Here is a 54,219-nt window from a genome sequence, read left to right on the forward strand (position 1 = left end):
TGTATGTTCTGTCATCGCCATCAGGAGCTCGGATTCTTCAACGTAAAGACCAAGAGCTATACGCCGGACAACATTTCTTCCGTGGCCCAGTACGTATGCATGGATAACACAGCTTGTAACCATAGTATCACCGATACCAGTATGTTGGAGAAGTTTCTTCTCTCGACCGTAAAATAATTGAATCTAAACAAACAGGGTCGCTCTTTGGAGCGACCTTTTTGCTGTGTTCAAGCGGAATTGGGACGTCAGGTGTCATATCAATGTAGCACTATAATACCTTTATAGCGTCGAAGGATCGTTGGCATAGTTCATTCCCAGGTTATGCGAATGGTTCAGAAGTGCCTCATAATGCTCAGGCTTGGATTCCAACGTTTCATATAAAAATTCAACCCTTGATTGGGACACGCCGCAATAATCGGCAATACCCACATTGAGCAGATTGGCGATCGACTGACCATAGTTGCGCTTGTGCATCTGTTCTTCCGTCACACCCGAAAGAGCGATCCACAATATCTGCTGATGAGGTAGTTTGTTCGTGCCATAGGCAAACCCGTTGTTCATGACACGATCCACATACCCTTTCAGCATGGCTGGCAGATGCCACCACCAGAGAGGAAACACAAAAGCGACAGCATCGTGTTTCTTCAATCGCTTCATCTCGGTTTCAACCTCAGGTGAGAACACCTGATTTTCTTGGGTATAGTCTGGTTCGTCCATCTCACGAAGAATTGGGTCGAATCCAATCCCATGCAAATCCAGTATCTCATAACCGTGACCAGCCTCGGCAAGACCTTGTACAAAACGATCAGCTACCTGAAAGGTCAAGGAATCTTTTCTTGGGTGGGATACTACAACGAGTACGTTCATCTTAACGTTCACTACCTTTCTGCAATGCAGTCTTGTAGCCATGAATCAATGGCTGATGCTATTATAAACAGGTATGAAAACATCTGGAAGTACGCACTTTGATGTTCTATAGGAAGAATGAAGTGCCATAGGAACATTAAAGTACCCTGAATGGATGCCTCGAAATGGGCTTAAATAATAGAAAAAAGAGCAGCAAGAAGATTACGTTTTACCTTGAATACAGCCTGATTATGGAGGGGTTCAGAATGACGGAACATGAAGACACAAACGCTCCGAAGAAATATAAAGTAGGCGTAGAAGCGGCCTTGGAAGTGATGGGCGGGAAGTGGAAGCCTTTGATTATTTATCATTTGATGACCGGACGTAAACGCACGTCGGAGCTTCGACGGTTAATCCCCGACATTACGCAGAAGATGCTGACAACACAGCTCAGAGGTCTGGAAAAGGACGAGATTGTACAGCGTAAGGTATATTCGGAGGTTCCTCCCAAAGTGGAATATGAGTTAACGGACTACGGCTGGGGACTCAAGCCTGCCTTGGACCATTTATGTTATTGGGGAGAAGAGCATTTGGATAAAATCCACGGGGATAAATTTAAGGTTCTGGAGGACTTCGATTCTGAAGAGAAGGGGGCGAGAAATTGAATGGTGCAGAGCACGTGAAACAGGTAGTCCCCATTCGTTGTGAAGGAGTGGCTGTAGTTCTGTTGAAGAAGAGCCTCGATCAATACCGTGTACTGATGCTAAAGCGGGCTGGTCGTATGTTGCATAACGAGTGGTGTTATGTTGGCGGCGGGATAGAAAAGGGTGAGAAGGCATGGGAAGCTGCACTCAGAGAAGTTCACGAGGAAACAGGTATTACTGAAGTCCGGCTGTATTCTGCCAATCAATTCGAACAATATTATTCACCCATGGGGGAGTATATCTATACCGCTCCCGTATTCGTAGGATACGTGGATGAAAGCCAGCCTGTCCGGTTAAATCATGAACATACCCAGTACCAATGGATGACGTTTGACGAAGCCAAAGAAAATGCGGCATTGCCCGGCATTGATGATATTTTGGATTTTGTTGAAAAGCATTTTGCCAGAAAAGCCCCTTCCGAGTGGCTTCGGATTAATAAAGAGAATGATTAGGAGGTGGAACTCATCACATACAAGACAATTTATCCAAGATCATTGTTGAACCTACTATGCATGCTGGCCATTGAAGCTATGCTTTTCAGAAATGTTATTTACGATGAAAATGGTATTCTGAAGTACTCACTGATCATTATATTGACCTATATTCTGGGTTATATCGTTTTTCTGATCTGGCGTTTATTTTTCACTAAACCCAGTATCACGCTGGAGAGCGATCATGTGATTTCTACGAAACATCGGAAATACGATGCATCCGAGATTGAATGCATTTATATGAATTACAGACGGATTGGCATCAAACTCTATGGTAAACGGTTAGTGCCGATGGATCTATGTTTTTATTTTCAACGAGGTCAGGAATCCGCAGGCGTAGAAGCTGTGCATGAATGGGCGGAGCGAAACGACAAAGAAATAAAACACAAATTTTTTCAAACCTTAGCGTAGACCAGTACGTCTGTTGAATATAAGGAATCGTTGAGGCTGAAGATTTTGGAGGAGTAGCGATGAAATCAATAGAGCAATTTCTAACGAGATCGATCTGAAATTGTCGAGGTTCTGGGTTTTACGAGATTGGTTATCGCTAACACGATTATAGAATATGATATTGTCAAAAATCATCCTAAACAATTAACAGCTTATTTTAAACGCACACATATTACAGTTGCAGCTAAATTCTCGTCACAAATTAAAAAGCTCTACGCTTCAATAGCAAAGTAGATTCTAAAAATCAGCAGAAGAGGTGCATATGAGATATTTAACGAAAGAATGGTACGAGTTGTGTCAACGGACAGGACTACATTTTGGGATGAGGGTACATAGAGGAACTTACGAATTAAACGAAGCACTTTTCCTACGACGGTATAAAAGAAAAGAAAAAGAGTATATAGAGCTTCAGCGTGAGATGTACAATACAGATCCTCGTTTTTTGCTGGAGCAAAATGGCCATGTTTTTGTACCTGCCGAGAAGTTTTTTAGTGGGAATGAAATATCGGAAGATGATAAAAAAGTATATCAGATGCCTGCTGAAGAAAGAGAGAGGATCGACAAATTAATCGCGGATTTTGATGTGAGGCCTCCTTTTGACGAACTGCAGCATAGAATTGCATTTAAAGACATGCAGGAATGGGATTACAAACACCAGAAAGAACGATTACCCAAGAAAATCTATGAGCAAATTGCGGATATCCGTGTATTTACGTTGGGTTATTGCACGAGAGAAGTTATGCTACAGCTAAAGAAACAGAGTGCAGAAAATAGGAGAGAGATGGAGCATGTATCCAATGAATACAGGGATGTCATTTTAGCACAGGATATTCCCCATGAAATTCGTAGCCGGGTTCAATTTCACGATTGTACAGTAACGGAACTGCTGACGGGTGATGAGGTCGTTATTCGTTTTGACACTCGTGGGGGCTTTACCAATATAAATAAACTTACGCTGGTTGCAACCGAAATCATCAAGCAAGAGGGTATGATTGTAGGCAGTTACTGGCTGTATCAAGAGCTGTACCGGATTGATAACGGATATGAGCTTCATGTTTTATTTTACGGAGAAAATATGCCCGAATTGATTGTTCGCTGTGAAGATATTCTTGCAGAAGAAGAGTGAGACAGAGGCGGCGGTAGAGAAACTAAGCTTCTCGCAACAATAACGTTACACAAGGTGATTTTATGGTAAAAGAAATCAGAAAAAAAGAGATAATACCACTGATTAAACAGGTATCATCTCTTTTTTATATGAAACGTAATGTCGATACTGGATAAGTCATCTTAATCCCAATTCCATATCTCTACTCGATTCAATTGGAAATGTTGGAATTCCGGAACCTTTGTAAGTTTCTCTAACTCTCGTACAGGACCAGTAACCACCGCGCCATATACTTGAACGCCATTCTTTTTTAAATAGGCAAGACGTTGTTTATCTAGTTCAGCACCACTGTACTCAAGATGGTTTGACATCCATTCTAGATCAGACAACATCGCTTGAACCTGCTCCTGCATCTGCCCTGAATCTTCTGGAACGAAATAGTTATACCAATTTGCCCCATCCTCTTTAAATTCAGAAAGAGGTTTAAGACTCAAATGAGGAATATTATAGTTGAACATGCCTGACCGAGAGTAAGAGATATCTTGATCTTTTAATTCGCCAGAATAGATCGGCATGGCGGTTACTGCAACATCATAATCTGTAAGAAGCTGCATCAGTTGATCGGGATGCGCTAGGTTTTTCAAGGATAATGACATCTCTGCGACATGTCCATCATCAATTTTACGAAGCCGATTCAAGCTACTGCTTTCATCAGAGGCTTTAGTAGGTATACCATCTACTAGGGAGTAAGGGAGATAGAAAGGGCCTGGGTTATTGCCATTCATATACGCTCCTGTATTAGTAATCGTATAGGTGAATTTACCGGTTATACTGAGTTCAGCTTGAATTTCACCTGTGATTACTTCCCATGAGCCCACATGTCGATATATTTTCAGATTAGCTTTCTGGGTTAGGAGTGGGGTTACTTCAAAGAGTTCATAATTCGTCTTCTCTACCCGAAGTCCGTCACCATGCATCTCAACCACAGATACAATCGAACGAATGAAGTCATTACGTACCTTTGATTGGTCAAAGTAGATATGGAGTGACGATACATAGATGTGATAGACCATAAATATTAAAAAAAGAGCTCCTCCTGCATTTAGGAAAAACTTCCATCTCGTTTTCCAAACCATTCGTTTAAACTGCTTATGACCCCATTCAGGACGCTGATACTCAAAATCCTCTTCCTGAAATACACGTTCCTCATCATGTGGTGTTTTAGACATTCTCAAACGTCTCCTTTCATTTGAAGCATTTCTACTTTGAATCGTTCTCTGGCACGAAAAAGGGTGACCTTGACCTGATTCATGTTCATATCCAGAATCTCGCAAAGTTCGTTATAAGATAACTCGTTCATTTCTCGTAGCAACAAAATGGTTCTATACTGTTCGGGAAGTTTCTTCATCACTTGTTGAATACGAAGGGTTCGTTCACGAGCTGTGAGTACTTCCTCAGGGGAACGATATGTATTTTCTGTTGCTTGCTGTTCCATCTCTCGATTCATTTGAATTTCTCCACGATATTTACGATACCAATCAATAAATAAATGCCGAGCTACTTTGTATAGCCAGGCTCTGGCGTAATTTGCATGCTCGGCTTTCATGGATACCATGGCTCTGTAAAAGGTTTCTTGAACTAACTCCTCAGCTGTCTCCTGAGATCCACACATACGGTATAGATAGAGATGCAGGGAGGATTGGTACTGCTTGAATAGTTCTGCATATAGATCACTCCTCATTTCAAGTTTCCTCCTCCTTCTCTTTAGACAACGGGTCAAGTCAAATAATGTTACAGTAAAATTGAAAATTTTTAGGAGGTTTCTTTAGAAAACTGAAATAAGAAAAAGGAGTGACCATAAGTAAGAGAACAAAAAACATATCATTAATGAGAAAGTTTAGAAAAAAAACTTATAAATTGGGCCCGAAAGATATAGTGTAGCTTAACAACTTAAAATTCTCTTGGAATGCCGGGTGTGGCTGGGGTTATCTGAAATAAACAAGGAGAGATATTGTTCGGTCGTAAACATAATGAAACCAACTGGGGTTTAATCGCTGGAGCAATCGAGCTCGGGGAGACTCCTGCTCAAACGATGGTAAGAGAAGCATGGGAAGAGACAGGACTTATCATAGAACCGGAGAAAGTGATAGGGATCTATGGTGGTGAAGAGCAGCGGTTTACATACAGTAATGGTCACCAGGTTGAATATTTAACGATCATATTTGAATGCAGTATCAAATCTGGACAACTACTCATGGATCAACCCCATCTATTATCCTCCCATTTTGTTGGAACTTCAGTGGGGAATTCCAGAAAGAAGTAAAACGATGTTTAGCCGTTTGAAAGAGAGTATAGGCTTTAAGTAACAAAATAATGGAGGCTCACCTAAGATAATAGTTATCGGGGGAGGCCTCCAATATTAATTATATCTTCGTTAATTAAAGGATTTAAATCAACCTTACTCATTCGTAATATTTATCGTTTTATCGGTTATGGTCTTACCATCACTTCCCAATGCCTGAACAATCACGTGATGATGCAAAGACTTACCCGCAATATCCCACGTTATCTTCCAACCATCGTCCTCGCTGGTATCATACCCGATAAGTTCTCGTTCTCCCCAAGTCTCAGTTCCTGTTGGAACGGCCCAGAAAAGAAGTGTTTCCGCGTTATTGGCCTCTACTGTGAGAAGAAAGAAGAGCAGAAGAATCGGGAAAAATGCTCTATTTGTCATGATTATTACCTCTTTCTATATAGTGGTATTCACAAATCCTTCAGAGTAATTCCGTCGCACTTGGTTTGACAATACGTTATATGCATGTAAACATAACAGTTAATCAATTACAGTTTAATGTAAGTAAGGAATTGAACAACAATATGGAATTCTTCTGGACTTGAATCGTATCACTCACTTATAAGTCTTATTGTGGTTCTTATCTTTGCTGCAGTAATACGTTATGCCATAGATTCATCCAAAACATCGAAAAAGCTGGATGTATTAATCAAAGAAGTACACTATCTGAAAACTGAAATTAAGAAGCAACAACAACATAAGCAGCAAGATGATAGCAAGCATATTATCAATGAGAAAGTATAGATGAACGACACGACTTGAAATTTTTCTAAGAAAGGAACAGACCATGATGAAACCACAGGGGAACGTACAAGCTGTTTTTATAGACAGAGATGGAACAATCGGTGGTACAGGTCATTTTATTCATCCGAGAGATTTCAGATTATACCCAAATGCTCAAGAAGCAATTATGCGTTTGAAACGAGAAGGAATTATGGTACTGGCTTTTACGAATCAATATCGAATCTCACGTGAAGAAGCAAGTGTTGAGGATTTTGAAGAGCAATTTCGCGAGTATGGATTCGATCACTCCTATATATGTCCGCATGAGCAAGAATGCAGTTGCAGAAAGCCTAAACCCGGAATGTTATTACAGGCCTCAGAGGAACACGGTCTGGATTTATCCAAATGCATAGTTATTGGATATGTAGGAGATACAGACATGCTTGCTGCCCATGCCGTAGGAGCGACCAAGATCATGGTGAGAACAGGCTGGGGGGAATCTTCATTAACCAAATTCAGAGACAAATGGACGGAGACCGAACCTGATTATATCGCAGAGGATATTTGGGATGCCGTACAATGGATCATTCATGGAAGGGAATTCAGATATTGAGGAGGTCCATATGTTAATTAATCCAACGATTAATGAGATCAATAACTTATTCAAGGTGCATCATATCAACGAAGAAATATCTAAAATTCAAAGTTTGTCAGGTACCACAGCTGGACGTGTTTATCGGTTGACTACGAGCCTGAATAAGCACTATATTCTGAAATCAGATGAACCTGAACAGATTCACATTGCCCAGCAGTTTTTGAATACGTATAAGAATTCTTCGTTACTGCCTGAAGTTTTGTTGACTGATCCGGATAACACTTATTTTATTTATACGTATATGGAAGGCACGACCCATTTTAACAGGGGACAAAAAAGAGACTGGTTATCTCGTCTGGTGAAGGAGCTGTTCAATACATATGTGCGTTCTTCAGATACGAAATCATGGGGCAGAATAGAGTTCCCACAGAGAACCTGGAAAGAATTCAATCAGATTAGCATTCATGAAGCAAAGATGAATATGGGAAGTATTTTAACGACAGATGATTATAATCTGGTTCAATCCAAAGTGGATCGACTGTTTCATGAGGAAGAAGAGAAGTTTCTTTTGCATGGCGATACGGGGGTTCATAATTTTGTATATGCTCAAAATGAACTCATCGGCGTCATTGACCCATCTCCAATGGTTGGACCTATCCTCTATGATTTCTTGTATGCTTTTAGCTCCTCGCCAGATAATATCAACACCGAAACATTATTTGCTGCATTCGAACTTCTGGAACAGGTGGAAATGGATAAATCCAGATTGATAGAGGAAGCTCTGGTCCATCTATATTGCCGAATTGGGCTGAGTAACAAGCATCACCCTAATGATCTGCCTGAGTATTTGAAGGCATGGCAGGAATGGAAGCGATTATGTCAGGAACTTTGAACTAACAAACTTTTACAGCTATCGCAAATTCCTTAGTTCAGACTATACAAGACAGGAGATATCACAAGTTGGATAACAAAAGTAGTTTGAATCGTCCGAATACTTGGACGACCTCCGAGATGCTTCATGGCGACTTACTTGCCAGTAAAGAACTTATCTATGACAGGTGTGGTTTTGTTTGCTCACAACCACATGAAGAAGCACAAAATGCTGAATACGTGGCGTATGTGCTCACCTTAAATTCTCTCTCCATTCGATTTCGGGTCGCCAAAACGACGCCAACCAAGATTGGGCAATTTGTTACCCTATGGCAGCGGAGTAAAGATGGATCGACACATGTACAAATTCTTTATGGCAACATTCAAAAGTGAAAGAAAAAATCTGATAATAGAAATAGGATATTGGTGGGGCATGAATATGAAATGAAATATTGATCTAGATAAAATGAAGAAGAGAGGTAATCACCTATGGAAAAGACAATTAGTAGTAAAATAATAGGTCTGTTTATCTATAACGAGGAATTTAATACATATGAACATACGGAAGGGAAAGTATATTACAGTTTAAAGCTTGAGAATGAAAGTGCTAATGTAGATGAATTGATGAATAGAGCAGAAAAACTATTCTGTCAGTCTGAGGAATTTGAAAACAGGGCTAAGACACAGATCGCACATCATTTAATTGATTATAAAAATGATTTTTGGCCTGAATACGATGAAGATGATGAGAATTTAAATTGGGATGATGTAGATGCTGGGAAATATGACGTAACCACAGAAGGCTTTGAAAGAGTCATATCGTTACTGGATATCGCATTTCTAGTGAACTATATATACTGTGAATATTCAGATGGAGATTTATTCGGTGGACATCGGATTCATGCAAAATTTGATCATGACTATAATTTAATTGATGCAGATGTTTAGGTGAGGATACGTTAAGCCGGTCAGCCATTAACATATCTATTGAAATTTTAGGAGAAAGCAAAGTACAAGGCAACGATGAATTGGCTGTATTTTATGTAACAATGAAAATTAGTGAGGAGGAGAATCCGATGAGAGCCTATATACAAACTAATAACAATGGAGACTTCTATAATGTTAATGCGTTTATTGCTAATGAAGGCTTCAGTTCATTGGGGTGGGAAACCATTAAATTTTTTGATTTACGAGAGATCCAGGATTATAGCCCCGAAAGCTTACTAGTGGGAGGCATAGGCAATGTAAGAAAGCGTATAGAACAATTAGGATTGGAAAGAGCACAAGGAGAAATAGACTATCCAGATGCCTTAGCAGGTTACCTGGGAAGAAAAGTGTGGAGTACAACGATTAACGAACTTTTTCAAGATAAAGAAAGTTGGAATGTGTTCATCAAACCGAAGGATACTACCAAAAAGTTTGCAGGAAAAGTGGTGAAAGAATACAGCGATTTTATTGGACTTGTGGAGGAGAACGAGGATACTGGCATATGGTGTTCCGAGATTGTCGATTTTAAGACAGAGTGGCGTTGTTTTATACGTTACGGAGAAATTCTGGATATCAGGCGCTATAAAGGGGCATGGGATTCAACGTTGAATGCTAGCGTTATCGAGAAAGCAATTAGCGATTTTAAGGATGCACCGGCTGCATATGGAATGGATTTTGGCGTGGATCAAGAAGGAAATATGAAACTGGTAGAGATCAATGATGGTCATTCTCTAGGAACCTATGGAATCAGCCCGGTAAATTATGCGATATTCCTCTCAGCCAGATGGTCAGAATTAACGAGTACCACAGATTATCTAAGAACTTTGTGACAAATGGAGATTGCCGGAAAGGAAGAGCACATGCGAAGCTCCAAATTCACACCATATTTAAGTTTCATAGGTTTTGGTCTAGTCATTCTGACCTTAAGCGTGAATGTAAGCTTCAAGGTAGGAATTGAGAAAGGTTTGGATGAAGGTTCCCTTATGCTTTTGTCGGTTGCCAATGCCGTGTCATTGTTTTTCACTTTAGTATGGGGATTGTTTGGGATTATTGAGTTGTATTTATTATTGGTATCGAACAAGAAACTTAAATCCAGATTGGACACTGGGAGGATAGGTAAAGAAGAGTATATGAAATTAGCCAAAAATCATAAATTTAGTTTCGTTGTAAATATAAGTTATCTAGTTATGCTTTTAATTCAACTTGGATATGTCATTATGAATTGGGACGAAGTTAATATATAGGAGGAATTAAATTGAAAGTATTGTCAATTATCGGTATCGTGTTATTCACATTAACGTTTTTAATGATATTCGGACTAGGGCCAGAAGATCCCGATAGCGCAGCAATCTTGGGACTTTTAAGCATGCTGTACGCCATACCCTTCTCAATTATTGCTTTGGTTGTATCTTCTCGGAGGAAAAAACAACCTATAAATGTCCATGAACAACTTCTGCAGCTAGGTGAGTTAAAAGAAAAAAATATCATTTCCGAATATGAATTTGATCAAAAGAAAGAGAAGCTGCTTTCCAAGATCAAATAGTTCAGAGATAACTTACATACAAAAATAATGGAGGCTCACCTAAGATAATAGTTATCGGGGGAGGCCTCCAATATTAATTATATCTTCGTTAATTGAAGGATTTAAATCAACCTTACTCATTCGTAATATTTATCGTTTTATCGGTTATGGTCTTCCCATCACTTCCCAATGCCTGAACAATCACGTGGTGATGCAAAGACTTACCCGCAATATCCCACGTTATCTTCCAACCATCGTCCTCGTTGGCATCATACCCAATTAGTTCTCGTTCTCCCCAAGTCTTAGTTCCTGTTGGAACGGCCCAGAAAAGAAGTGTTTCCGCATTGGTCGCCTCTACTGTGACATTTAACTCTGTGCTATCTGTAGGAATTACAATCCAACCTTCTTTTTCGGGATAGTTAGTCTCAACATTCGTAATTATGGGTATAGCTTCTTTTCTTAGGATAACCTCAGTGTCATGGTTTTCAGCAGGAACTTCTGAAGCACAGGCTGTGAGAAGTAGGATGAGCAGAAGAATCGGGGAAAATGCTCTATTTGTCATGATTATTACCTCTTTCTATATAGTGGTATTCACAAATCCTCCAGCGTAATTCCGTCGCACTTGGTTTGACAATACGTTATATGCATGTAAACATAGCAGTTAATCAATTACAGTTTAATATAAGTAAGGAGTTGTAAATCAGGATGGAATTCTTTGGAGCTCTTATAGCGTTGATCCTATGTTTTATTGTGTTTCTTATCGTTGCTGCAGTTATACGCTATGCTATAGATTCATCAAAAACATCGAAAAGACTTGAGGATCTAATAAAAGAAGTACATTATTTGAGAACTGAAATTAAAAAACAAAATAACAATAAACAAGGCGATAATAAATATATTATTGACGAGAAAGTATAGTATAGGTGCCTATTCAAGAAGCAATACCTTGCATCATTCAGGTCGTTTTATGGAAGGAGGGTTAAGATGCAAAGTGATTTCATTGAGCTCGTGGAAGAGAATGATGAGAGGTACAAATGTTATGTTTTGAAAAATACAGTGCAAATATTTAAGCAATCCATAAAGGATGAAGATTTAAAGGATGTCCGAATCTATATATCGGCGACTATTCAGTTAGATGCAATTGCTGATGTAGTAGAGTCATATCTGCATTGGTTTACGGAGTGTGAGGAAGTATTTCGAAATTACTATGAGAACGAACTTCGTGAACAAGTACATAAGGATTGGTTTAATGAAATTGAAGTATATCAAGTAGATATCACATTTAATAGTAAAGAGGACTATGGAGCAACGATAGCCTGTGGAGACCATGTATTACAAAGGTCACATTATGATTATTGATTTTGATCGAGAACATATCCAGGCCATCCACTTAAATGGATAAGCTAATTATATATTCCTTTAATAATGATGACTTGTAGTCTATTGTTTCGATACTGCCATCTATATTACATAACACCCGAAAGGAATTAAAGTTACGTGCAAAATGAAAAACAGGACTATTCCTCTAACGGGAATAAGTCCTGTTTCTATTTACAACTATTAATCTCAATGATGATGATGCGCATGAGCATCCGGTGCGTCACCTTTGACGGTGCATAATACCGAGGTGTCGTGAAGATGCTTCTCAGACTCGACTTGCAAGGTCACATGTTTGATTTCTTTATGCTCCAACAGGTGCTCAATCTTCTGAACAAGCACCTCGGATGCGTATACATCCATCGTTCCGTCCACCACAATATGTGCGGTCAGTGCGTTCAGGTTGCTGGTGATGGACCAGACATGCACATCGTGTACACCTTTGACACCATCGACTTGTTTAATAGTCTGCACCAGGTCATTCACATCCACATTGGCCGGAGTACCCTCCATCAAGATATGCAAAGATGATTTGGTAACAAAGAATCCACTGCGCAGAACCAGTACAGCAACAATGACACTCGCGAGTGGATCGGCCCATCCCCAACCGAAGAACATCATGAGCAGAGCCGCAGCAATGGCGCCAATCGATCCCAGCATATCGCTGATGACATGGAGATAAGCTCCGCGCATATTCAAGTTTTTCTCTGTATCGCTGCCGCGCATCATGATCCAGGCCACCAAAATATTGATGAGCAGTCCAATGATACTGATGATCAACATGCCTACCGTTGCGACTTCTGGTGGGTTGATGAAGCGACCAATTGCTTCGTAAAAGATGTAAAGAGAGATGGCGATTAAAGTGACTCCATTTAACGTGGCTGCCAAAATCTCAAAGCGTCTGTACCCGTACGTTTTGCCTGTATTCACCGCTTTTTCGCCAAAGGTGAACGCCAGCAAGGCAATCCCCAAAGCTATGGAATCAGACAACATATGACCTGCATCAGAGATGAGGGCCAAGCTGTTGGTGATGAAACCGCCAACGGCTTCAACAATCATATAAACGGTAATAATAATGAAGGAAAACAACAGTACTTTCTTGTTATTGGTACTACCATGATTGTGTCCATGGTCGTGGCTGTGATGATGTCCGGACATACGAGATCCTCTCCTTTGGAGCCGTGCTCCGTTATGTAATTGATTTCTTTTGTGACTATAGTGATCCTTGGCAATGATAAAGTTTTTATAAATGAACATATGAGCAATTGTTCATATGTTATGGTTTTATTATAAGTGGGCCTAATAATAGTGTCAACCAGAATTGAGAAAATATAAACATGCACGCGGGGCTTCATTGCATGTTCACTGGCGATTTACGTTGCTTTTGTGCTACCATCTGTGCAGGATCAATATCGCGGAAGTTCCCGCTACATATTAGATGAATTTGAAACTAGAAGGGGCCGACAACAATATGAAGAATCTGCTTCTGGCGGACGACGATGCCAATATTAGAGCACTCCTCCGGCATGTCATGACCAAGGAAGGATATCGGGTTCATGAAGCGCAGGATGGATTGGAAGCGGTCAAACTAATACAAGAAACGCCAATCGATTTGGCGATCCTTGATGTCATGATGCCAGGTATGGACGGACTGGAGTTATGTGATTTTATTCGCCAAAATTATGACATCCCTATCATGCTGCTGACAGCACGGGATCAGCTATCCGACAAGCGGGATGGGTACTTGAGAGGCACAGATGAATATGTGACGAAGCCATTTGAACCCGAGGAACTGGTCTACCGGGTCAAGGCGTTATTTCGTCGATACCATCGCACGTCCAGTGATATCATTCGCATGAATCGCATCGTCATTGACCGAAACAATGTCGAGGTCTCCGATGGGCAATCGATTCTCTTTTTACCAATGAAGGAATTCGAGCTGCTCTCTCAACTTGCTCAGTTTCCGGGGCGCTTATTCTCACGAGATGAACTGATTCGGTTGGTCTGGGGAGCGGACTATGAAGGCGATGATCGCACCGTGGATGTACATATCAAGCGGCTGCGTGATCGTTTTGTCGATTATGCGGATGATTTTGTCATTCAGACGGTACGGGGGATTGGTTATAAGATTGAGGTGAAAGCGCATTGAGATCACTGTATTTTCGGGTGTTCATGATTACAATCGCGGTGATTCTGGTCAGCGCCATGCTGGGTTTTCTTTTATCTAATATTTATTATCATGCGAAGTTAAAGTCTTTCAATGACGAGAAGTTAGTTGGCATTGCAACGCAGATGAAGCAGTTTGTGGAGCAGGAACCCGCTACGGTAGAGCATTACCTGAACAATGCCGCAGCGCTCGGTTACGAAATTTATGTGACGGATGGAAAAGGGAATGACCAATTCTATGGCCGTGAATTCCGCCAGAAGGATCTGGACAAGCAGGCTGTAGATCAGGTGCTCAGTGGTGAGATATACCACGGCGTCGCCGAGTTTCCCAGCAAACCTTTCATTACCGGTTTCTTCGATAATCAATTGAGCAATACCGTTGGTGTTCATCTACAGATGGGCAATGCAAGTTATGCGTTGTTTATGCGCCCGGATGTCATTTTGCAATTCGGTGAGCTGCGTATCTTTTTTGCGTTGATTGGAGCGTTTACGGTGGGCATTAGTATCCTGCTCTTTATAATCAGTACCCGCTATCTGGTGAATCCGATTGAACGTCTGTCCGAGGCGACCAAACGAATTGCCCAAGGAAACTATAATCTGAAATTGTCCACCACGCGTCGTGATGAGATTGGACAGTTGGCCCAGCATTTCATGACCATGAGTCGTGAATTGGAGCGAGTGGATCAGGCACGTCAGCAGTTTGTATCCAACGTATCACATGAGATTCAATCGCCGCTGACCTCGATTCAGGGTTTTGCCCAACTCGTAGCGGATCGGGATCTGCCTGAACAAGAGCGGGAGCACTACGCTTCCATTATTGAAGAGGAGAGCCGCCATCTCTCGCTGCTTAGTAAACAATTGCTGCTGCTGTCCTCCCTTGAACAAGGTCATGAGGATTTGATCAAAGTGAGATTTTCTCTGCGAGATCAATTCCGCCAAGCGGTTCAGGTGCTGCAATGGCAGTTGGAAGAAAAAGAACTGCTGCTAAGGATCTCGGTACCCGAATCCATTCAACTCTATGGCAATGAAGTTCTGCTCATGCAAGTCTGGATGAATCTGCTGGGTAACGCTGTGAATCATCTCCCGCAGGGGAGAAGCATCGAGATTCGAGCAGAAGAGACCAATGCCCAGTGCGTAATCCATATTCGGGATACAGGGGATGGGATTGCAGCGGAGCATTTGCCTTTCCTGTTTGATCGTTTCTACCGGGTTGACCGTGCAAGAGAGCGTTCTTCCGGCCGGACCGGGCTGGGGCTTGCTATTGTGCAGAAAATTATCCGCATCCATGACGGTACGATCGAGGTCTCTAGTTCAGCTGAAGGAACGGTCTTTACCGTGACGCTTCCGCAGTTGTAATCTGTTATTCATTTGCCGTTCATTTTCGCCTCCTATACTTGGGTTATCAAGAGGAGGTCAGAGAATATGTACTTGGCTATTAGAGAGATGAGGTTTGCCAAAGGGCGATATGCACTAATTGCTACAATTATGGTGCTTGTATCATTTCTGGTTTTGTTTGTCACAGGTCTGGCACAGGGGCTTGCGTATGATAACGCGGCATCTATCAAAAATATGGCAGCAACCCATTTTGTTCTGGAACAGGATTCGAATCATCGGTTTACCCGCTCCCAGGTGAATCAGGACCAGCTGGAACAGACACGTTCCGTTGTAGGCCAAGAGAATGCTGAACCGCTGGGTGTGAAGATGACAACAGTCAGTCCAGCTGGCGACACGAAGAAGATTGATGTAACGCTATTTATGGTGAACCCGGAAGGCTGGCTGGCTCCAACCGTAACGGAAGGCTCTCCAATCACGGATCTGAAAGACGGGCAGGTTGTGGTGGATCAAAAGTTGTCTGAATCCGGCGTAACCATTGGAACGGTACTGGTCGATCAAGCGTCGGGAACGGAGTGGACCGTGGGCGGATTAGTGGAAAATGAGTCCTTCAGTCACTCACCGGTTGTGTTCCTGAACGAGCAGGAATGGCTCGCTATTCAGGAAGGTTCCCGTACTCAACAAGGAACAGCAGACTCTAATGCTCCGGTATACAGTGCGATTGCCGTTAAAGATGCAGGCGAGAAGGTGGATAGCCTCAGTACTGCTTTGCCGAATACGGAAGTGATTACGAAGTCCGATGCAGTATCCGCTATTCCTGGGTACAAGGAAGAGCAGGGCTCACTGCTCATGATGATTGCCTTTTTATTTGTCATCTCGGCGTTTGTGCTTGCGGTATTCTTCTACGTCATCACGATTCAGAAAACGAGTCAATTTGGTATTTTGAAAGCCATTGGGACGCGAAATTCATATCTGGCGGGCAGTGTTTCATTGCAAGTATTGCTTCTGTCCATCGGCAGTCTGGTGATCAGTGTGCTGCTGGTTCAGCTGTTTGAATCGATCTTGCCAGCTTCAATGCCGTTTCAATTAGGTTTGTCCACCCTGGCACTAACCTGCGTGTTATTCGTGGTGATGTCTATGGCGGGTTCGCTATTCTCGGTGTGGAAGGTTACCAAAATTGATGCGCTTGATGCGATTGGGAGGACAGCAGCATGAGAAACCGACTGGTATTGCAGGGAATTACACAGACATTCGAAGATGGCGGGGTCAAACGGACGATATTGGATAAGTTGGATCTTAAGGTGGCCGAAGGAGAGCTCGTCGCGGTCATGGGGCCTTCCGGCTCAGGCAAAAGTACATTTCTGTCCATCGCAGGTGCACTGCTTGAACCGACGGAGGGACAGGTTATGCTGGATGGCGCATCGATTATGGGCAAAAACAAACAGGACATTTCCGATGTACGGCTCCAGCAACTCGGGTTTATTTTTCAAAGTGCCAACCTCATTCCGTATCTGAAAGTGGAAGAACAACTGATGGTGATCGCCAAGCTCGCTGGAACGGACAAAAACAAGGCAGAGAAGCGGGTCGATGAGCTGCTGGATACGGTAGGCTTGTCGCATCGGCGTAAGGCATATGCCGAGAAGCTTTCCGGCGGAGAACGCCAGCGGGTTGCCATTGCCAGAGCTTTGATGAATGATCCGGCCGTCCTGCTCGCGGATGAACCGACAGCCAGTCTGGATGCGGAACGTGGACTGGATATTGTGGGCATGATTGCACGGCTCGTGAAGGAGCAGGGCAAGAGTGCGGTGATGGTTACGCATGATGAGCGGATTTTGCCGCTATGTGATCGGGTTCTCTTTTTGGAAAACGGGAAACTGATACACCATTAGCGCTCAGAGTGGAAAGTGTAAACTTTCTTTAGTTCAACTGAAATAACATGAGAAGGTCCATGGATTCCCGATGGGAAAAGTGGCCTTCTTTTTTCTTTTTTGATCTATAATGAGAGATAGAACTTATAATGGAAGATTTATTTTACATAGAGAGGATCGGATAGAAAAATGAAGATTTTGGATCGGGAACAGTTCCCGGCGCTCAGCACATCGATTCATTGGGGGATTGTTAAAGCGGAGTTTAGACTGAATGACATCGTGGATGAAACGCTGGTAAGCAATGTGAGTATCATCCCGTTTGTGGGGGAACAAGTGGTTGTTTTTCAGATCGATAACGGGAAATGGGAGCTGCCCGGAGGAACGTTGGAGGTTGGAGAGAAGTATATGGATGGACTGCAACGTGAAGTGATGGAGGAGCTAGGAGCCAAGTTGATCACGTATCGGGTGTTTGGACAATTTCATTGCATGTCGAGTGCACCTGAGCCGTATAGACCGCATATTCCTCACCCTCATTTTGTAAGACTTATTGGCTATGGAGAAGTTGAACTGGTCGGTAAACCATTGAATCCGGTGGATGGGGAACAGGTAATTGCTGTAGAGGTTGTGGAGATTGGTGAAGCGATCAGGAGATTTGAAGAACAGAATAGATATGATATCGCGGAAATGTACCGATTGGCTTATTTGCTTCGAGAAGAAGCAAACGGTGAGTAACTGGAATGCTAGTGTATTCTAAATCTTAAATCTTAAATCTTAAATCTTAAATCCAATAAACTTCGGAGGTTATGATGATTAGAGATGAAATTAATGTTCTGCTGGATGCTCTACCGGACCATGAGCTGAATGTGGTGTACTCGCGAATTGAGCTTGTGCATCGCAAATATATGTATAACAAAAATTTGGAGGACAAAGGGGTCCTTGTGACTGAATTGTGCGAGGAATCCGAAGAAATTATACAGAAATGGGATAACACATTTGCCAAGAACATCAGTGAAGAGGTAAAAGAGGCCATCTATTATAGCCAGTACAAGTGGCATATGTTCAGTTATGAGAAACAGGATTGCCTAACAGACAATGCAGCGCGAGATGCTTTCAATGCCGAGAATAAAAACGAGTTGTATATCATGTATCAAAACACGCCATTCATACAGGTATTTCAGAATGCGAATAAGGTCATCGCAGAAGATTTTGATTCGGAACAGGACATTTATATTTTTGACCAAGCGTTCACGTGGACGTATGTACATACCCATGAATCCATGTGCGGACCGTATTTTTATAAAGTGAAGTAACAAAGAGTAGTAAGGAGTAAATAAGTTAGTGAAGAGTTCGGAGTCAGCTTTTTAAACAAACGAATATCTGCCGGAGGAGCCTTCTGATGCGTAAGAGGTCGATTAAAATATTCAGACGCGCCATGCTTAGTATTCTTTTACTCGTAATAATCGCTCTGATCTTTCCCACATGGACCCCTGGGATCAAGGGAGAGAACAGTATCAGCACGTTAGGACAAGTCGAGATCAATGGTGCAGGTCATGAGGTTATGATTCGCGGGACGGATCGGAACAATCCCATCCTTCTTTTCGTGCATGGTGGTCCTGGTTGCTCCGAGATTCCTTATGTAAGGAAGTATCAGCAGGAGCTTGAACAACATTTTACCATTGTGCATTATGATCAACGTGGAAGTGGAAAGTCATATCATTTCATGGAGGATTATTCGGATGTGACTTCAGATGTGCTTGTAGATGATTTATTGGCTTTAACGGATTACGTCACTGCTGAACTGGAGCAAAGAAAGGTTACGCTGGTCGGTCATTCATTTGGTACATACATAGGGACAAAAGCGGCGGCCAAAGCACCAGAAAAATTCATTGCGTATGTAGGTATTGGACAAGTAGCTGATACTGTGCAGAGTGAGTTGGATAGTTTGGAATATACGATCACACAAGCGAAACAAGCCGACAGTACAGCGGATGCGGAAAGTCTGGAACGTCTTCGGAATCCGATTGAGCGAGGCGAGAAATACACACCAAGAAAGTTGGTTCGCAAATACGGCGGTGCGGCCAGGCTTATTGATGACAACAGGGACTATATGCTCGGCTTTCTTTTGGGAACCGAATATAATGCACTGGATGTGATTCGCTATTCCATGGGAGTGCAGGCTACACAGGAAATTCTCCTAAAGGAGGAGTCCACCAACCATTTGCCAGACATTGTAGATCAGCTGGAGATACCGACTTATTTTGTTATGGGAAAGTATGATTATATGACGTCTCTGAATGCGGCAAGGGATTATTTCGATGAGCTTGGAGCACCCGAAAAAGATTTTGTTGTATTTGAAGAATCCGCTCATTACCCACAGTTCGAGGAGAAAGAACGATTTGCAGCGTGGTTGATGGGGGTATTTAACTTTTGAATAAGCGAGGGATCTTGATGGAGCAACTTAATACTAAACTCATAACTAGACTTGCATTACCGGAGGAAGCTTCAACTGTATTGAATCTATGGCAAGAGTCTGCCCGGTGGCTGAACTCCAAAGAGATATATCAATGGCGTCCTGAGTATTTCAATTTGGAACAAGTGAATGAATTCATGACGGATGGATCTGACGTATATCTTGCTGAAATAAATCATGAAATCGTAGGGACGTATACCTTAACGTGGTCAGATCCCCTGATTTGGGAGGAGCTCGACAACACCAATTCCGGGTACATACACCGATTCGCAGTGAATAGAGATTTTAAAGGGCAAAATATAGGGCTACTCCTTCTAAAATCAGCAGAAGAGAACATTAGGCATAAAGGTAAAACCTTGATCAGGCTGGATTGCATGGCAGATAACCTGAGACTTAATCAATACTATAAGGATTATGGATTCCAATACATCCGCAGAATGAAACAGGGGAACTGGAGTGCCAGTCTGTATGAAAAACAATGATGGTGTCTCTATCGACTTCGTTAAGCTCTTAAGTGTATAAAAGGGGGATTATTCATGCTTTTATCCTATCATCCAATGAAAATAGCCGATGCAGAAAAAATCGTTACCTGGAAGTATGAAAATGAGTATACAATGTACAGTTTCTCTGAATCCAATGAAGATATTCAAGAATTGATGAATGGGGAGTACTTTTCAGTCCTGAATGAACTGGAGAGGGTAGTGGGATTTATTTGTTGTGGGCAATCAGCTCGAGTTCCGGGAGGAACCTCAATCGGACTGTATCAAGAAGAAGGATATTTGGATATAGGCCTTGGATTAGATCCAGATCTGACAGGGCAAAAGAAAGGATCTGTATTCCTTAAACAAAGTTTAGTATTCTTGCAAAACCAATTTAATAGTTCTCATTTTCGACTGGTGGTTGCCACATTCAACGAACGAGCAATTAAAGTGTATGAGCGGACAGGCTTTAAAAGAGATAAGGAGTTTTATAGCAAAGTGAATGGCGAGGACATGTTATTTATCAGTATGAAAATGGAAATGCCCTGCTACTCTTTTGAAGAAATATCGGAACAGAATTTGACCGAAGTCAGAGAAATATATAACTACTACGTTTCCAACACGACTATCTCATTTCATACTGAAGAATTGACTCTGGAAGAAATCAAGGCTTCTGTCATGAACAGAAATCCGCGCTTTAAATCATTTGTCATTAAAGAAGAGAAAGAAATTCAAGGGTATGTGCTAATTACCCAATACAAGAGCAAACAAGCCTACGACTTCTCGGGAGAAGTAACCATTTATTTGAAACCGGATATTGTAGGGAAGGGCATCGGTGGAACGGCACTGCGATTTATAGAGGATGTTGCGCGCGAGCAAGGGTTCTACACCTTGATTGCTACGGTATGCATGGAAAACACACGCAGCAAGACCCTATTCGAAAAGCATGGGTATGAGCAATGTGCGATGTTTAAAGGCGTGGGATATAAGTTTGATCGCAGATTGGATATTGGTAGTTTCCAAAAGGTGTTATAACGTATGAATAATATTCAATATAATCTAAAATTCGAAAAACTCGTCGCTGTATTAGAACTTGGTGAGTTGTTCAGTATACCCAAGTCAATCTCGGGTGGCCTTTTACATCGCATGTATGCCATCGAAACTACACATGCCAAATATGCTGTGAAAGCACTGAATCCTCAAATTATGAGTAGACCTACAGCTATGCAGAATTATATCCAATCCGAACAAATAGCAAACGTTGCAGCAAATTTTATCCATGCTCAACCTGCCAAAGTGATAAACGGTTCTTCAATGCAGATATTAGATCATCAATGTTATCTTATATTTGACTGGATCGACGGTAAAAGTCTAGAGTTTCAGGAAGTAACCGAAACCCATTGTGAGCATATGGGCATGATTCTTGCGGATATTCATAAAGCTGATTTTTCACAGCTTCATATTCCTGACCTTCAGTTGGATCATTCCAAAGAAATTGATTGGAATGATTATTTACACAAAGGGCAGAAAGAAAATTCGGATTGGACGATCTTATTAGATAACAGCATTCAAAAGCTCTATGAGTGGAGTGCTCAGGCAAAAAATGCATCAGTAATACTGGCTTCAAATACAGTTATTAGCCATAGAGATCTTGAACCTAAGAACGTGATGTGGCAGCAGGACACCCCCATCATTATTGATTGGGAATCAGCGGGTTATATCAATCCGATGCATGATCTGGTGGAAACAGCGATGTATTGGTCAGTAGATCACACCGGAAACGTGGACAAAGAAAGGTTCTTGGCTTTTATAGATGGATATAGGTCTCGAGTGGGGAATTTGAACGCCAATTGGAGAATGGTTCTCGAAAATGGCTTTGCCGGAAAATTGGACTGGCTCGAATACAGTCTGAAACGCTCTTTGTGGATTGAATGTACAGACAATGAAGAACAACAAATGGGAACATCACAAGTTATATGGACTATAGAAGCTTTAAAACAATACGAGGATATGATCTCAGATGTTGAGAACTGGTTGAGTAGCTAAACTCCGAGATCCGAGATAATTTTATCCGATAAAACGGAAAGGTGTGAGCTGCATGGTAAACGATAAAGGAACATTAAGAACATGCGAACAAGGGCATTCCTATTACAAAAGTAGCGATTGTCCAACCTGTCCGGTCTGTGAGAAGGCACGAAAACCGAAAGAGGGATTTCTCTCATTGCTGTCGGCACCCGCTAGACGTGCACTGGAGAATCAGGGAATTACGACGTTGCAAAAACTCTCGCAATACACAGAAAAAGAGATTCTGAAGCTGCACGGGATTGGGCCTTCTGCGATCCCCAAACTTCGACAAGCACTCGAAGAAGAGGGATTATCTTTTAATAAATAACCCTCTTCACTCTTAATCTAATCTCCCTAAACCAAACCTGAAGCCAATTCCTCAACCGTCACCTGATACAACAGATTTCCCTCACTGAGGAGCAGTCGGTTCTGACGAAAATCCTGACGTGCCTGCTTGAAGGGATTATTCTGTTCATTCACGAACTCAATCTTCTGCCCTTTTGTAAGTATGCCGGGCTTCTCCATTTTCTTGAGAACAAACGTCCCGTGTTTACCATACCCGGCATCGAACAAAAAATGATACCCATCCGTACAGAAACCGGAGGAGCCGGATAGGTTAGGATCTACCAATGTTACTTTAGGTTGCTGGGTACCGCCGGAAACACAGCCAAGCATAAAATCGGTATAATAATAAAACCATACCTGCTGTTCATTCACCACATTGAGTGCGTAACAATCGGCAATATCGGCAGTATGGTCTTCGTATAGTTTGTTACCGTGCATATCCCAGGCTAACAGTCCTTGTGAGCCAATCGGATTATTCCACCCATTGTTCCCGAATACACCCTCGTCAAAGTAGCTGGTCCAAATGGTCCCGTTCTCGGTCACCTGCACACTCTGAATACCGTCTCCCAGCAGAAACTCGCGAATCGTGTTTCCTTCCCGATCACACACTTTGGCGTTCAGGTCATACTTGTCATTCCCATAATACGTGCAGCGCGCCCCGACGAGCAGCAGGTGACCATGTAATGGTTGCACGTAATGATAATTGAACGTTTGCCCCCAAATAACAACTTCCTCAATGGATTGCTCCGTCACAATGAGAACTTTGTATGTGTAGGTTTGGTTTAGTTTGGTCTGTACAAACATGCCTTGTTTTCTTTCGGGAATTTGGTTTATGAGCAGCACATAGACCCGACCATCGCCGCCCCACTGAGTGGAAACTACATCGAAGCCTTCCAAATGTGCTGAAATCTCTGCAAAGGGCAGAAGTTTTATCTTGGGATTGGACATTGGATTATTCCTCCTTGAACGTTAGTGCAGATGTGCCATCTGCACGAATTAAGTACAGTATGCAGGAAGAATACCCTGCCGAACACGGCGTAAGTATAGCGAAGGCTTTCTTTTATCGATAAGTGACTTGAACTGGTGAAATGGGTATCGTTTTGGCTTCTTTGCATTGTATAATAAGACGGTTATGTAAAATATTATGCGAGGAAATGTTAACGTCAGCTCAATTTGATTATGATCACCCGTTGTAGGTCCTCGATATGGACCCCATACTTTATCAAATCAGTACGAGTCCATAATACGTTTGTCAGATAAAAACATACACCCCGACCTAAGATGGTAGATCTAAGGACGGGGCTGTTATCATCCAATTATTCAAAAAAATGGCCAAATGAACTGCATATAGATGTGGATAAGATTAATCCACCTAAGGGGAAGGGATTGGCTGCTAAATTAAGGAGGAGATAAATTGAAGATTTTCTTAGTAAGACACGGGATGGATGAGGAGGGCTACAGAGGTGGCTGGAGTCAGCGAGGGCTCATTGAAGAAGGTATGACTCAATCGGAGAGACTCGGAGACTACCTGCACCATCATTTAGAGCAATATAACATAAACACGGTGATTAGTAGTGATCTTCCGCGTGCAGTTCAGACTGCAAAAGAGCTTGAAAAAAGGCTTAACATCAAAGGGGATTACCTGAAAGACTGGAGAGAAATGAATAACGGAGATTTGGCTGGCATGCCAAACAAGGAAGCTGAAGTGAAATATGCAGGAGTTTATTTTAACACTCTTGGAATGGATGCCCCGTTTCCAGGAGGAGAAAGTCCTCGGGATTTTTATAACAGAATATGTACATCCTTTCGAGATTTATGCCAGAGTATAGAGGAGCAAAAGATCAAATCCAATGTTCTACTGGTCACGCACGGCGGAGTAATCAACATCCTTTATTATCTACTAGGAAACCAAAATTGGACTAATACATCGGGGTTCCATTCTATCGGGAATACCAGTGTTCATACGGTTGAAAAAGGATTAAATGGTTGGGAGTTTAGCAGCATGAATATGATGAGTCATCTAGGTTAATTTTTTCTGTGACAATAAAGACTGCCGACAGGTGCCGTCAGTCTTTATATACATTATTTAACCGATTTGAAGCAGACGTACGATTTCATCGTCTATTAGTTCTTCACTCACTTTCATAAACCCTAAAGATTCATACAGCTCTCCAGCAATTCGATTGTCTGGTCGGTGTCCAATCATTATTCTTGTGCAATTTGAAATACTCATAAGCTGAATCAAAGTTTTCATTGCTGCCTTGCCATAACCTTTTCCTTGATGCTTCTCGTCAATCATTATGGCAGGAATCCAGTAGTTATCATCCTTGTCTGGGTTCGCACAGAATACGAGAAAACCGACTAAAACCTCTTCCGAGTAAATAGCACGTAATTCAAAATCATTAACATATTTAGATTCAGTAATCCAATAAACGACAGGTGCAGGAAAGATATGAAGCTGTTCTGGCTTAACTTTAAGCTGGGTACATTCATACCAATTTTCATTAGACACTGGCTTTAATACAATTACCATACAAAATTCCTCCCAAATTTTACTTCGCAGAGGAATTTATCCTCTGCGGTTACTTCGTATCCTTCCTAAAAATCATTGCAACATGGTTATTCTTCATACCACATCACTCCTTTCGAAATGAAAAAATTCTAATGTAGGTTATTTGCTATTTTGTTAATATATCCTTCTTTTATCAGTGAAAATAGATTGAACATATCAATCATTTCAAAACAAATAGTTGAGAAAATGGCCTATTACGCTACAATGGAATGAAATGGAAGTCTAAGGAGGTTGCCGATGTGAGTGATAAACCGAGTGATTTGCTGCGTGGGTTGAAGTCCTTGTCTGGACCTTTTCCAGCTTGGAATACCGAGAAGTTACCGGATCGACCAGGGGATCTTTTTCTGGAATGGCTGAGACTGGCTATAGAATAAGGTGTGAAAGAACCTCACGCGATGACGATTTCGACAGTGGACTCGAACGGTTTTCCAGATGCACGAGTATTGATTTTGAAAGACGTAGTTGACGAAGCTTTTTATTTTGCATCTGGCTCGGAGAGTCGAAAAGGACAGCAGTTGGAGAGCAATCCGCGTGTGGCACTGACCTTTTACTGGCCTGCATTGGGCAGACAGATTCGCATAAGGGGAGAAGCCGTGGATATGGGCGAGGAAGCAGGTGCAGCGGATTTTCGGAAAAGATCGGCAGGGGCACGCGCAGTTGCGATGACAGGACGACAGAGTCAGGAGCTGGAGAGTGAGGAGGAATTGGAACACGCCATTGCCGCTCAGAAAGAGCGGATCAGCCGAGATCCTGATGTCATTACACCGAATTGGAGACTGTACGCCGTGAACGCAAAGGAAGTTGAGTTCTGGCAGGGAGACCCGGAGCGAAAGCATGTGCGAATCCAATATGTTCTGCAGCAAGGTCAATGGAAGTGCCAGAGGTTATGGCCTTGATTTTATAAAGGGGGGAAATTGTGTGAGTCGTAGAACTACGGGGACACTGCTGCTGGTCATAGCGGCCCTACTGTACAGTGTTCGATATTTGAGTGCTGCCATTTTTGGTTCTGGAGTAACTTCGTGGGATTCGGACTTGTTTCAAGGCATGCTAAATTATATTGGTACCGCTCCGCAAAGTTGGAGTATAGCTGCTTTAATCCTGGGCCTGTTCTATTTAGTATGGGCGGAATATGAAGCAATCAGCTCCAAAACCAGAGAAAGACTCAAGCGATTTGTGAGTTATGAAACTGTAGATCAAGAAGCTGAAAGCCAGAACAAAACAGAATAACTGGATAGTGTGATTCCTTATCAATAACGGTCGTAAAACAATTTGAATAAGTCGAGGAGGCATACATATGAAGTCCATTGAAAGTTATTTTGACCCATTTCCGATATTGGAAACTGAACGAACGCTGCTTAGGCCGATTACCTATGCTGATCTGGATGACATGTACCGTTATTGCGCGATTCCTGCTGTATCGGAGTACACAACTTGGGACGCACATCAGAGCAAGGAGGATACGAAAGCCTTTATTGATTTTGTCATGAGTCGATATGAGGTGGATAAGCTGGGGCCATGGGGGATTGAGGATAAACAAACGAAGAAGTTGATTGGCAGCTGCAATTATCTGGGGTGCGACAGCAACAGTATGAGGGTGGAATTAGGTTATGTATTATCCAATGAGTACTGGGGTCGAGGAATCATGACGGAAGCGGTTAGCCGAATCGTTCAATTTGGATTTGAAGACATCGGGTTGGAACGAATTCAGGCTAAATGTCTGGTGGGTAACATCGGGTCCGCAAAGGTCATGGAAAAGACAGGCATGAAATTCGAAGGGCTTTTACGGAAGTATATGAAAATTAAAAACGAAATGCAGGATTTGAAAATGTATGCGATTATTCGATCCGATTATGATTTCAAATGATGATATGATTCCTAACGTACATAATGTCATATCGGGCATCGACCGAGATTCGCTATAATCTCCAAGTTGAAAAAACATGGATAAGGAATCGGGAGGTACATCGAATTGACAGCGAAAAATAGATATAAATCACTTGAGCTTGAAACACCCGGCGTATATGAACTGGAAGGACTGGAGGTCGGCGTGACCTCCAATTGCAATTACAAATGCGACTATTGCTGCGCCTACAATCGGGACGATGGGCAGTGCATAAGTGGTCAAGAGGTCATCCGAATCATCCGTGAGCTTCCGCGGCTCAAGCGGGTGCGTTTGTCCGGGGGAGAGGTGACTCTGAAAGTTCAGGATTGCCTGGAGATTGTGACGTATTGCGGGGAACATGGCATCGACACGCAATTAAATACCAATGCCAGCTTGCTAACGGAAGAACGAATTCATGCTTTGCGGGATGCAGGCTTGTCCAATATTCATATTTCGTTCAACTATACAGATCGGGATGCATATGCTGCGTATTACCGTGTACATCCCCGCATGTATGAGCGATTGGAGCACAACATTCGTCTTTGTACTGAAGCAGGGCTGGAGACCGTCTTGGAGACGCTGCTATTTGAAGGCACCCAAGCCAACATGCAGGCTATTAGCGATAAAGTCTATGAACTGGGTGTGCGCATCCATGAGATCCAGAACAGTATCGTGATGCCACATAGTCAATGGAGCCAGATTGCTTCCAAAGAATCACTCATCCACTCCGTAAACGATCTGATCAAGCACAAGAAAGAAGATACGACATTATATTTTACCTGTATGGATCGTTTCGCGGAGCAATTGGGATTACGAGAACAATCGGGTGTGTATTTCTCCAATTGTGTGGATGGGACGAAGCAGCTGCATTTGCACGGCAATGGAGATATTCTCATCTGTGAGTTATGCCACCCAGTCGTGATCGGTAATATATATACGGGTACGTCTTTGAAGGATATTTATACCAAGCAGCCACAAGCGTTAACGGATTATCTAGAAAAGAAACCCTGCCCTGCATACGATGCTCTCTTTGCAAGTGAATAGTCACGTTTATAGAAAGCTTTTTAGCATCGTACTTGTCCCTATTTGGGGTACATATATAGATTGAGATCCATCATTATCACTTATATGGAAGGTTGTCTGATTTCCTCTCGGGGGAATGGATGACCTTCTTTCTTTGCGTTCAGCCTGTTTCAGATTCATTTAAGCTATCCAGCCTATGATGAGCCTTAAGAACTTAGATGAAGAGGTGAACTTCACATGATGAAGATCTATCCAAAAACCAACGAGAACGACCCATATAAAAAGGCAAAACCAAGGCGCAAATGGCTGATGATCACCCTTGTTATTGTGCTAGGCCTTGGTACCGTGATATACAGCCTGGCAGATCGCTATTTAATCCGGCATGTGCAGGTAGTTGTAGCGGATGACAATACATCAGCAACCAGCACCTCCAGCGATACTTCAACCCCGGCGACTGAAGTGAATGCAACGTCAGATGACTGGAACTATTCCAGCGATGACATGCAGGTCAAGATCGACAAGGTGCAGACGGGCTCTGGCTCAGATCAGATCACGTATTACGTCGCAGATGTACAGCTGACAGATGCGAGCAGCCTGCGAACGGCTCTGGCAGATAACAGCTTTGGCACGAATATTACCGAGAACACTTCAGAGATAGCAGCCGCTAACAACGCCATCTTTGCGATCAATGGTGACTACTACGGCTTCCGCGATGATGGCGTAATTATCCGCAATGGTACGGTATATCGGGATGATCCGGTGCGTGATGCGATGGCATTGTTCAGTGACGGTACGATGAAGACGTATAACGAGACGTCAGTATCCTCATCGGAACTGCTGGCGGAAGGTGCGACCAATACGTTATCTTTTGGGCCCATTCTGATTCAGGACGGTGAGATTGTATCTGACTTCAGCAGTGTGAAAATCGATAACAACTTTGGCAACCGGTCGATCCAGGATGCCAATCCGAGAACTGCCATCGGCATGATCGCCCCGAATCACTATGTATTCGTTGTGGTGGACGGACGACAGGATGACAGCCGTGGCATGACGCTCGCAGAGCTCGCCGATGTCATGAAAGGTCTTGGAGCAAAGGAAGCCTACAATCTGGACGGCGGTGGTTCATCCACAATGTATTTCATGGGTCGGGTTGTTAATAATCCGCTGGGTAGAAACCAGGAACGCGGCGTAAGTGACATCCTTTATCTGAAGGAGGGACAATGATCATGACCATATTAATTCCATCATACGAACCGGATGTTCGTTTATTGAATCTCGTGTTACAGTTGCAGACGTTTCAGTTAGGACCCATTGTCATTGTAGATGATGGTAGCGGGCCAGGTTACAGGGGGATTTTCGAGACAGCAGAAGCTTATGGGTGTACGGTCCTGACACATACGGTTAATCTGGGCAAGGGGCGTGCGCTAAAGACAGGATTCCAACATATCAAGGAACATGGCCCACAGGGTGGTATTGTGTGCGCAGACAGTGACGGACAGCATTTGCCGCATGATATCAAACGCATCTTTGATGTACTATTGGAGCAAACGAGCCCGGGAATTGTACTGGGTAGCCGTCGGTTCAGTGGAACCATTCCAGCGCGCAGCCGTTTTGGCAACACGGTCACAAGAGGAGTCTTTTCTCTCACGACAGGTACGAAAGTATATGATACACAGACAGGCCTGCGAGGTTTTCCGTACTCGATGCTGGACTGGTTGTGCCAGATAGCGGGGGAACGGTTTGAATACGAAATGAACATGCTGCTAACAGCGCATAAAGAAGGGTATGAGATCACGGAGGAGTTTATTGATACGGTCTATCTGGATCATAACAAATCTTCTCATTTTCGCCCATTGGTAGATTCATTCCGTATTTATATGCCGATTCTGATGTTCAGTACGTCTTCGGTGTTATCGGCCTTGATCGATTTTGGCTTACTGTTCGTGATCCAGTACTTCACGCATAATCTGTTCCTATCTGTCGTTGCAGCGAGACTGTGCAGTTCCATCTTCAACTATACGATTAATCGGAAGTATGTATTTTCAGCTGGAAAAACGTCCAGAGTCCGTCAGTCTTTACCAAAATACTTCTCATTGGTCATTCTCGTTCTGCTATTAAATTACGGATTGTTGTACTTCTACAATGAAAAATTGATTATCCCGCTGATTGCAGCCAAGTTGTTAACAGAGGTGTCGATCTTTGTGTTCAGCTATTGGGCGCAGCGCAGATTTGTATATTAACTCTAAATATTAACTTTGTATATTAAAACACAGAGAGAGTAAGCATACCGCTTGCTCTCTTTTTTTCATTCATAACCGTTTCATGTTAACCTCGTTATGGGGTACGATGGAGATAGCCATTTTATGTAATGAACTGGGAGCTTATATGGATGAATTCATACCACTATCAGTACAAGTACATGGGAGGAATAAATTATGGTTCCACAGCGAGTGAGTCTGGTCACTATCGGTGCGATGCATTTGTCTGAATTGCGTTCGTTCTATCAGAAGCTTGGCTGGAGTGAGACAGCAATCAGTTCAGATCAGTACAGTGTCTTTGAAACGACAGGTGTATTGTTATCGTTATATCCCATTCAGGAGCTTGAGAAAGATACGGGTATGACATTCAGTGCATCTGACGGGTTGAAGGGAACGTTGCTGGCAATCAATGTGGATAAAGCCGAAGATGTTGATGATACCATTGCGAAAATTCGCGCAGCCGGAGGCAATGTAATTAAAGAGCCCTACGACGCTGCTTGGGGTGGAAGAATCGCCTATTTCCTGGATCCGGAGAATAACTGCTGGGAAGTCACTTGGAATCCAACTGCCGTATTTGATGAAAAAGGAGCCATGATCACATTTTAGGTGAAATGAGTGTGACCGGATGTTGAACCGTGTTCGCAAGGACTTGCGTTATTATCTTCAGGAACATCAGGATCGGAACAACCTCATCTTGCATTATTTCGCATTTTTATCGGCGTTTGTGGCCTGGATTTTCTTGTTCATTAATATTAAAGTCATGCTGGTTCTGGCTCTTATCCATTACGCCCTGTCCTGGATTGGGCACTTCTATTACGAAGGCAACAAACCGGCGGCATTCCGATATCCGCATATCGGTTTTTATGCCGGGTTTACCTGGTTTTTTATCAGGACCATTGAGATCATCACCCGCAAAGATATCATCCATTCTTGGATCAATAAACAGGACTGAAACCAGTAGGAGTCGAACTTTATAAAATAGGAGTGTGTCTATGTATCTTCGAAGTGTGGAGTTACTGTCTGCTAAAGTCGAGAATCCGGATCAATATCCGTTTCACATACCGTCCATACAGTCTCTGGAGCGATTGGAATTCAACAATAACATTACTTTCTTTGTTGGCGAAAATGGATCGGGCAAGTCCACACTGCTCGAAGGTATCGCTCATCAATGTGGATTCAATACAGCCGGGGGTGGGAGGAATAACTACTTTGAGATTGATGCTGCAGAATCGTCATTAGGGGATTATTTGCGTTTATCCTGGCTGCCCAAAATCTCCAAAGGCTTCTTCATGCGTTCCGAGTCCTTCTACCAGTTTGCATCACATGTCGATGCGACGGATTCCATTGATTATTACGGCGGGCGTTCGTTGCATGAACAATCCCACGGGGAGTCATTTCTCAATCTGTTCGTGAACCGATTCAATTCCAAAGGCATTTATCTGCTCGATGAGCCCGAAGCCGCCTTATCTCCAGCCCGTCAACTCTCCTTGTTGCGCATTCTTCATGATCTTTCAGACCATTCCCAATTTATTATCGCGACGCATTCGCCAATTCTATTGGGATATCCGGGAGCATGCATTCTGAGCTTTGACGATGGTGAGATTCAGGAAGTGGATTATGAGGATACAGAGCATTATCAGATCACCCGCAGTTTCCTGGAAAATCGCGACCGAATGCTGAACGAATTGTTCAAGGACTGAAATAATGGAGCGATTAACATCATAAAGGAGGGATTGACTTGAAACATCGAATACATATCTTTGGCGCATCGGGCTCAGGAGCTTCTACTCTGGGTCAGGAACTGACAACCAAGCTTCCTCATATCAACCTGGATGCGGATGACTATTATTGGCTTAAGAAGTTCACTTCAAGGAGGAAACCGTCGGACAGAATAAAAATGTTATCGGATGATCTGGATCAACATCAGCAGTGGATTCTCTCAGGGTCGGTTTGTGGTTGGGGGGATCAGTTGAAGTCGCGTTTTGATCTGGTCATTTTCCTGCATGTACCCAATGAGATCAGACTTGAGCGTCTGAGAAAGAGAGAAGCCCTGAGGTATGGTGATGCGATTTTGCCAGGTGGAAGCATGTATGAGGAGTCCAAGGCGTTTCTGGAGTGGGCCTCTCAATATGAGGATGGAGGTTTGAATGTACGTAGTAAAGCGCTGCATGAACATTGGATGAAAGATTTAAGTTGCCCGATTTTGAAGATTGAGGGGAGTCATTCTGTTCAGGAGCGCGTGGATATTGTGCTGCAATATTTGAATGAAAATGCAAATGAAAATGGATCAGTAGAAGATTGATTTTAGAGGAGAGATGATATGAAAATAGGTTTTCTGATCGTGGATATGCAAGAGAGTATTGTACGGGATAAATTAGATCAAAAAGCAATTGACCGCGCTTGTGAATATATCAATCATGTTGCAGACGTGCTTCGTTCGAGCGACCATGTGGTAGTTCATGTACAAGACGTGGAAGGGATGGAGGATTCAAATTCTGAGGCGTATCGTATTATTTCTGAGGTTGATGTGAATGAGAAGGATCTGACGGTGACGAAGGAGAGCTCCAATGCATTCTGGCAGACAGACTTGGAGCAGATTCTGAAGAGCCGTAGTGTTGAGCTGTTGATCATATCGGGATTTGCCGCCGAGGAATGTGTTCTGTTTACTTATAATGGCGCGATAGAGCGAGGATTTAGACCTGTCATGTTGCAAAATGGGATTCTCAGTACGCATTCCGAAGCGGTGATCTCAACCTATAGAGACCGGAACGTGATTTCTTATCCTGTAGTTAATTATCTAATCAAATAAGTGTCAGTCGGTTAATTCTAGATATTGTTGATTACTGTATAAATGGAGGTGATGATTTTAAATATACTTAGCATCGCTTTGATCATGTGGATTGCAGTAGGGTTAGTACTTTTCGTTCAGGGGTTGAAGAAAGGATCTCCACTTATGCTCTTTTTCGGTGTGATTTCGATCCTGGCTCCCATACTTACGTTCATAGGCTGGCTGACTTTATTACCTTTTGTTAATCCCGTTGCACTTGCTATTGCATACCTTGGGAAGAAAAAGCAAACGACAAATATGCTTAAACGGACTCTGTAAAAGGGTCTATTTTTTATACATAAGCATTTTCACCAAGACAGGATACTTCACGATTTAAATCAAACTTTGCCTATATCTGCTGTGGTTGAAACGATATATTGAGAGCAGGACACAGCAAGAGCGCTGTGTATATCGATAAGATTGAGTGTAAATCTCATATTAAGGGAGATGTGCAATGATGATGAATGTACAAATCACGAGAATTTTAGCAGAAAAGAAGGAGTTATTTCTGAACCTGTACAACTTGTATTTATATGATCTTTCCGAATTCTCGGGTGAGGATTTGCTAGAAGAGGGGAAATTCGATCCAACGAATACCTATCTCTATCTGGAACGGGCGGAATTACATCCGTTTTTTATTCTATTTGAAGGAAAGGTAATTGGACTTGTGCTGGTTTGCTCTCCTCCATATGTAGATGGTGATGTCGACTTTACAGTTCAAGAGCTATTTTTGGTCAAAAAGTATCGTGGGCAAGGACTAGCGGCTCAAGCGGTTGATAGGGTGTTTGCACAATTTCAGGGCAGATTCAAAGTGGAGCAACTGGCTAATAACCAATCGGCTGTTTCATTCTGGAAAAAATACTATGAACAACATCACATTGAATATGTAGAGTCGGAGTATAGCATTGAAATTGAAAACATCGCTGGCAGCCATCGGATTCTGTCGCAGACGTTTGTACGTGCAAGAACGGACTAGATTTATGTGAATCGTAACTAGGAAGGATGATTATTTGTTTGTTATAGTAGCTTCAAAAGGCAGGTTCAAGTGGATTTCAGGAATATTTCAAGCAGAAGAGGTAGCGCTACATTACATGGAACAAATTCCTGAAGAGCTGAAAGAATACCAAAATTTAATTCATGTAGAGGAGATGAAATATCCTTTTTATATTATAGAGAGTCAAAGGGATTTTCAGTTTCTAACTAAAGATGAAGTGATTGTACTTTTCAATCATACGGACGTGTCAGAAGACGAAGATGAGGTGCACTTCAATATCTATACAGTTGATTCCGATTACAGACCGAAGAAGCCGGGCACAGACTATATGGGCATACTTCATCATGATCATGTGACCAATGAATTTATTGCGAAATACAAAGAAGAAGGAACTGAGATTCTGGTCAAAAAAAGGATCTTTTAGATATTCGCATTTACCAATACATGGGTTATGACGAATGAAAGATTCACTAGAGGGGAAGCGAGCCATTAGAGAGGAGAATGATGAATGACAAGCCGCATTGTGGTTACGGGCGGAGCTATTATTCGTGATCATATGGGTAGAATACTGCTGCAAAAAAGATCAGATTATGGCGATTGGGGATTACCTGGTGGTGGTATGGAGCCCGGTGAGAGTATTGAAGAAACTATGATTAGAGAAGTAAAAGAAGAAACGGGGCTTGACGTGAGTTCGTATGAACTGGCATCCATCTACACAGGTGAGAAAATGAAATATACATATCCGGATGGCAACGAGGTTGTATTTGTAATGTTCCTGTTCAACGTCTCCGCGGAGTTGGGTGGGAAACTTGATGATGATCAAACAACCCTTTTATTTAAAGATGAACAGAATGAATCGCTAGAGCTTGTTTTTAAAAGTCTAGATGAAATTGATATTTCCACAATCAACAAGGTACAGAAGCCTGTATTGGTAGATTTGATGCAAGGGGAACTCACAATTCTGCGTTAAGCCCTAGAGGATATAAAGAAGATTTTGAGAGGGAATAGGGAAAATATAGTTTGTGAGTAAAAATTAAAATCCCCCATTTTAATAGAGATAGGAGCATTTATTATGCCTTGGCCTATGGTTCATTTTGCAATCACGTCTGAATTATTATCTGATCCAACCCCTGAATTTATAGTGGGAAGTCTTGCTCCTGACGCCATTCATGTGAGAACGAATGAAAAAGTCGAAAAGGCAAAAACTCATCTCATGCCAGAGACAGGACGATTTGCAACAGACGAAGAGCTCGGGGCATTTTTTAATTCCAACAAAGAACGCGCGCAGAGTGATCCTAAGTTCATGCAATATTTGTGCGGCTACATCGCCCATGTATATACGGATCGGGTTTGGACTTTCGAGATTTATCCCGCATATGAGGAACACGCCAATGGACGAAGTATTTATACGCAGGATGTTACGAAGCTGGAATTTATGATTTTGAGAAAAGGGTCTGATGACCAGGATTTATTGAATAAGCTGGAAGCAGGTCAAGCATTTGATTTAGGTGGATTGCTGGAGCAAGAGGTGTATCAATATAGAAAAGAAAAAGCAGACTTTTTAAATAACCTTGAAAATGAGCCCTTAGATGATTTGAACATTTTATCTATGGAAGCTATAGAAGAGTTTATACAAACAACGGCCCAAAGACTTAGACAGTTGTTTACAAAGTGGGAGGTATTCTAAATGAAAAAACGGATTAGCCTCGCCCTATATAATGAGAAGTACGCTCAAGAGTTGGCTAATTTTTCATTAAGTGATGAACAGGTTCAGTTTACTGCAATGCCTGCGGAAGTGATGGAGGAAGCCTTCCAAAATCCGAACAAATATCCGGTAGTGATTTTAAATGATGAGATTCCAGTTGGTTTCTTCATATTACATAAACATTCTGAATACGTAGAGGAAAGAGATACTTCCCGTACAATACTGGTACGTGCGTTATCCATTACGTTAGAACATCAGGGGAACGGGTATGCACTCACTGCCATGAGGGAACTGCCTACACTGGTTAGGCAGCTTGATCCGAAGGTCGATGAAATTATTTTAGCTGTGAATGAGGGGAATATTGCAGCACAAAAGCTGTATCTAAAAGCAGGTTTTCTGAATATGGGCGAGCGGAAAATGGGCATCAATGGTCTTCAACTGATTTTGCAATATAGAATGGTGTAGGGGATGAATTACGGCAAACAAGACGGCATATTTGATAAAAAGGGGGACTAATGTGGCGAACATACACAAGGGAAGATATTCAGCTGAGATCGAAGGCGAGTTTGTTGTTTTTATTATTGGAATGAGGGTTAATCGCCTGTGGGCCATACATAAGTGGTTACCTGCAAGTGCAGACCACCGCGTGCGTATTTCTCCAGTTCATCATAAGATCTCCAATATTGCAGCAGAGTCACTCCACGCCAGCTCATAAAAAATTCCGTTCCCAGAAAACCGGTATCTGGGTTCATGTACAGTGAGGCTTGGAAACGATTTAACCAATCCGTTGGATCGGATGGAAGCGTGGGCATTTATCATGAAACGTACAAAGCTCAATCCGGTTCATATGAGACCATATATGCGAATATGCCCAAATTCGGATTGGCTAAAGTGTCTAACCATGTTCCAGCGACAGGCAGGAAAGAAACGTCCAGACGTAGAATGGGTGGAGAGAGTGATCCGGCAGTAAAAACACCAAAGAATCCTTAACATATGACGCAAGGGAAGTTCGAATGTACAATCATCGCAAGTAGAGAGGAGCATGTTATTGAAAGTTAATGTCAAACCAGAAGATTTGGGTTCTGAGCAGCTTAGCTGGCTATGTGTCCAACCGATGTTGATCTCCGTTCGTGGTAAAGATGTTGCAGCAAAAGTGGAGGTATATCGGCAATTACATGAAGGGCAACAAGCGATATTTTTGTTCTATTCTTATCATAACCATACGAAAAGCCTGGCGGAGTTTTATTGGTTTTCGGCGTACAACATTATTGACATGAAGAGCTGGAATGGAATTAGGAACGGGATGCGCTATTTTAATCAAAATGAAATGGTAACTCTGCTGGACGACATCGAGCGTTTGATTACAGATAAAAATAAAGATGGAGACACATGGCGTGAGGTTCTGCCCACGGATTTGGAGAAAGACCCGATCCTGCTGCAAAGAACGGAAGAACTATACGTTAAATATCGAGCCGCGGCGCAGGCTGCTATTTTACACATGAATGAAATAATTCGGAGTAATCAGGAGATGTATCTGGAGATTACGGAGATCAACGCCTAAAGTAATCTCAAAATATAAGGAGGAGTGATCATTTCATGAAATCTCCAGGTGGATCTATTTTTCCTTATTATTATAAAGGTGGAGAAATCCATTGTCTGAAATATGGCAGCAAGCATAAGGACCAAGATAAGCTTTTCGATGTGATGAGACAAGAAGAGGCTTTCATCTTAGGGATCAATAAAAAGCTCAAGGTTTGGGTGGATATGTATGAGACGAAGATTACCAAAGAAGTCTTGGAACAGTTAATCTGCAACATAAATAATCTCAAAGATCATGTGGATAAGCTCTCATTTGTAGGACTATCAGGGATGGATCGTTGGAAATTGAAAAGAAGATTGAAGAGCCTGGAGTTGGGGCAATCTGTATCATTTTATGCTGATCCTGAAGAGGCAAAGACATGGCTGATAACGGATCGATGATTTGATCTTTAGCAGCAGGTATGGGTAAAGGTCAATAGGAGAGCTACTTTTCATGGAGTAGTTCTTTTTTTCATGCTTTTTGAAGGCGAAACTATGCTGTGTTAATTCGAAATTCTTCTAACATAACAGGTACTTCACACAATTCAATTCTATTTCTATGCTAAAATAGATAGCAGGAAAAAAGCGGAAGAATTAAACAATATTCTGAACTATCTTAGACAGTGTGACTTATATGACTTTGTTAATTTTTCCAAAGAGGAATGGGTCTCTAATTATAAACAGTACTACAAACTACCTTAGTTATATCCAACATGTGAGAAATGAGATGATTAATGATGACAAATGCTGATTCCATTCAGGAACAGATGCAGATGTGCCAGAAATATTGCGCAGACTATGTACCCAGTGAACTGCACCATAAGATCGGAATCGCCTGGAACGTCAAGGAAAAGTTGCAACCGATTCACGGAATGCGTATTCAGCCCGTAGGAGATACAACCGGATGGTATATTTGGGCAGAAAAATACTCGGATGCAGATGATTTTTTTGTACCCTTACATGTAACACACATCGATGAGTGGGACCCAAAAATTAAGAAGTATCTCGGACTTGCGCCGGGATGGCGGTTTGTGATTGCAGAAGATTATGAGGATGTATGGTTTGACGAACAGTTGCTTAACAGGTCATAAGCAGAGCAAACAATGAGTTAAATGGAACTTTGAAAGGGGTCATAAAATGGCAAGTGTGCATGATAACATCATATTAAGTTACGAAGTCGATTTGGAGAATGAACGCATTAGGATGCGTACCCGTTCGTATCACTCTGATCTGTCTGAAGATACGGATATCCTTTTCTCAGGTGTATTAGCACACTCATTTGAAACACCCTTGCAAGGTAGCATTATCTTCGATATTGACGAGGTTGCTTTAGACCATTTTATCAACTACAATCGCGAGTTGTTGGAGAAGGGGAAAGGTCAGGGCTGGCCTATTACGTATGAAACTGATAAAGAGCTGGAAACCAAGTTGATCGAGGGGGAATATCTGTACTTTGTCATTACATCATCGTATGGGTTAAGTGGCTGGGTTTTGGCTAAAAAGGTTGAGATGATAACGAAGATGCGGAATGAACAAGATGAAGAATAGATTTAGCTATGACCGGCATATGATCCGTAAATTACCAGTAGTTATGGGTCTTGTCATTTTAGTTGTCATTATGATTATTACCAATCCAACCAGAACTGATTTTTATACATGGCTGGAAAGCCAGTATGGTATACATGTCTCCTACGACATCAATGAAACGACGTATACACAGATCATGAACGGCCAGGAAAAAAGTCTTAATTTCAGAAGCGGACATATACAGCATGCGGGAATCTTTACCACGTATAATGAGACTTTTATGGATGCTGAGGGTAAGGAGATCAACATTAAAGCCATTGGTGTAATGAATATGTTTTTTAAAAGATAGTTGGTTGCTGTTTTAGAAAGGGTTTATCGACATACCACGCTTTTGTATGATGCAAACATGCAGAACAGCGTGGTTTTTGTGTTGCACAGAATTCGTAAGAAGGGGCGGATTACGTTATTTGGTTCATTCGCAAATTCCACATTATGGGTTATGATGTACCTACAGAGAAAATTTAACATACATAGGAAGTTTTTTTTTCGAATTGAGATTATTCTCGTGGGAGGAATAGAATGAAAGCCATTTTCCTTGATTTCTATGGGACAGTTGTTCATGAAGATGATGATATTCTTCCTGTGATTTATAAACAAGTTCAAGCGTCAGCACAGGTGGAATGTACAACGGATGAGATCGGTGCTTACTGGTGGAAGGCTTTTTCAACATTGTTTTATGCAAGCCACGGCAGCCAGTTTACCACGCAAAGAATGCTGAATGTGCAATCTCTGGCAGAAACGCTTCTCCATTTCAAATCGGATCTACAAGCTGAGTTACTTAATCAGGAACAGTTGGCACATTGGAGTAACCCTTGTATATTTGCTGATTCAATTCCCTTTCTTCATTCTCTTGAAGTTCCGGTATATATCCTTTCTAATATCGATACGGATGACGTGAAAGCCGCAATGAAGGCACATCACATTGAAGTGACCGGAGTAATTACTAGCGAGGATGTTCGATCTTATAAGCCAAGGTCAGAGATGTTTGATGAAGCGATTAACAGGTACGGTTTGCAGCGAAATGAGGTGATCCATATAGGGGATTCTCTGGTTAGTGATGTACAAGGAGCGCAAAATGCGGGAATTAAGGCTATCTGGTTGAATCGAAAAGGAAAACCCCAACCTCAACAGATTACACCGGATTATGAGTGCAAAGATCTTGGCGAAGTTGTGCATATGTTGGAGGCTTGGATATGAAAAAGTTAACCGTGTTGTCGTTATTATTTCTGTTCTTAATTGCCTGTCAGGATAAAACAATCCATGAAGCTGTGCAGAAACCGACGATTCCAGTGACGGAAAGTGTTACTGATGAAGCAATTGAGCAGAAGGACGATGAAGCAGAAGCACCCAATAAAGACAAGGGCATTCCTCCTGTTTACCTTGATGAAACGAAGTATACAGGTGATGAACTGGAAATCGTCAAACTGATGAACGTTCGCATGCGTTATATATGGGAAGAGGATGAGAAAGGCTATATGAGCCTTTTTGATCCGCAATCGCCAGTCTCAGGCATGCCAGTTTCAAAAGTTCGGAAGGTGATCTCAATGAGCAAGATCAAGATTCGAGAGCAAAAGAAGCTCTATGAGGCACTTGTGATGGTTACTGAATTAAGAGAGAACGGGGAAGAGTTCGGCCCTAGCATGGTGTTCTGGAAAAAGAAAGCGGATGGCGATGCTGCGAAGTGGATTTTTGCAGACATCGATTAACAACAACTGAAGGAAATGAAGTAAAGGGTGATGAAATCATGACGAAACAATTGATACTTATTGAGGGATTACCGGGTTCAGGAAAGTCGACGATTGCCAAGATGGTATCCGAGATTCTGACTGAGCAAGGCAAAAAGGTGCAACTCATCCAGGAAGGGAATCTGGATCACCCTGCTGATTATGATGGTGTAGCCTTTTATTCTGCGGAAGATTTCAGGTCTTTGGTGGATGCTCACGAGGCATGTAAACATATATTGGAGAGCAGAGCTGCAGCCTATCAGGAGGGTTTCCTGATTCCGTATCGCAAAATGAAAGAGGAATTTGGAGTGAGTTTCCCTGATCATGTGGTGCAGGAGATATTTAGCAAAGATATTTACGAACTGCCTTTTGAACAAAATATGAAGCTGATCACCGAAAAATGGCGGGGTTTTACCGAAAGCGTGATAAGTGCGGATGATGATTCCATCACTATATTCGAATGTTGTTTTATTCAAAATCCATTGACCATAGGTTTGGTGAAAACCAATCAATCCAGAGAAGAAAACGTGCAATATGTTCTGGAATTGGAGCGCATCGTTCAACCATTAAATCCGCTACTAATCTATATTCATCAGGAGGATCTTGCACATACCTTTGACAAGGCAATCCAGGAAAGACCTAAGGAATGGTCAGATGGATTCGTACAGTATTACACAAACCAAGGATGGGGGCTGGCGGAAGGATATCATGGTGTTGAGGGCACGGTGAAGGTTCTTCAGGCAAGAAAAGAGTTGGAAACCGAGATTTATCAGTTACTGAAGATGGACAAACACTGGCTGGACAATTCGGAATATAACCGCGTTGCTTGCCAGGAGGAACTGGAGAAGATCCTGAAAGTTTCACTTTGAGATACTAAAGTACAAGTACAAGATTTCTTAGCACGGCAATACCATACATAATGGAGGTTTATTTTTATGTTAATTCTCGAGGCAACACTAATTGTCATTACCGCTATATTGTTCATCTTAGGTGTAAGGAACAAACGCAAAACATTAATCAGATGGGGTATAGGGAGTTTAACTTTGTTGATTGTACTTTTTATTCCATCGTTTGTTAATGGATTTGTGGAAGGGTTGTCCTCTGGTTGGTCGGCAAAGTAAACCTGGATGCATTCAAAATGATGGAGGTTTATCCGTTGTTTTTGAAAAAATGATCCGGAGTCATCAGCGTGACATAGATAGCATTAAACATTACGTTCAGAAATTGGAGGAGTTTATGGATATCACATTTATTCGTCATGGTCACGCTGAACATTTGCTTCATTATCCTCATCAGCTAAACCAGTTGCATCCCGGACTCACTGAACAAGGAAAGAGGCAGGCGACTGAATTGCGAAAGCAGATTAAAATCTTACCGGAAGACCTCGTTTTGGTGAGTCCTTCAAAACGAACGATAGAAACGGCATTCCTCTTAACATCCAGCGATAAACTGACAGTCTGTCCACTCGTTGGCCCGAGAATGTTCCCTCAAAATCCGGAGTTCCCCGTTCTGCGCTGTGATCAGATCTATTCGAAAGATGAATTAAATGCTCAGTATGCGGAGCTCCGAATTCTGGATTTTGGACTTGATTGCTGGTTGGATGGGATTAATCGAATGGAAGAATATCTATTTGAGGTTTATGCTGGACAGCTAATTCAATGGTGCAGAGAGCAGAGCGGGAGTACTTTTATCATTTCACATGATGGTACGATAACAAGTTATAGAGTTTTTCTTGGAGAGCAGGGGTTAACCCGAAGTGATTTTCTAGGAGAAGCAGAAGAAATCATACAATTTCATATGGATGATTCAGGTTGCAGGTATGGTCTGTTCAATAAAGTAAATAATCATTTCCTCGGTACAGTCGGATTTCACTGCTGGGCCAAAAGCGAACCGTCAAGCGCGGAGCTTGGATTTGATTTATCCCGTTCCTATTGGGGGCAAGGTTTAATGCAAGAAGCTTTAATCGAAATCATCAAAATTGGTTGGAATGTTATGAATCTTGATTTTATTGAAGCCACAGTAGAGCAGGCCAACATTCGGTCACAGAACCTGTTAGTTAAGATGCATTTTTCAAAAGCCGATGAGTTGAAAGGTGACTTGTTCTACTACACGTTGAATAAGGAAGAGTTTATTTTGTAAGCGGTCAAAGTTCAAGATCAATTGGGCTCAAGATGCATCTTCAAGTCATAGAAGATATATGAATGGGCAGATGCAATAGTTCTATGGAAACGACGGCCTAAACAAAAAAAGGAGGTAAATTGAAATGGAGTTCGCGGGACAGAAGATAAGAATAACACCTGTCACAGAACAGGACCTCGACTTTATATGCACACTTGAATGTGATGCAAGTATATGGAGCTTTGAAGAGGACGTTGAAACGGATACTGAGAAAGTTCGTGATAAATATCGTAGTCATTTTTCAACTACGGATGAAGAACCGTATGCCTATGATTTCATTATTCGTCGTTTGGAAGATCCCGAGGGAGAACCAATTGGTCTTATCCAGATGTGGAGCTATGTAGGTCATAGAAAAAGCTGGGAACTCGGATTCGCGCTGCTTCCGAATTATGTAGGGAACGGCTACGGCAGTGAGGCTACGAAACTTTTATTAGAATTTGCATTCAACGGGTTACACGCCCATAAAGTTATAGGTATGTGCAATGCTCAGAATGTCCGATCTGCTGCGCTGATGCAGCATGTGGGGATGACACGGGAAGCCGTGTTCAAGGAAGAACTTTGGTGGAACAACCAATGGACGGATCAATATTTCTTCTCCATTTTAGAAAAAGAGTTTAGTGAACGAAGAGGGAGAAATTCCGATGACCAAGTTGGTCTTGTCAAGTGGAAGGTGGGTCTACAATGAGTGTAATCACTGTATATCATTATGATGCTTTTTCGACGGTTCCTGGTAAAGGTAACCCGGCCGGAGTCGTTTTTCATGCCGATTCGCTCAGTGAGGAAGCGATGCAGCAGATTGCGCATAAAGTTGGATTCAATGAAACGGTCTTCGTGATAAGTTCCGAGGTAGCAGATGTTAGATTACGATATTTTACACCTGGTCATGAGATTAATCTGTGTGGGCATGCCACGATGGCATCCATGTATGGGTTAAAGACTAGAGGGCTACTGGAGGATAAGCAGTCGATTACCATTGAGACTAATGTAGGCATATTGCCGATTCAGTTCCAGCAGGATGGCGATAAGATCAACATTGAGATGAAGCAGGATCAGCCCCGTTTCCTGCCATTCCAAGGTGACTTAGAGAAGCTGGCAAATTCGATTAATCTAACCATGGATGATATTGATCTATCCACACCCATCGTCTATGGAACTACGGGTACCTGGACGTTATTGATACCGATTCGTAAACTGACTTCTTTCCAACAAATGAAACCGGATTCTTCTCTATTCCCTGAGATATTAGTTGAAAATCCGAAAGCTTCTTTGCATCCCTTTACGCTGGAAACCCGCGATTCAGATGCTCTAATGCATGCCAGACATTTTTCTTCGCCCTTTTCGGGTACTACGGAAGATCCGGTTACGGGAACAGCATCCGGTGTGATGGGTGCCTATTATTTGGAGTATATGAATTCTGAGATGGATCAGGCTCTTTTTGTTGTGGAGCAAGGACACGAGGTTGGCAGAGATGGGAAAGTTCTTGTCAGTGTGGTCAGAGATGGACAGGACATGGATGTCAGAATACAAGGCACGGCTGTTTTTGTGGAGGAAATGAAAGTGGAGTTAGATACGTAACAACGTAAATGAAGGAGTGGGTTTAGGTGGATGAACAGGCGGTACTACATACAGTTACTCATTTGTTAAAAGAAGAATGTTCGGATTCCCTGGTGGGAATTTATTTGCACGGGTCCATGGCTATGGGGTGCTTCCATCCCAATCAAAGCGATATCGATATACTGGTGGTATGCCGGGAGCAGCTGTCTGCTGATACCTATCGAAGTATTGCGAAGAAATTGATGCAGATAGAAGATGAAATGCACATTGTCACAGGATTTGAACTTAGTATTGTTTTGGAGTCTACGGTTGCTAAACTGACGTTTCCGACTCCATTTGAGTTTCATTACTCGGGGTATCACCGAGAAAAGTATAGAACTGATGATCAATATCTTTGCGGTGGATACGAAGATCCGGATCTGGTAGCACATCTGGCCGTTATTGTTGACCGTGGAATTGTGCTTGTCGGCAAACCGATTAAGGAATTATTCCAGCCCGTAAAACGTGAATATATGCTGGCCTCTATTACATCTGACGTTGGTTCAGCTATGGAAGAAATAACGGAGAATCCTGTCTACTATGTTTTGAACCTATCACGGGTTCTATTGTATATGCAAGATTCAGTAATATACTCCAAGCGAGAAGCAGGCGAGTGGGCACTCATTCATATTTTACCGAAGTACAAAGAAGTCATCTCACAATGTCTCGCAAAGTATAACGGAGAGCTGGAAAGCGTGAATCTAAGTAATGATTTACTTCTGGATTATGCGAATTACATGTTGAACGAAATAAGTGGTATCTCCTTGCGGTATTTGCAGAGAACTGATTAGTGATTATGGGAAGGACACACAGGTCATCTTGTAGGGAGAAGAGGGTTATTCTAAAACAACGATTGGGCAGCTATTACCACAAAAATATACAAGAATATAATAAGGAAGGTAGAGTGTGATGTTTGAGATTGTTGATATTCGGCAAAAGCCGGACATGCTGCAGACAGCTGTACATTATTTTTGGAAGCAGTGGGGCTCGGAATCAAGTTATCATTTTTACCGGGATTGCATAGAGCGTTCCGTGGAAACCGAGAGTGATGTACCCCGATTTTATGTACTGTTGGATGGAGACAGGATTGTTGGAGGATATGCTCTGTTACGAAGTGATTTGAATAGTCGGCAGGATCTGTTCCCGTGGTTTGCCTGCCTTCATGTTGATCCAGAATACCGAGGCAAGAACCTGGGTGGGCAACTACAGAATCATGCGATTAATGAGGTGAAGACGAAGGGCTACGACAAGTTGTATTTATGTACGGATTTGACGGACTATTATGAAAAAAATAACTGGGCGTATATCGGTAATGGATATTTGCTCGATGATGAAGAGACTCGGATCTATGAACATCAAATTTGATGAAGTTCTTCAACATTATTTCTGTGAAGCGAAGTATGTCTTGAAAGCCGTCCCATTTGGACTGATGAATACAACCCAAGTCCTTGAAATGAATGGGCAGAAGTATATCGTTCGAATCTATAATAAGTACATGAAAACGATCGATAGTATTGAGCTCGAAACTCAGGTGACGACATTTCTTGTTGGCAGACATTTATCGTTTCAGGTACCTGTCTTTCTTCATACCTTATCTGGAGAGAATTTCGTCGTTTTAAACGATGGGTCTCTTGCAGCTATTACTAATTTTATAGAGGGCTCTATACCTCCTTTGTCTGATCTGAAAAAAGCTAAACATTTTGGTAGATTGGTGGGAACGTTCTCTTCTGAGATGAGTAAGCTTCAAACCAAAAAAAACGGCTATCATGGGATATCATTTAGCAAAATATATGATATTCATCCTTTAGCTAATCGTCAGTCAATTAAGACTTTTTTTGAAAATTTACCTCTTGAATTATCAGCTGAAATGTACTCTTTTTACAAAAGGATGATTACTGATGTGGAGACATCCAACCTTTCTTTGGAAGTGCTGCCGAGTCAACTCGTTCATCATGATTTGTTGGTATATAATTTGCTCTCTCGTGACGATGAGATCATAGGCGTACTGGATTTTGATTTTATGGGGACGGATGTTGCGTTCATGGAATTGGCGATTAGCTTCAATCATATGATTCAGGAATCCGAAGGGGCATTGGATATGATTGAGGCTTTTCTTCAAGGGTATTCAACTGAACGTAAACACTCCACTGTGGAAATCAATTACTTACCGTTACTTACCCAAATCTATTTTATAGCGGTGCTTCATTTTTATATTGGTCAGCATTATGCGGGAGTGACGATTGAGCAAAACTTTAACTTTATGCTTAATCAATTTGAGCGGAATATAAACTGGCTACATAAGCATGATTTAAAAATTCAAGAATTGTTTCATAGATACTTGGTCTGATTCAATAACGATTACTATGAGTCAGAGACTGAGGGTATCCTTAGGGATCAACCTATACCCAATAAGAATGAAAAACATATGCTCTAGCAGATCACCCGATGTACAGACGAATGCCAAAAGAGCTTTGTCCAGAATGCGAAAATACAGATCAAGTAACCGAACGGAGTGATGGTCATCGAACAAACCATTCGTTTAGCCCAAGAGATTGCGGAGAGAGTCATTCGAAGAGCCGGAAAAGTTGCCAAAGATCATTTTGATCAGATCACCTGCGCAGAGGAGAAGGGCATCTTTGGCGATGTTGTTACTGAAGTAGATCATGAAGCAGAGCGGATAATATGTGATGAAATTAGCATAAGTTTTCCCGATCATGAGATCCATAGTGAAGAGCGGGGGCATAACGGACAGAAGAGTGACTGGCTGTGGATGATTGATCCGTTAGATGGAACAAACAACTTTGCCATTGGCCTACCGATATTTTCCGTTTCCATTACATTAATGTATCGTTCAGAACCTGTTCTCGGGGTTATTTATGAACCTCTGGTGGATCGTTTGTTTGTGGCATCACGTGGGAATGGGGCAAGTTGTAATCTGAACCCCATGAAAGTCCAAAAGAAAGAGCAGATTCATAAAGGGACCATTGGATGGATTCAGGGGCATCAGGTGCAAAATGAGGAGAAGGCTGTACGGCTACGTCAACATCTCGATGTTCGTTTCAAACGAATGATGCGATTATGGGCTCCAACCTTACAGTGGTGCATGTTAGCTAAGGGGGATATTGACGGCATTGTGCTCTACAATTCGGAAGGAGACGATCTGTATTCGGGCATATTAATGGCGAAAGAAGCAGGTGCCATTGTTATGGATTTTGAAGGGATTCCCTTTGATGGTATGAATTCAGAGCCATATCTGATTGCCTGTCATCCGGATCATCGTGAGTATTTACTTAGTGTCGTTCGGGAGGGAATGAACTGATGATTAGCGAGCTTAATAAGCATGAATTCTATAAGGTAAGGCACTTCGGGGACTTGAACAGCAATATTGAGGTGAAGGCCGTGGTATCTGGGTTGAATCCTGGCCGAATCTACGTTGATGATGCATCGAATATCACAGCAGCATTAATTTGGGTGAAGGGACAAAGCGGTTTCCAGTTGATTGGAGACGCCCGAAGTAAACCCTTTCTGAACGACTTGGAAGAGTTCATGAAAGAACATATAGAACCTGAATTATTAAGATTAAATATCCACACAGTCGAGGTAGGTGTGGCGGATGAAAGCTGGGAAGATGTGCTTCATCATATGGCCACGAATAAAGAGCTCTATAGCGATATTCAGCATGTATTTACATTGGATTCAGACCAAAGAATGACTGAACATCTAAGTCAACCGGTTATTCATGAAGGGTATACTTCTCAGAATGAGGTTGTCAGGCTTCTCGAATTAGATGAGGCATTACTGAAAGCAGGGAAGTTTAACAATCTATCTTTTCTGAAGGACAAAGTCTCACGCTTTTGGGATAACATGGATGAGTTCTTGGAACATGGCTTTGGATACATTGCAGTACAAGGCGAGGATATCGCGAGTGTTTGCTTTTCGGCGTTTATATCAGATCAGTGGCATGCAATTGATATTGAAACTATCGAAACCTACAAGAGAAGGAATTACGGTGCACGGGTAGCACGAGCATTTGTAGAAGAATGTAGGATTAAAGGTATTCATCCGTATTGGGACTGTTCCCCAGATAATGTAGGTTCAATACGCTTGGCAGAGGGTGTAGGTATGTCACTGAACTTTGATTACAGAGTTTACTGGTACAATCTTTCTTGATGGGTTTGAAAAAAGGCTGAAAGGAGACTTAAATGAACGAAACATTACAGGAGCAGATTCAATTTCTAATTGAGATTGATAAACTGAAAACGATTGAACGAAAAACGAGAATCATCCATGGAGACAGACTTGAAAATGATGCAGAGCATTCCTGGCATCTGGCGATGATGGCCTTGATTTTGCAGAGCCATTCCAACAAGGAGGTGGATATTCTCAAAGTTATTAAGATGCTTCTCGTTCATGACCTCGTTGAGATCGATGCCGGAGATACATTTGCCTACGATACAGTAGGTCATACGGATAAATATGAACGCGAGATCAAGGCTGCGCATCGACTGTTTGGGATATTACCTGAGGAACAGGCCGAAGAACTGTTGAACCTGTGGCTGGAGTTCGAGGCAAAGGAGACCCACGAAGCACAGTTTGCCTCTTCGATGGATCGGTTGCAGCCGTTGATCCACAATCATCAGAATGAGGGAGATACGTGGCAGAAATACAATATTACAAGTGAACAGGTGTTAAATAAAAATCGGGAGATTGAGAACGGTTCCGAGACATTGTGGACGTACGCACAGCAAATTATCCAAAATTCCGTAGACCAGGGAATCTTAACTAAATCCAAGTCTTAGAGACACGTTGAACTTATCTGATCACAGACAGGGGAGAATCTTTATGGGATATATCATGGAGTTGAGAAAGCTGGTGGGTTCGCGCCCTCTAATCATGGCTGGTTCATGTGTGTTGGTCTTCAATGAGCAGGGCCATCTGCTGTTGCAAAGACGTACAGATAGTCTGGATTGGGGAACCCTTGGCGGATCATTGGAACCGGGAGAATCTTTGGAGGAAGCTGCTGCCCGTGAATTATATGAGGAAGCTGGACTGAGAGCGGGTGCATATAAACTCATTACCGTTTTCTCAGGTCAGGACATGTATTACAAGTATCCGCATGGAGATGAAGTGTATAATGTCATGGCAGTCTATGAAGCTACTGAAATTCAGGGCGAACCAACCGTCATGGATGATGAAGGACTGGAACTGCGATATTTTGATCTGAGTATGCCAATCCCAGAGATTAATCCGTTCACGGAATATGTGCTGAAAAAAGCGGGATATATTAACTAAGTAGTAAAAGGGGATCGTATATGACACAGGATTTTTATTGTGATGAAGTGCTTAGTGGTAATACCCAAGTAAATATTGTCATGGAAAGTGACAAGGTGCTGGCTTATCATCATACCCGACCATACTACAAGCATCATATTGTTGTTATTCCAAAGATCCATATCCAATCGTTCATTTCACAGGAAGAAGAAAATAATGATGAACTATTATTGGAAATTATGCGCGTTATCAAAAAGGTTGCTGCGGACATGGTTGTCCAGACGGGTTCTTCCAAAATCGTAACTAACCTGGGCACTTACCAGGATTCGAAGCATCAACACTGGCATGTGGTAAGCGGTGAACGTATCCAATAAAATAAGTCTTAAGTAAAGTCTTCCTGCCGGATGTTCGGGGGAAGATTTTTTGACTGCAATGATTAGAATTCAGCCTATCAAGAATGTGAAAATGGTTTGAAGAAAGTAACTTAAGGTAAAATATGCTAAAATAGGTTGGTGAATTAATAATTTGGACTATTTATAAATCATGATGATCATATGAATTATGAATGAATTACGGTGATTAAAAGGAGGAAGTGTGATGAGCTTTTCATTCATTTCAACATTCGCAGTTTTATTTAACTTGGTGTTATTCGGTTTGGGTGTATATGCCTTTATTTTATTTATCAAACTTGCTAAACGCGGGATTCAGGCGTTGGACATTTATCTATATGAGAAACGAGGAGAACGGTTCTAAGCTTTAGAAATATCACTCAACAATAGAATTATCATTTTTCTCTCAGTGTTTTATTGTTGTTCTATTGATATGATTAACTTATCATTCAACTAAAGAGAGGGTAAATGACATGGATACTTTTTTAGAGCAAATCAACGAATTGCAGGAGCTTCAAAAAGATTTGGTCAGTATACATCCCTTATTCGCAGAGTATTATCCCGTTGTTGTGGAATTTGAATCTTTGTTATATATGTATGATTATTCGTCCAAGACGCAGCAATATGAATGGGTAAAAACCGTTCCGGATGACCTGAACATTCCCGATGAGTGCCTTGCAGCGTTCCCGGTGCATCACATGGGTGGGCGGATGTGCGCAGTGGTGACGGATGCGGCGTTCCAAAATTTTGAGCAGAAAATCTACCTCTTTCATGAGTTTGTCCATTGTTACGTATATGAGCAGTATACCGACATTGGTGACCGTCTTGAGATCAAACGTAAGATGGAGCAAATCAAACGTGTAACATGGGAACTAGATTATGAGTTTCCTTATGACAATGAGACGGTTGTCCAGCGGATCACTTCGTTGCTATCAGCCTTGAAGAGTAAGGATCTCTTGCAAGTGAAAGAGGCGAGAGTGGCCCTGTTCAGCTCTTTGAGTGAAGAACAAGGTGAGTACTTCAACTGGCTGGAATGGAACGAAGGTTACGCGCGCTATCTGGAGAATCGAATTCGGGAGAAATTGGGATTGGAAATCAATCATATGGGGGATTCAGCTCCGTTTAATCGTCTTGTTTTCTATGAATGCGGGTCGGAATACATAAGCCTGCTCGTTAACGAACAGCCGGATCTTCATACGGATTTGGAGCAGTTATTTGAGAGGATACAAACAGAGCGAGTGCAGGGTTGAACACCGGGTATAGTTCCCGAATTCATTACGGACGTAAAGATAAGGGCTTTCGTGGCCGATACTGTCCAGCGTTTAAAAGTACTGCTCCAAGGATGGGACACCGAGTTGCAGCATGCGAGCATAAGTATCTAGAGCTAGATACAGATGATTGCTTAGAGAGTGAGTACTATGTGTTTAGTTGAGCCGGGAGGTATATATGCTAATGAAAAAAGCAGGGATTCTCTTAGTTCTCTTCGCAATGCTCCTTGCAGCCTGCAATCATCCAATTAAAACTATTTCTAACCCGAAAGAAGCTCTGCCTTCGCTCATTACATTAACCTGCAACCCCAACTTCTCGATTGAAGCGTGCGAGGATGTGAAATTCGAAGATCCGGTTGAGATTGGAATCGTAATCGAGGCTATAAACAAAGCGGAGCGTATAGCGGGAAGTCTTGATTATAGCGTGGAATACAAGATGAGCTTAACAGATGCAGATGGCTCCTTAACGAAGTATGATTATTCCATAGGCAAAGATCCCAAGCAGTCAGCCCTTCTAGTTAACCATGAGGATACCCACGTGGGATACAGCATACCCATTGAGGATGCAAACAAAGTAAGGAAACTGATCCAGAGTCATACGGACTGACTAGCTATTGAAACGGAGAGACGGTCATATGAGTCACCTGATTACCATTCAACCTTTAACAGCATCGGATATGAAGGGTGCCTGCCAGGTATTCGAGACATCCATTACGAATGCATTTACACAGGAAGGGCTGGGTGCCCTGCACGAAGACATACGGGATGAAATTGAACACAAAAAAGCGATGCTTCACATAGCTTTGCATCCTGAAAACAACAAGGAATCGAGTGTCTTCTTTCTAATAGCTAAAAGGGAAGATACTGTCGTGGGCACCATTTCCTACGGACCTTGCGGCGAGGAGATTCAAGCATGCACAGACCACCAACTGAACCAAGTAGGGGAATTGGGTAGTCTCTACGTTCTGCCAGAGGTTCAGGGTCAGGGAATTGGCTCTGCTCTCATTCAGGCTTTGGCTACTGAACTTCAGAGGCGTGAGATTACGCAATTTTGCCTGGATAGTGGGTACCGGACAGCGCAGAAGAAATGGCAGCGGAAGTTTGGAGAACCCTATGCCGTGGCAAAGAACTATTGGGGTGAAGGCACGGACCATATGGTGTGGTTATGCGATGTGAAGGATTTTGCTGCAAAATAAAATGACGAAGAGATGACGACCTGTACTGAACAGGGGTCATCTCTTTTACTAAGTCAATCTTTCTGCATCGATAGAGGACTATTCTTCGTACAGTAAGAAAAAGGAGTGAAGATATGCAGTACATACAGAGTACACCCGAGCAACGTTTATCGCCGGATGCCATAACCATATGGAGAATCAGTGCGGTTATATCGAACGGAATAGGGTTGATTGTGCTTGCAGCTCTGCTGGTTCTGGATTCCATCTATGGATGGAAGGCGTGGATTGGTTGGTTGCTGTGGGGAGTGACTGCCATCTCAGTGCTGTATGCGGTGTGGGAAATTTTTATCCGGCCTTCATTGTTATACAAGCATTGGTATTATGATGCGAATGAAGAGTTCTTGCAATTGAAACACGGGGCTTTGAAAAAGGTACATCAGATCATTCCCATGGCCAAAGTACAATCCGTCACGACGAACCAAGGTCCCCTTTTGAGAAAATATGGCCTATATTCTGTATCGGTTGGCACGATGGGTTCATCTCATACGATCCCGGCGCTGCCAGAGGAAGTGGCACTTGAACTGCGTAATCAGATTGCGTCGTATGCAAGGATTAATGAGGTGGATGAATGAACGAGATGAAAAGACAACACCCGTTAGCCATGCTCTGGAGTTTGTGGAAACTGGTGAAAAATTCTTTTGCATTTATCGTTTTTTTATTTATTCTCCGTCATGGCTCGGCGTCCACGTGGATTATGTATGGCAGAATCGTCTTCTATGTGGCTATCGCGTTTAGTGTGATAAGCATTATCTGGAGTTGGTTTACACTACGTTATACCGCAGATGATAAGGCTTTTCAGATCTACAGTGGGGTGTTTAATCGCACAAGAAGAACGATACCCTATACCAAAATTCAGAACGTGAACCGGCATACGTCGCTGTTTCATCGTTTGTTCCGAGTCACATCCATTCGTTTTGAGACGGGCATCAAAGGAGACGATGCTACTTTTCAGCTGCAAGTCGTTTCGCTTTCGGAATCGGATCGGCTTGAAAAGGTCGTTGCAGGGCATATGTCGGAAGCGAATGTCGCCAGTGATGCTGTACAACCAAACGAAGAACCCGAGACAGCACCTGAGCACGTAACACGGGAAGAAGATATTCAACTAACTGTAAAAGAGGGGCTTGAACGGATTGTCCATTACAAGTCCACTCGAAAAGATATATTCAAAGCTTCGTTTACCTCGCTCAGCTTTCTGGTACTTATTCCGATTCTGGGATCGCTCTATTCGTCGGTGAAAGATTTCTTTCCCGATGAAAAAGTGACGGAGAGCATCCTATTAACGTGGCTGGATACCTGGTGGATTACCGCATTGATCATCACAGGACTTATTGCTGTTTCCATTATGCTAGGTATTGTTAGAACCTTTGTGAAGTATGGTGATTTCCAAA

General features: G+C 42.3%; 75 protein-coding genes and 7 pseudogenes (2 of these 82 cut by a window edge). 73 read left to right on the forward strand and 9 right to left on the reverse strand.

Annotated elements, in window-relative coordinates:
- Positions 1-177, forward strand: partial view of a FusB/FusC family EF-G-binding protein gene (locus tag MKY42_RS08375; RefSeq protein WP_090894791.1) — the 3' end only. Its footprint begins 465 nt before the window's first position; the window shows 177 of its 642 coding nt (coding positions 466-642); the start codon falls outside the window, past its left edge; it ends in the stop codon at positions 175-177.
- A gap of 102 nt (positions 178-279) precedes the next feature.
- On the opposite strand, the gene MKY42_RS08380 is transcribed toward MKY42_RS08375, so the two are convergent.
- A complete protein-coding gene (locus tag MKY42_RS08380) occupies positions 280-867 on the reverse strand; it encodes an NAD(P)H oxidoreductase (protein WP_339852812.1) in 588 nt (195 codons plus the stop codon).
- A 245-nt stretch (positions 868-1,112) separates the two neighbouring features.
- Between MKY42_RS08380 and MKY42_RS08385 the strand changes: the two genes are divergently transcribed.
- From MKY42_RS08385 to MKY42_RS08400, 4 genes are all read left to right on the forward strand, one after another.
- Positions 1,113-1,511, forward strand: a complete 399-nt coding sequence (locus MKY42_RS08385; protein WP_090894795.1) for a helix-turn-helix domain-containing protein — start codon at positions 1,113-1,115, stop codon at positions 1,509-1,511.
- Entirely contained in the window at positions 1,508-2,002 is a 495-nt protein-coding gene (locus MKY42_RS08390) for an NUDIX domain-containing protein (RefSeq protein WP_090894797.1), read from the forward strand. Before MKY42_RS08385 ends, MKY42_RS08390 begins: the two co-directional genes overlap by 4 nt.
- 78 nt (positions 2,003-2,080) lie before the next feature.
- On the forward strand, positions 2,081-2,452 hold the full coding sequence (locus MKY42_RS08395; protein WP_339850371.1) for a hypothetical protein: 372 nt from the start codon (positions 2,081-2,083) through the stop codon (positions 2,450-2,452).
- Positions 2,453-2,813: 361 nt separating this feature from the next.
- Positions 2,814-3,617: a DUF4085 family protein gene (locus tag MKY42_RS08400; protein WP_339850373.1), complete on the forward strand. Its 804-nt coding sequence runs from the start codon at positions 2,814-2,816 to the stop codon at positions 3,615-3,617.
- A gap of 161 nt (positions 3,618-3,778) precedes the next feature.
- On the opposite strand, the gene MKY42_RS08405 is transcribed toward MKY42_RS08400, so the two are convergent.
- On the reverse strand, positions 3,779-4,825 hold the full coding sequence (locus MKY42_RS08405) for an anti sigma factor C-terminal domain-containing protein (RefSeq protein ID WP_256221939.1): 1,047 nt from the start codon (positions 4,823-4,825) through the stop codon (positions 3,779-3,781).
- 2 nt (positions 4,826-4,827) lie between these two features.
- Positions 4,828-5,337 carry a sigma-70 family RNA polymerase sigma factor gene (locus MKY42_RS08410; RefSeq protein WP_090894804.1) on the reverse strand — a complete coding sequence of 170 codons (510 nt, stop codon included), beginning with the start codon at positions 5,335-5,337 and terminating at the stop codon, positions 4,828-4,830.
- Between the two features lie 264 nt (positions 5,338-5,601).
- Here MKY42_RS08410 and MKY42_RS08415 point away from each other — a divergent pair.
- Positions 5,602-5,919 (forward strand): annotated as a pseudogene (locus tag MKY42_RS08415) (NUDIX domain-containing protein); the annotation flags it as partial.
- Positions 5,920-6,054: 135 nt separating this feature from the next.
- Here MKY42_RS08415 and MKY42_RS08420 read toward each other — a convergent pair.
- Entirely contained in the window at positions 6,055-6,330 is a 276-nt protein-coding gene (locus MKY42_RS08420; protein ID WP_339850377.1) for a hypothetical protein, read from the reverse strand.
- A 406-nt stretch (positions 6,331-6,736) separates the two neighbouring features.
- On the opposite strand from MKY42_RS08420, the gene MKY42_RS08425 reads away from it, so the two are divergent.
- The 7 genes and pseudogenes from MKY42_RS08425 (at position 6,737) to MKY42_RS08455 (ending at position 10,667) form a co-directional block, all read left to right on the forward strand.
- On the forward strand, positions 6,737-7,285 hold the full coding sequence (locus tag MKY42_RS08425) for an HAD-IIIA family hydrolase (RefSeq protein WP_339850380.1): 549 nt from the start codon (positions 6,737-6,739) through the stop codon (positions 7,283-7,285).
- Positions 7,286-7,295: 10 nt separating this feature from the next.
- A complete protein-coding gene (locus MKY42_RS08430; RefSeq protein ID WP_179265416.1) occupies positions 7,296-8,159 on the forward strand; it encodes a phosphotransferase in 864 nt (287 codons plus the stop codon).
- A 68-nt stretch (positions 8,160-8,227) separates the two neighbouring features.
- Positions 8,228-8,488, forward strand: a pseudogene (locus MKY42_RS08435) (MepB family protein); the annotation flags it as partial.
- A 138-nt stretch (positions 8,489-8,626) separates the two neighbouring features.
- The gene (locus MKY42_RS08440; protein ID WP_339850383.1) at positions 8,627-9,085 is read left to right on the forward strand and encodes a DUF2262 domain-containing protein; all 459 of its coding nucleotides are present in this window, start codon (positions 8,627-8,629) and stop codon (positions 9,083-9,085) included.
- Between the two features lie 128 nt (positions 9,086-9,213).
- The gene (locus MKY42_RS08445; protein ID WP_179265414.1) at positions 9,214-9,954 is read left to right on the forward strand and encodes an ATP-grasp domain-containing protein; all 741 of its coding nucleotides are present in this window, start codon (positions 9,214-9,216) and stop codon (positions 9,952-9,954) included.
- A 3-nt stretch (positions 9,955-9,957) separates the two neighbouring features.
- The gene (locus tag MKY42_RS08450; protein ID WP_339850388.1) at positions 9,958-10,368 is read left to right on the forward strand and encodes a hypothetical protein; all 411 of its coding nucleotides are present in this window, start codon (positions 9,958-9,960) and stop codon (positions 10,366-10,368) included.
- 11 nt (positions 10,369-10,379) lie between these two features.
- Positions 10,380-10,667 carry an SHOCT domain-containing protein gene (locus MKY42_RS08455; protein WP_339850391.1) on the forward strand — a complete coding sequence of 96 codons (288 nt, stop codon included), beginning with the start codon at positions 10,380-10,382 and terminating at the stop codon, positions 10,665-10,667.
- A 112-nt stretch (positions 10,668-10,779) separates the two neighbouring features.
- On the opposite strand, the gene MKY42_RS08460 is transcribed toward MKY42_RS08455, so the two are convergent.
- Complete coding sequence (locus MKY42_RS08460) at positions 10,780-11,208, reverse strand: hypothetical protein (RefSeq protein ID WP_339850394.1); 429 nt, start codon at positions 11,206-11,208, stop codon at positions 10,780-10,782.
- Positions 11,209-11,351: 143 nt separating this feature from the next.
- Here MKY42_RS08460 and MKY42_RS08465 point away from each other — a divergent pair, with 143 nt between their 5' ends.
- Both MKY42_RS08465 and MKY42_RS08470 read left to right on the forward strand, forming a co-directional pair.
- Entirely contained in the window at positions 11,352-11,564 is a 213-nt protein-coding gene (locus MKY42_RS08465; RefSeq protein ID WP_090894809.1) for a hypothetical protein, read from the forward strand.
- 66 nt (positions 11,565-11,630) lie between these two features.
- Complete coding sequence (locus tag MKY42_RS08470) at positions 11,631-12,005, forward strand: hypothetical protein (RefSeq protein ID WP_339850399.1); 375 nt, start codon at positions 11,631-11,633, stop codon at positions 12,003-12,005.
- Positions 12,006-12,212: 207 nt separating this feature from the next.
- Here MKY42_RS08470 and MKY42_RS08475 read toward each other — a convergent pair whose 3' ends face one another.
- Entirely contained in the window at positions 12,213-13,181 is a 969-nt protein-coding gene (locus tag MKY42_RS08475) for a cation diffusion facilitator family transporter (RefSeq protein WP_339850402.1), read from the reverse strand.
- Between the two features lie 313 nt (positions 13,182-13,494).
- On the opposite strand from MKY42_RS08475, the gene MKY42_RS08480 reads away from it, so the two are divergent.
- The 11 genes from MKY42_RS08480 to MKY42_RS08530 all read left to right on the forward strand — a co-directional run bounded on the left by MKY42_RS08480 (position 13,495) and on the right by MKY42_RS08530 (position 22,730).
- Positions 13,495-14,172, forward strand: a complete 678-nt coding sequence (locus MKY42_RS08480) for a response regulator transcription factor (protein WP_111619927.1) — start codon at positions 13,495-13,497, stop codon at positions 14,170-14,172.
- Positions 14,173-14,195: 23 nt separating this feature from the next.
- Positions 14,196-15,545 carry a HAMP domain-containing sensor histidine kinase gene (locus tag MKY42_RS08485; protein WP_339850404.1) on the forward strand — a complete coding sequence of 450 codons (1,350 nt, stop codon included), beginning with the start codon at positions 14,196-14,198 and terminating at the stop codon, positions 15,543-15,545.
- Positions 15,546-15,611: 66 nt separating this feature from the next.
- Positions 15,612-16,736, forward strand: a complete 1,125-nt coding sequence (locus MKY42_RS08490; protein WP_339850406.1) for an ABC transporter permease — start codon at positions 15,612-15,614, stop codon at positions 16,734-16,736.
- Positions 16,733-17,410: an ABC transporter ATP-binding protein gene (locus MKY42_RS08495; RefSeq protein WP_111619924.1), complete on the forward strand. Its 678-nt coding sequence runs from the start codon at positions 16,733-16,735 to the stop codon at positions 17,408-17,410. The genes MKY42_RS08490 and MKY42_RS08495 overlap by 4 nt, the downstream gene beginning before the upstream one ends.
- A gap of 168 nt (positions 17,411-17,578) precedes the next feature.
- Positions 17,579-18,121: an NUDIX hydrolase gene (locus MKY42_RS08500; protein ID WP_111619923.1), complete on the forward strand. Its 543-nt coding sequence runs from the start codon at positions 17,579-17,581 to the stop codon at positions 18,119-18,121.
- 71 nt (positions 18,122-18,192) lie between these two features.
- On the forward strand, positions 18,193-18,699 hold the full coding sequence (locus MKY42_RS08505) for a DUF4275 family protein (RefSeq protein WP_258403617.1): 507 nt from the start codon (positions 18,193-18,195) through the stop codon (positions 18,697-18,699).
- An 86-nt stretch (positions 18,700-18,785) separates the two neighbouring features.
- A complete protein-coding gene (locus MKY42_RS08510) occupies positions 18,786-19,820 on the forward strand; it encodes an alpha/beta hydrolase (protein ID WP_339850412.1) in 1,035 nt (344 codons plus the stop codon).
- A gap of 17 nt (positions 19,821-19,837) precedes the next feature.
- Positions 19,838-20,341: a GNAT family N-acetyltransferase gene (locus MKY42_RS08515; protein WP_090901980.1), complete on the forward strand. Its 504-nt coding sequence runs from the start codon at positions 19,838-19,840 to the stop codon at positions 20,339-20,341.
- Between the two features lie 54 nt (positions 20,342-20,395).
- The gene (locus MKY42_RS08520) at positions 20,396-21,373 is read left to right on the forward strand and encodes a GNAT family N-acetyltransferase (protein WP_256221943.1); all 978 of its coding nucleotides are present in this window, start codon (positions 20,396-20,398) and stop codon (positions 21,371-21,373) included.
- 3 nt (positions 21,374-21,376) lie between these two features.
- Complete coding sequence (locus MKY42_RS08525; RefSeq protein ID WP_090894829.1) at positions 21,377-22,384, forward strand: aminoglycoside phosphotransferase family protein; 1,008 nt, start codon at positions 21,377-21,379, stop codon at positions 22,382-22,384.
- A 52-nt stretch (positions 22,385-22,436) separates the two neighbouring features.
- The gene (locus MKY42_RS08530) at positions 22,437-22,730 is read left to right on the forward strand and encodes an RNA polymerase alpha subunit C-terminal domain-containing protein (protein WP_090894831.1); all 294 of its coding nucleotides are present in this window, start codon (positions 22,437-22,439) and stop codon (positions 22,728-22,730) included.
- Between the two features lie 26 nt (positions 22,731-22,756).
- Here the strand turns inward: MKY42_RS08530 and MKY42_RS08535 are convergent, their stop codons facing one another.
- The gene (locus tag MKY42_RS08535; protein WP_179265405.1) at positions 22,757-23,695 is read right to left on the reverse strand and encodes a hypothetical protein; all 939 of its coding nucleotides are present in this window, start codon (positions 23,693-23,695) and stop codon (positions 22,757-22,759) included.
- Positions 23,696-24,161: 466 nt separating this feature from the next.
- On the opposite strand from MKY42_RS08535, the gene MKY42_RS08540 reads away from it, so the two are divergent.
- Entirely contained in the window at positions 24,162-24,776 is a 615-nt protein-coding gene (locus tag MKY42_RS08540; protein ID WP_090894836.1) for a histidine phosphatase family protein, read from the forward strand.
- Between the two features lie 57 nt (positions 24,777-24,833).
- On the opposite strand, the gene MKY42_RS08545 is transcribed toward MKY42_RS08540, so the two are convergent.
- The gene (locus tag MKY42_RS08545; RefSeq protein WP_179265404.1) at positions 24,834-25,280 is read right to left on the reverse strand and encodes a GNAT family N-acetyltransferase; all 447 of its coding nucleotides are present in this window, start codon (positions 25,278-25,280) and stop codon (positions 24,834-24,836) included.
- 278 nt (positions 25,281-25,558) lie between these two features.
- Between MKY42_RS08545 and MKY42_RS08550 the strand changes: the two genes are divergently transcribed.
- The 19 genes and pseudogenes from MKY42_RS08550 to MKY42_RS08640 all read left to right on the forward strand — a co-directional run.
- A complete protein-coding gene (locus tag MKY42_RS08550; protein WP_257031521.1) occupies positions 25,559-25,693 on the forward strand; it encodes a hypothetical protein in 135 nt (44 codons plus the stop codon).
- 3 nt (positions 25,694-25,696) lie between these two features.
- Positions 25,697-26,215 (forward strand): pyridoxal 5'-phosphate synthase, encoded by a 519-nt coding sequence (locus MKY42_RS08555; RefSeq protein WP_257031519.1) that lies wholly within the window; start codon positions 25,697-25,699, stop codon positions 26,213-26,215.
- A gap of 22 nt (positions 26,216-26,237) precedes the next feature.
- Complete coding sequence (locus MKY42_RS08560) at positions 26,238-26,546, forward strand: hypothetical protein (protein WP_179265403.1); 309 nt, start codon at positions 26,238-26,240, stop codon at positions 26,544-26,546.
- A 67-nt stretch (positions 26,547-26,613) separates the two neighbouring features.
- Positions 26,614-27,183 (forward strand): GNAT family protein, encoded by a 570-nt coding sequence (locus MKY42_RS08565; protein WP_179265402.1) that lies wholly within the window; start codon positions 26,614-26,616, stop codon positions 27,181-27,183.
- 105 nt (positions 27,184-27,288) lie between these two features.
- Positions 27,289-28,245, forward strand: a complete 957-nt coding sequence (locus tag MKY42_RS08570) for a radical SAM protein (RefSeq protein WP_090894844.1) — start codon at positions 27,289-27,291, stop codon at positions 28,243-28,245.
- A gap of 216 nt (positions 28,246-28,461) precedes the next feature.
- The gene (locus MKY42_RS08575; protein ID WP_218152267.1) at positions 28,462-29,448 is read left to right on the forward strand and encodes a phosphodiester glycosidase family protein; all 987 of its coding nucleotides are present in this window, start codon (positions 28,462-28,464) and stop codon (positions 29,446-29,448) included.
- 2 nt (positions 29,449-29,450) lie between these two features.
- Complete coding sequence (locus tag MKY42_RS08580; RefSeq protein ID WP_090894846.1) at positions 29,451-30,464, forward strand: bifunctional glycosyltransferase family 2/GtrA family protein; 1,014 nt, start codon at positions 29,451-29,453, stop codon at positions 30,462-30,464.
- Positions 30,465-30,659: 195 nt separating this feature from the next.
- On the forward strand, positions 30,660-31,088 hold the full coding sequence (locus MKY42_RS08585) for a VOC family protein (protein WP_090894848.1): 429 nt from the start codon (positions 30,660-30,662) through the stop codon (positions 31,086-31,088).
- Positions 31,089-31,107: 19 nt separating this feature from the next.
- On the forward strand, positions 31,108-31,434 hold the full coding sequence (locus MKY42_RS08590) for a DUF962 domain-containing protein (RefSeq protein ID WP_111619912.1): 327 nt from the start codon (positions 31,108-31,110) through the stop codon (positions 31,432-31,434).
- A gap of 40 nt (positions 31,435-31,474) precedes the next feature.
- The gene (locus MKY42_RS08595; RefSeq protein ID WP_111619911.1) at positions 31,475-32,182 is read left to right on the forward strand and encodes an AAA family ATPase; all 708 of its coding nucleotides are present in this window, start codon (positions 31,475-31,477) and stop codon (positions 32,180-32,182) included.
- A gap of 38 nt (positions 32,183-32,220) precedes the next feature.
- A complete protein-coding gene (locus tag MKY42_RS08600) occupies positions 32,221-32,784 on the forward strand; it encodes an AAA family ATPase (protein ID WP_111619910.1) in 564 nt (187 codons plus the stop codon).
- 18 nt (positions 32,785-32,802) lie between these two features.
- Positions 32,803-33,291, forward strand: a complete 489-nt coding sequence (locus tag MKY42_RS08605; protein WP_339850425.1) for an isochorismatase family protein — start codon at positions 32,803-32,805, stop codon at positions 33,289-33,291.
- An 84-nt stretch (positions 33,292-33,375) separates the two neighbouring features.
- Positions 33,376-33,588 carry a hypothetical protein gene (locus MKY42_RS08610; protein ID WP_339850427.1) on the forward strand — a complete coding sequence of 71 codons (213 nt, stop codon included), beginning with the start codon at positions 33,376-33,378 and terminating at the stop codon, positions 33,586-33,588.
- A 175-nt stretch (positions 33,589-33,763) separates the two neighbouring features.
- Entirely contained in the window at positions 33,764-34,285 is a 522-nt protein-coding gene (locus tag MKY42_RS08615) for a GNAT family N-acetyltransferase (protein WP_339850429.1), read from the forward strand.
- Positions 34,286-34,319: 34 nt separating this feature from the next.
- On the forward strand, positions 34,320-34,727 hold the full coding sequence (locus tag MKY42_RS08620) for a hypothetical protein (RefSeq protein WP_090894861.1): 408 nt from the start codon (positions 34,320-34,322) through the stop codon (positions 34,725-34,727).
- A gap of 84 nt (positions 34,728-34,811) precedes the next feature.
- Positions 34,812-35,273: an NUDIX domain-containing protein gene (locus MKY42_RS08625; protein WP_090894864.1), complete on the forward strand. Its 462-nt coding sequence runs from the start codon at positions 34,812-34,814 to the stop codon at positions 35,271-35,273.
- 102 nt (positions 35,274-35,375) lie between these two features.
- On the forward strand, positions 35,376-35,990 hold the full coding sequence (locus tag MKY42_RS08630; protein WP_090894865.1) for a hypothetical protein: 615 nt from the start codon (positions 35,376-35,378) through the stop codon (positions 35,988-35,990).
- Complete coding sequence (locus MKY42_RS08635) at positions 35,991-36,473, forward strand: GNAT family N-acetyltransferase (protein WP_339850434.1); 483 nt, start codon at positions 35,991-35,993, stop codon at positions 36,471-36,473. It begins immediately after the preceding gene.
- A 52-nt stretch (positions 36,474-36,525) separates the two neighbouring features.
- Positions 36,526-36,636 (forward strand): annotated as a pseudogene (locus MKY42_RS08640) (DUF4188 domain-containing protein); the annotation flags it as partial.
- A gap of 13 nt (positions 36,637-36,649) precedes the next feature.
- Here the strand turns inward: MKY42_RS08640 and MKY42_RS08645 are convergent.
- Positions 36,650-36,766: pseudogene (locus MKY42_RS08645) on the reverse strand (DUF4188 domain-containing protein); the annotation flags it as partial.
- Here MKY42_RS08645 and MKY42_RS08650 point away from each other — a divergent pair.
- From MKY42_RS08650 to MKY42_RS08780, 27 genes and pseudogenes are all read left to right on the forward strand, one after another.
- Positions 36,759-36,998: a DUF4188 domain-containing protein gene (locus tag MKY42_RS08650; protein WP_339850435.1), complete on the forward strand. Its 240-nt coding sequence runs from the start codon at positions 36,759-36,761 to the stop codon at positions 36,996-36,998. The pseudogene MKY42_RS08645 and the gene MKY42_RS08650 overlap by 8 nt on opposite strands.
- 52 nt (positions 36,999-37,050) lie before the next feature.
- Positions 37,051-37,569: a hypothetical protein gene (locus tag MKY42_RS08655; protein ID WP_339850436.1), complete on the forward strand. Its 519-nt coding sequence runs from the start codon at positions 37,051-37,053 to the stop codon at positions 37,567-37,569.
- Positions 37,570-37,604: 35 nt separating this feature from the next.
- A complete protein-coding gene (locus MKY42_RS08660; RefSeq protein WP_339850438.1) occupies positions 37,605-37,988 on the forward strand; it encodes a hypothetical protein in 384 nt (127 codons plus the stop codon).
- A 365-nt stretch (positions 37,989-38,353) separates the two neighbouring features.
- Positions 38,354-38,653 (forward strand): annotated as a pseudogene (locus MKY42_RS08665) (hypothetical protein); the annotation flags it as partial.
- Positions 38,654-38,723: 70 nt separating this feature from the next.
- On the forward strand, positions 38,724-39,134 hold the full coding sequence (locus MKY42_RS08670) for a hypothetical protein (protein WP_339850440.1): 411 nt from the start codon (positions 38,724-38,726) through the stop codon (positions 39,132-39,134).
- Positions 39,124-39,462 (forward strand): hypothetical protein, encoded by a 339-nt coding sequence (locus MKY42_RS08675; protein ID WP_339850442.1) that lies wholly within the window; start codon positions 39,124-39,126, stop codon positions 39,460-39,462. The genes MKY42_RS08670 and MKY42_RS08675 overlap by 11 nt, the downstream gene beginning before the upstream one ends.
- A gap of 230 nt (positions 39,463-39,692) precedes the next feature.
- Positions 39,693-40,370 carry an HAD family hydrolase gene (locus MKY42_RS08680; RefSeq protein WP_339850444.1) on the forward strand — a complete coding sequence of 226 codons (678 nt, stop codon included), beginning with the start codon at positions 39,693-39,695 and terminating at the stop codon, positions 40,368-40,370.
- Entirely contained in the window at positions 40,367-40,879 is a 513-nt protein-coding gene (locus MKY42_RS08685; protein WP_339850445.1) for a hypothetical protein, read from the forward strand. Before MKY42_RS08680 ends, MKY42_RS08685 begins: the two co-directional genes overlap by 4 nt.
- 38 nt (positions 40,880-40,917) lie before the next feature.
- Entirely contained in the window at positions 40,918-41,766 is an 849-nt protein-coding gene (locus tag MKY42_RS08690) for an adenylyl-sulfate kinase (RefSeq protein WP_339850447.1), read from the forward strand.
- Positions 41,767-41,974: 208 nt separating this feature from the next.
- Positions 41,975-43,036, forward strand: a complete 1,062-nt coding sequence (locus MKY42_RS08695) for a GNAT family N-acetyltransferase (RefSeq protein ID WP_339852817.1) — start codon at positions 41,975-41,977, stop codon at positions 43,034-43,036.
- 124 nt (positions 43,037-43,160) lie between these two features.
- On the forward strand, positions 43,161-43,760 hold the full coding sequence (locus tag MKY42_RS08700) for a GNAT family protein (protein WP_339850449.1): 600 nt from the start codon (positions 43,161-43,163) through the stop codon (positions 43,758-43,760).
- Positions 43,757-44,650 carry a PhzF family phenazine biosynthesis isomerase gene (locus MKY42_RS08705; protein ID WP_179265390.1) on the forward strand — a complete coding sequence of 298 codons (894 nt, stop codon included), beginning with the start codon at positions 43,757-43,759 and terminating at the stop codon, positions 44,648-44,650. The genes MKY42_RS08700 and MKY42_RS08705 overlap by 4 nt, the downstream gene beginning before the upstream one ends.
- Before the next feature lie 26 nt (positions 44,651-44,676).
- A pseudogene (locus tag MKY42_RS08710) lies at positions 44,677-45,402 on the forward strand (aminoglycoside adenylyltransferase domain-containing protein); the annotation flags it as partial.
- 19 nt (positions 45,403-45,421) lie between these two features.
- Positions 45,422-45,490 (forward strand): annotated as a pseudogene (locus tag MKY42_RS08715) (cytidine deaminase); the annotation flags it as partial.
- A gap of 87 nt (positions 45,491-45,577) precedes the next feature.
- Positions 45,578-46,033 carry a GNAT family N-acetyltransferase gene (locus MKY42_RS08720; RefSeq protein ID WP_090894898.1) on the forward strand — a complete coding sequence of 152 codons (456 nt, stop codon included), beginning with the start codon at positions 45,578-45,580 and terminating at the stop codon, positions 46,031-46,033.
- Entirely contained in the window at positions 46,017-47,015 is a 999-nt protein-coding gene (locus MKY42_RS08725) for a phosphotransferase (RefSeq protein ID WP_339850454.1), read from the forward strand. The genes MKY42_RS08720 and MKY42_RS08725 overlap by 17 nt, the downstream gene beginning before the upstream one ends.
- A 174-nt stretch (positions 47,016-47,189) precedes the next feature.
- Complete coding sequence (locus MKY42_RS08730; RefSeq protein WP_090901997.1) at positions 47,190-47,987, forward strand: inositol monophosphatase family protein; 798 nt, start codon at positions 47,190-47,192, stop codon at positions 47,985-47,987.
- Positions 47,987-48,838: a GNAT family N-acetyltransferase gene (locus MKY42_RS08735; protein ID WP_339850456.1), complete on the forward strand. Its 852-nt coding sequence runs from the start codon at positions 47,987-47,989 to the stop codon at positions 48,836-48,838. Before MKY42_RS08730 ends, MKY42_RS08735 begins: the two co-directional genes overlap by 1 nt.
- A 32-nt stretch (positions 48,839-48,870) precedes the next feature.
- Positions 48,871-49,467, forward strand: coding sequence for an HD domain-containing protein (locus MKY42_RS08740; RefSeq protein ID WP_090894906.1), 597 nt, complete (start codon positions 48,871-48,873; stop codon positions 49,465-49,467).
- A gap of 43 nt (positions 49,468-49,510) precedes the next feature.
- Positions 49,511-49,960, forward strand: a complete 450-nt coding sequence (locus MKY42_RS08745) for an NUDIX hydrolase (protein WP_090894908.1) — start codon at positions 49,511-49,513, stop codon at positions 49,958-49,960.
- A gap of 20 nt (positions 49,961-49,980) precedes the next feature.
- Complete coding sequence (locus MKY42_RS08750) at positions 49,981-50,313, forward strand: HIT domain-containing protein (RefSeq protein WP_090894910.1); 333 nt, start codon at positions 49,981-49,983, stop codon at positions 50,311-50,313.
- 223 nt (positions 50,314-50,536) lie between these two features.
- Positions 50,537-50,692 carry a hypothetical protein gene (locus tag MKY42_RS08755; RefSeq protein ID WP_177185646.1) on the forward strand — a complete coding sequence of 52 codons (156 nt, stop codon included), beginning with the start codon at positions 50,537-50,539 and terminating at the stop codon, positions 50,690-50,692.
- Between the two features lie 109 nt (positions 50,693-50,801).
- Positions 50,802-51,578 (forward strand): hypothetical protein, encoded by a 777-nt coding sequence (locus MKY42_RS08760; RefSeq protein WP_179265388.1) that lies wholly within the window; start codon positions 50,802-50,804, stop codon positions 51,576-51,578.
- Between the two features lie 202 nt (positions 51,579-51,780).
- Positions 51,781-52,203: a hypothetical protein gene (locus MKY42_RS08765; RefSeq protein ID WP_179265387.1), complete on the forward strand. Its 423-nt coding sequence runs from the start codon at positions 51,781-51,783 to the stop codon at positions 52,201-52,203.
- A 28-nt stretch (positions 52,204-52,231) separates the two neighbouring features.
- The gene (locus MKY42_RS08770; RefSeq protein ID WP_339850462.1) at positions 52,232-52,792 is read left to right on the forward strand and encodes a GNAT family N-acetyltransferase; all 561 of its coding nucleotides are present in this window, start codon (positions 52,232-52,234) and stop codon (positions 52,790-52,792) included.
- Between the two features lie 113 nt (positions 52,793-52,905).
- On the forward strand, positions 52,906-53,403 hold the full coding sequence (locus tag MKY42_RS08775; RefSeq protein WP_090894918.1) for a PH domain-containing protein: 498 nt from the start codon (positions 52,906-52,908) through the stop codon (positions 53,401-53,403).
- Positions 53,400-54,219: the 5' portion of a PH domain-containing protein gene (locus MKY42_RS08780; RefSeq protein ID WP_339850465.1), read on the forward strand. Its footprint extends 716 nt past the window's final position; 820 of the gene's 1,536 nt are visible here — the first part of the coding sequence; the start codon lies at positions 53,400-53,402; its stop codon lies beyond the right edge, outside the window. Before MKY42_RS08775 ends, MKY42_RS08780 begins: the two co-directional genes overlap by 4 nt.

It is taken from the genome of Paenibacillus sp. FSL W7-1088, from assembly GCF_037969855.1.
In the GTDB taxonomy this organism is placed as follows: domain Bacteria; phylum Bacillota; class Bacilli; order Paenibacillales; family Paenibacillaceae; genus Paenibacillus.

Excerpts from the sequence above, each read along its gene's own strand:
- MKY42_RS08380 (WP_339852812.1), bottom strand. The coding sequence starts at position 867 with ATGAACGTACTCGTTGTAGTATCCCACCCAAGAAAAGATTCCTTGACC.
- MKY42_RS08385 (WP_090894795.1), top strand. The coding sequence starts at position 1,113 with ATGACGGAACATGAAGACACAAACGCTCCGAAGAAATATAAAGTAGGC.
- MKY42_RS08395 (WP_339850371.1), top strand. The coding sequence starts at position 2,081 with ATGCTTTTCAGAAATGTTATTTACGATGAAAATGGTATTCTGAAGTAC.
- MKY42_RS08400 (WP_339850373.1), top strand. The coding sequence starts at position 2,814 with ATGAGGGTACATAGAGGAACTTACGAATTAAACGAAGCACTTTTCCTA.
- MKY42_RS08405 (WP_256221939.1), bottom strand. The coding sequence starts at position 4,825 with ATGTCTAAAACACCACATGATGAGGAACGTGTATTTCAGGAAGAGGAT.
- MKY42_RS08410 (WP_090894804.1), bottom strand. The coding sequence starts at position 5,337 with ATGAGGAGTGATCTATATGCAGAACTATTCAAGCAGTACCAATCCTCC.
- MKY42_RS08420 (WP_339850377.1), bottom strand. The coding sequence starts at position 6,330 with ATGACAAATAGAGCATTTTTCCCGATTCTTCTGCTCTTCTTTCTTCTC.
- MKY42_RS08425 (WP_339850380.1), top strand. The coding sequence starts at position 6,737 with ATGATGAAACCACAGGGGAACGTACAAGCTGTTTTTATAGACAGAGAT.
- MKY42_RS08430 (WP_179265416.1), top strand. The coding sequence starts at position 7,296 with ATGTTAATTAATCCAACGATTAATGAGATCAATAACTTATTCAAGGTG.
- MKY42_RS08440 (WP_339850383.1), top strand. The coding sequence starts at position 8,627 with ATGGAAAAGACAATTAGTAGTAAAATAATAGGTCTGTTTATCTATAAC.
- MKY42_RS08445 (WP_179265414.1), top strand. The coding sequence starts at position 9,214 with ATGAGAGCCTATATACAAACTAATAACAATGGAGACTTCTATAATGTT.
- MKY42_RS08450 (WP_339850388.1), top strand. The coding sequence starts at position 9,958 with ATGGAGATTGCCGGAAAGGAAGAGCACATGCGAAGCTCCAAATTCACA.
- MKY42_RS08460 (WP_339850394.1), bottom strand. The coding sequence starts at position 11,208 with ATGACAAATAGAGCATTTTCCCCGATTCTTCTGCTCATCCTACTTCTC.
- MKY42_RS08465 (WP_090894809.1), top strand. The coding sequence starts at position 11,352 with ATGGAATTCTTTGGAGCTCTTATAGCGTTGATCCTATGTTTTATTGTG.
- MKY42_RS08470 (WP_339850399.1), top strand. The coding sequence starts at position 11,631 with ATGCAAAGTGATTTCATTGAGCTCGTGGAAGAGAATGATGAGAGGTAC.
- MKY42_RS08475 (WP_339850402.1), bottom strand. The coding sequence starts at position 13,181 with ATGTCCGGACATCATCACAGCCACGACCATGGACACAATCATGGTAGT.
- MKY42_RS08480 (WP_111619927.1), top strand. The coding sequence starts at position 13,495 with ATGAAGAATCTGCTTCTGGCGGACGACGATGCCAATATTAGAGCACTC.
- MKY42_RS08485 (WP_339850404.1), top strand. The coding sequence starts at position 14,196 with ATGATTACAATCGCGGTGATTCTGGTCAGCGCCATGCTGGGTTTTCTT.
- MKY42_RS08490 (WP_339850406.1), top strand. The coding sequence starts at position 15,612 with ATGTACTTGGCTATTAGAGAGATGAGGTTTGCCAAAGGGCGATATGCA.
- MKY42_RS08495 (WP_111619924.1), top strand. The coding sequence starts at position 16,733 with ATGAGAAACCGACTGGTATTGCAGGGAATTACACAGACATTCGAAGAT.
- MKY42_RS08500 (WP_111619923.1), top strand. The coding sequence starts at position 17,579 with ATGAAGATTTTGGATCGGGAACAGTTCCCGGCGCTCAGCACATCGATT.
- MKY42_RS08505 (WP_258403617.1), top strand. The coding sequence starts at position 18,193 with ATGATGATTAGAGATGAAATTAATGTTCTGCTGGATGCTCTACCGGAC.
- MKY42_RS08510 (WP_339850412.1), top strand. The coding sequence starts at position 18,786 with ATGCGTAAGAGGTCGATTAAAATATTCAGACGCGCCATGCTTAGTATT.
- MKY42_RS08515 (WP_090901980.1), top strand. The coding sequence starts at position 19,838 with ATGGAGCAACTTAATACTAAACTCATAACTAGACTTGCATTACCGGAG.
- MKY42_RS08520 (WP_256221943.1), top strand. The coding sequence starts at position 20,396 with ATGCTTTTATCCTATCATCCAATGAAAATAGCCGATGCAGAAAAAATC.
- MKY42_RS08525 (WP_090894829.1), top strand. The coding sequence starts at position 21,377 with ATGAATAATATTCAATATAATCTAAAATTCGAAAAACTCGTCGCTGTA.
- MKY42_RS08530 (WP_090894831.1), top strand. The coding sequence starts at position 22,437 with ATGGTAAACGATAAAGGAACATTAAGAACATGCGAACAAGGGCATTCC.
- MKY42_RS08535 (WP_179265405.1), bottom strand. The coding sequence starts at position 23,695 with ATGTCCAATCCCAAGATAAAACTTCTGCCCTTTGCAGAGATTTCAGCA.
- MKY42_RS08545 (WP_179265404.1), bottom strand. The coding sequence starts at position 25,280 with ATGGTAATTGTATTAAAGCCAGTGTCTAATGAAAATTGGTATGAATGT.
- MKY42_RS08565 (WP_179265402.1), top strand. The coding sequence starts at position 26,614 with ATGAAGTCCATTGAAAGTTATTTTGACCCATTTCCGATATTGGAAACT.
- MKY42_RS08575 (WP_218152267.1), top strand. The coding sequence starts at position 28,462 with ATGATGAAGATCTATCCAAAAACCAACGAGAACGACCCATATAAAAAG.
- MKY42_RS08580 (WP_090894846.1), top strand. The coding sequence starts at position 29,451 with ATGACCATATTAATTCCATCATACGAACCGGATGTTCGTTTATTGAAT.
- MKY42_RS08585 (WP_090894848.1), top strand. The coding sequence starts at position 30,660 with ATGGTTCCACAGCGAGTGAGTCTGGTCACTATCGGTGCGATGCATTTG.
- MKY42_RS08590 (WP_111619912.1), top strand. The coding sequence starts at position 31,108 with ATGTTGAACCGTGTTCGCAAGGACTTGCGTTATTATCTTCAGGAACAT.
- MKY42_RS08595 (WP_111619911.1), top strand. The coding sequence starts at position 31,475 with ATGTATCTTCGAAGTGTGGAGTTACTGTCTGCTAAAGTCGAGAATCCG.
- MKY42_RS08605 (WP_339850425.1), top strand. The coding sequence starts at position 32,803 with ATGAAAATAGGTTTTCTGATCGTGGATATGCAAGAGAGTATTGTACGG.
- MKY42_RS08610 (WP_339850427.1), top strand. The coding sequence starts at position 33,376 with ATGTGGATTGCAGTAGGGTTAGTACTTTTCGTTCAGGGGTTGAAGAAA.
- MKY42_RS08615 (WP_339850429.1), top strand. The coding sequence starts at position 33,764 with ATGATGATGAATGTACAAATCACGAGAATTTTAGCAGAAAAGAAGGAG.
- MKY42_RS08625 (WP_090894864.1), top strand. The coding sequence starts at position 34,812 with ATGACAAGCCGCATTGTGGTTACGGGCGGAGCTATTATTCGTGATCAT.
- MKY42_RS08630 (WP_090894865.1), top strand. The coding sequence starts at position 35,376 with ATGCCTTGGCCTATGGTTCATTTTGCAATCACGTCTGAATTATTATCT.
- MKY42_RS08635 (WP_339850434.1), top strand. The coding sequence starts at position 35,991 with ATGAAAAAACGGATTAGCCTCGCCCTATATAATGAGAAGTACGCTCAA.
- MKY42_RS08650 (WP_339850435.1), top strand. The coding sequence starts at position 36,759 with ATGTACAGTGAGGCTTGGAAACGATTTAACCAATCCGTTGGATCGGAT.
- MKY42_RS08655 (WP_339850436.1), top strand. The coding sequence starts at position 37,051 with ATGTTATTGAAAGTTAATGTCAAACCAGAAGATTTGGGTTCTGAGCAG.
- MKY42_RS08660 (WP_339850438.1), top strand. The coding sequence starts at position 37,605 with ATGAAATCTCCAGGTGGATCTATTTTTCCTTATTATTATAAAGGTGGA.
- MKY42_RS08670 (WP_339850440.1), top strand. The coding sequence starts at position 38,724 with ATGGCAAGTGTGCATGATAACATCATATTAAGTTACGAAGTCGATTTG.
- MKY42_RS08675 (WP_339850442.1), top strand. The coding sequence starts at position 39,124 with ATGAAGAATAGATTTAGCTATGACCGGCATATGATCCGTAAATTACCA.
- MKY42_RS08680 (WP_339850444.1), top strand. The coding sequence starts at position 39,693 with ATGAAAGCCATTTTCCTTGATTTCTATGGGACAGTTGTTCATGAAGAT.
- MKY42_RS08685 (WP_339850445.1), top strand. The coding sequence starts at position 40,367 with ATGAAAAAGTTAACCGTGTTGTCGTTATTATTTCTGTTCTTAATTGCC.
- MKY42_RS08690 (WP_339850447.1), top strand. The coding sequence starts at position 40,918 with ATGACGAAACAATTGATACTTATTGAGGGATTACCGGGTTCAGGAAAG.
- MKY42_RS08695 (WP_339852817.1), top strand. The coding sequence starts at position 41,975 with ATGGATTTGTGGAAGGGTTGTCCTCTGGTTGGTCGGCAAAGTAAACCT.
- MKY42_RS08700 (WP_339850449.1), top strand. The coding sequence starts at position 43,161 with ATGGAGTTCGCGGGACAGAAGATAAGAATAACACCTGTCACAGAACAG.
- MKY42_RS08705 (WP_179265390.1), top strand. The coding sequence starts at position 43,757 with ATGAGTGTAATCACTGTATATCATTATGATGCTTTTTCGACGGTTCCT.
- MKY42_RS08720 (WP_090894898.1), top strand. The coding sequence starts at position 45,578 with ATGTTTGAGATTGTTGATATTCGGCAAAAGCCGGACATGCTGCAGACA.
- MKY42_RS08725 (WP_339850454.1), top strand. The coding sequence starts at position 46,017 with ATGAACATCAAATTTGATGAAGTTCTTCAACATTATTTCTGTGAAGCG.
- MKY42_RS08735 (WP_339850456.1), top strand. The coding sequence starts at position 47,987 with ATGATTAGCGAGCTTAATAAGCATGAATTCTATAAGGTAAGGCACTTC.
- MKY42_RS08740 (WP_090894906.1), top strand. The coding sequence starts at position 48,871 with ATGAACGAAACATTACAGGAGCAGATTCAATTTCTAATTGAGATTGAT.
- MKY42_RS08745 (WP_090894908.1), top strand. The coding sequence starts at position 49,511 with ATGGGATATATCATGGAGTTGAGAAAGCTGGTGGGTTCGCGCCCTCTA.
- MKY42_RS08750 (WP_090894910.1), top strand. The coding sequence starts at position 49,981 with ATGACACAGGATTTTTATTGTGATGAAGTGCTTAGTGGTAATACCCAA.
- MKY42_RS08755 (WP_177185646.1), top strand. The coding sequence starts at position 50,537 with ATGAGCTTTTCATTCATTTCAACATTCGCAGTTTTATTTAACTTGGTG.
- MKY42_RS08760 (WP_179265388.1), top strand. The coding sequence starts at position 50,802 with ATGGATACTTTTTTAGAGCAAATCAACGAATTGCAGGAGCTTCAAAAA.
- MKY42_RS08765 (WP_179265387.1), top strand. The coding sequence starts at position 51,781 with ATGAAAAAAGCAGGGATTCTCTTAGTTCTCTTCGCAATGCTCCTTGCA.
- MKY42_RS08770 (WP_339850462.1), top strand. The coding sequence starts at position 52,232 with ATGAGTCACCTGATTACCATTCAACCTTTAACAGCATCGGATATGAAG.
- MKY42_RS08775 (WP_090894918.1), top strand. The coding sequence starts at position 52,906 with ATGCAGTACATACAGAGTACACCCGAGCAACGTTTATCGCCGGATGCC.